We start from the raw sequence: 55961 nt of genomic DNA, 5'->3' as shown, positions 1-55961 counted from the left end.
TCGACCAGCTCCGCGGGCTCGGCGCCCGCAGCTGGCAGGTCGGGCTGACCGCGCCCGCGCTCAGCCGGGCCATCCTCGACGCCGAGGCGGCCAAGGCGGCCAAGGTGGCCAAGGACTCCTCGGAGCCGAAGGCCCCCGCGAAGCGGAAGGGTCAGTCCCGCTTGGCGTCGTCGGTCGCCGAGCCCGAGGGCGAGGCCGGCGGCGTACCCGTGGACGACTCGCCGTCCGAGGGCTCCTCGGACGAGTAGTCCGGGTCGAGCAGGATCCGCGACTTCTCGTCGATCGCGCGCAGCGACTCCTGCAGGTCCTGCAGGTCCGGCGTGGTGAACAGCAGCGCCTCGAGGTCGGGGGCGACCAGCGTGGCCAGCTCGCTGCCGTGCTCCATCAGCGGCGGCAGCACGATCGCGCGCACCGCGTTGGTGAACACGGTCGCGTGGGCCGGCTGCAGGTCGGGCTGCTGGAAGTCCGAGGACAGCGCCACGGTCAGCTTGGCCGGCTGGAGGTAGCCGGTCTCGGAGACCCGGGCCACCGCCTCGTCGCTGACCAGGTAGGTCATGAAGTTGGCCGAGGCCTCGGCCCGCGCGGGACGGCCGTGGGCCAGGCAGATGCCGTTGACCTCGCCGACGGTCTGGTTCGAGCCGAGCGAGGGCATCGGCATGACGTCGAAGTTGAGCCCGTCGGTGGCCCGCAGCTCGGGCGTCAGCGAGCGGAAGCCCGGCAGCATGGCGAGCTTGCCGCGCTTGAACCAGTCGACCGCCGAGCGCTGGGCGAGCTGGCGCGAGCTCAGCGTCAGGCGCGGGTCGCGGAGCAGCTCGAGGGTCTGGCGCAGGGCGTCGGTCGAGCTGTCGTCGCTCAGCGCCAGGCTGGTCGGGTCGGTCTCGTCGTCGTACATCTTGCCGCCGCCGGAGTAGACGAACGGCGCCAGCCCGCGCAGCGACGGGTCGATGTAGACCCCGCGCGTCTTGCGCCGGGGCCGGCTCGCGAACTCGGCGGCCGCGCGGAACTGCGCGAAGTTCCAGCCCGAGTGGTCGTCCTTCGGCGTGGGCAGGCCGTCGGCCGCCATCGCCTCGAAGTCGACGAGGTCGGCGTTGTAGTACATGACCATCGGCGAGATCGTGTAGGGCAGGCACTGCAGGTCGTTCTCGACCGAGAACGCCGCGACCGCCTCCCGAGCGAAGTCGTCGCCGATCGGGATCTCGCGCTCGGTGACCAGGTCGAGCAGCGGACGGTTGCGCTTCTCGGCCATCACCTCGGCCAGGTCGTTGCGCGGCAGCAGGTAGAGGTCGGGCGTGTCGGCACCGCCGCGGACGTCCTCGAGCATCGCGGCCGCGCTCGGCCACGAGCGCACCTCGACCCGGGTGTCCTTGCTGCTGGCGTTGTAGTCGTCGACCACCGCCTGGTACGCCGCGATCTCGGCCTTGTTGCCCCAGACCCCGAACTCGAGGTCGGTCCGCTTCACCGTCGGCGGGTGCTCGACGCGCGGCTTCTCGCGCTCGCTGACGTCGGCCAGCACGATCATCCCGATCAGTACGACCAACGCCACCGCGGTCACGACCGCGCCCGTCCGCCAGGTGAAGCCACGCACGCTCGTCCTACCTCCATCACTCGCACATCACTCGCACCAAAACCGTCGCCACCCTACCCGTGGGTTCGGCATCACCCGACGTGTCGGTGGACACTGGACGACATGTCCGAGCCCCGCCGCCACCACCGGCCCGCACCACGCGAGGCGGCGTTCTTCGACGAGTACGCCGACGGCGTCGACCCCGCGCTCCTCACCGAGGCCGCCGAGCGGGCCGCCGTCCTCCTGGTGCGCGGCGCGCACTCCAGCACCGACACCGGTGTCGCCGAGCGCCTCGTCCACCTCGCCGACACCGAGGGCATCGAGGCCCTCGCCGAGGTCTGGTCCCACGCCCCTGCCGAGACCCTCGCCGGCTGCCTGTGGCGCCTCTACCTCCTGCGCTCCTGGGTCTACGCCGACGCCCTCGGCGTCGCCCGCCAGTTCGAGGCCGGCCGCCGCCACGCCGAGTTCGCCCGCGTCGTCGCCGGCGTCGCCGACCCGCCCGGCCCCGACGAGCTGCGGCACATGGTCGACGAGGTCCTGCGCGGCATCGCCGAGGGCGACTTCGCCGACGTCCTGTTCCGCGCCGCCGCCTTCGCCCGGGTCGTCGCGGCAGGCCGGGGTGCCCTCGCGGACGTCCCCGCCGACGACGTACGGCGGATGCTCGACCTCGCCGAGCAGCTCGAGGCCGCCGGACACCTGGAGCTTTCGCATCGACTGGCCTGAGGGCCTAGACTGGGCACTCGAGCACGCCGGGCCGCGGCAGCCCCGGGTCCCAATTTCAGCCGCTACGAGCGGCCCTGCGCCGTGAGGCGCTCCCGGTCCGGCGTGCTCCTACTCTTGGGGGCGAGCGCGTCTCCCGCCGCGCTGCCGCCCCTAGAGCGCGTCGAACGCCTTCCGGATCCGCACGTCCGACACCGGCCCGTCCGTCCCCAGGTGCTGGGCCCACAGCGAGACCCGGTACTCCTCCAGCATCCACCGCAGCGCCCGCAGCGCCGCCCCCGGCGGCCGTCCCTCGGGCAGCGCCGCCACGCGGGCCAGGTAGGCCTCCTGGAGCGGCTGCACGACGTCCATCCGCTGCCGGTCCTTGACCAGGGCGGCCGGGCCGCCGTTGTCGAGGGCGACCCGGCGCTCGCGCATGGCGAGCAGCCAGATCCGCAGCCGGCGCAGCCGGGCGGTGCCGAGCTCGCCGACGAAGCCGTCGTGGACGAGGCGGCCGAGCTGGGCCTGGAGGTCGGCGAGGGCGGGCAGGAGCGGGAGGTCGGCGCGGCCGCTGAGGAGGCGGTCGACCTCGCGCCAGGTCTCCAGGACGCGCAGGAGCTCGGCGAGGGTCTCGCGCACCGAGGCGGCGGCCGTGGCGCGCAGGGCGGTGAGCAGGGCGTCGAAGTCGGCGGCGGTGAAGACCGCGGGCCGGGCGTCGACGGCGTCGGTGACGACGGCGCGCAGGCAGTCGGCGACCAGGTCGGCCGTCGACCCGTACGGCGTACCGGCCAGGCCGAGCTTCTGGGCGTTGCTCAGCCCGTCGACGACGCCCGCGAGCGGCTTCGAGCCGAGCCCCAGCAACGCCAGCCGTACGACGCCCAGCCGGTGCCGCGCGTCGCGCTCGTCCGCGGACCCCGACACCTGCAGGCCCACCGTGGTGCCCTCGTCGACCAGGCCCGGGTAGGCCTCGACCTCGTGCCCGGCCCGGGTCCAGGTCGCCGTCACCGGGATCTCGTCGAAGACCCAGCCGGTCTCGCCGGTCCGGGCGACGCCGGAGTCGGAGGCGACCGCCTTCATCGCCTTGTCGAACTCCCCCGCCAGCGGCGCCTTCAGCTCGGTGAGCGACTTGCCGCGGCCCTGGATCTTGCCGCTCTCGTCGACGACGCGGTAGGTCGGCTTGAGGTGCTCGGGCAGGGCGCTGAGGTCCCAGGCCTCGCGGGGCACGTGCACGCCGGTGGTCGAGCGCAGGTAGCGCTCCAGCGCGGTGAGCAGCGCCTCCTCCCCCGCCGGTACGGCGGCCAGGAACTCCCGCGCCGTGTTGGGTGCCGGCACGAAGCTCACCCGCAGTGCCTTGGGCAGGCTGCGGATCAGCTCGGTGACGAGCTCCTCGCGCAGCCCGGGCACGATCCAGGAGAAGTCGTCGTCGTCCACGCGGTTGAGCGTCGCGACCGGGATGTCGATGGTCAGGCCGTCGTCGCGCGCGCCCGGCTCGAAGTGGTAGCTGATCGGGAAGGTCAGCCCGCCGGCGACCGACCACGCCTCGGGGTAGTCGGCCTCGCGCACCTCGTCGGCGCGGTCGTGAGTGAGCATCGCGGGATCGAAGTCCAGCAGCCGGGCGTCGGCCCGCCGGGCGTCGCGCCACCAGCGGTCGAAGTGGGCGCCGCTGACGATGCCGGCCGGGACCCGGGCGTCGTAGAAGTCGAAGAGGGTGTGCTCGTCGACGACGATGTCGCGGCGCCGGGCGCGGTGCTCGAGCTCCTCGGCCTGCTCCAGGAGCCGCTTGTTGTCGCGCAGGAAGTGGTGCCGGGTGTCCCACTCGCCGTAGACGAGCGCGTGCCGGATGAAGATCTCGCGGGAGAGCTCGGGGTCGACCTTGCCGTAGGTGACGGCACGATCGGCGGCCAGCGGTACGCCGTACAGCGTGACGCGCTCGCGGGCCATGACGGCCTGGCGCTTGCGGGACCAGTGCGGCTCGGAGTAGGTCCGCTTCACCAGGTGCGCGCCGAGCCGCTCGGCCCAGCGCGGGTCGATCGCGGCGTTCTGGCGGGCCCACAGCCGGCCGGTCTCGACGAGCTCGCCGGCCATCACGAAAGGCGGGTTCTTCCGGGCCAGGCCGGAGCCGGGGAAGATCGCGAACTTGGCGCCGCGGGCGCCGAGGTACTCGCGGGGCCCCGGCCGGCGCCCGTCCTTGCGGGCCGCGCCCGGCTTGGGCTTCTCGCGCTCCTCGAGGACGCCGACGTGCGAGAGCAGTCCGGAGAGCAGCGCCTGGTGGATGCCGTCGGCGTCGGGGGTGTCGGCCGGGGCCTCCGGCCGGACGCCCATCTCCTTGGTCACCTGGCGCAGCTGGGCGACGAACTCCTGCCACTCGCGCACGCGCAGGTAGTTGAGGAACTCCCGCTTGCACATCCGCCGGAAGGCGCTGCCGGAGAGCTCCTTCTGCTGCTGGCGCAGGTGGTTCCAGAGGTTGAGCCAGGTGAGGAAGTCCGAGCCCTCGGCCTTGAACCGGGCGTGGAGCTGGTCGGCCTGGGCCTGCTCGGCCGGCCGGTCGGCACCGGGCCGCTCGCGCGGGTCCTGGAGCGAGAGCGCGGCCACGATGACCAGGACGTCGCGCACGCAGCCGAGCCGCTCGGCCTCGAGCAGCATCCGGCCCAGGCGCGGGTCGATCGGCAGCCGGGCCAGGCGGCTGCCGATCTTGGTCAGCTGGCCCTCGCGGCCGGACGCGGCGACGGCGCCGAGCTCCTCGAGGAGCTGGGTGCCGGCCTGGACGTTGCGCCGGTCGGGCGGCTCGACGAACGGGAAGGCGGCGATGTCGCCGAGCCCCAGCGAGGTCATCTGCAGGATGACGGAGGCCAGGTTGGTGCGCAGGATCTCGGGATCGGTGAACTCGGGACGGGACTCGAAGTCCTCCTCGGAGTACAGCCGGATCGCGATGCCCGCCGCGACCCGGCCGCACCGCCCGGAGCGCTGGTTGGCCGAGGCCTGGCTGATCGGCTCGATGGGCAGCCGCTGGACCTTGGTGCGCGCGGAGTAGCGCGAGATCCGGGCGACGCCGGTGTCGATGACGTAGCGGATCCCCGGCACCGTCAGCGACGTCTCCGCCACGTTCGTCGCCAGGACGACGCGCCGCCGCGAACCCTTGGCCGGCGCGAACACGCGGTGCTGCTCGGCCGCCGAGAGCCTGCTGTAGAGCGGGAGGACGTCGACCCCGCGGATCCCCTCCCCCAACGGCGCGAGCGCCTCGGCGGTGTCGCGGATCTCCCGCTCGCCCGGCAGGAAGACCAGGATGTCGCCCGGCCCCTCCGCCGACAGCTCCTTGACCGCGTCGACGATCGCCTCGGTCTGGTCGCGGACGATCGGCTCGCCGTCCTCGTCGTCCTCGGGCAGGTCCATGAGCGGCCGGTAGCGGACCTCGACCGGGTACGTGCGGCCGGAGACCTCGATGATCGGGGCGTCGTCGAAGTGCCGGGCGAAGCGGTCCGTGTCGATGGTCGCGGAGGTGATGACCAGCTTGAGATCGGGCCGCCGGGGCAGGAGCTGCTTGAGGTAGCCCAGCAGGAAGTCGATGTTGAGGCTGCGCTCGTGCGCCTCGTCGATGATGATCGTGTCGTAGCGGCGCAGCAGCCGGTCGCGCTGGAGCTCGGCCAGCAGGATGCCGTCGGTCATCAGCTTGATCCGGCTCTGCTTCGAGGTCCGGTCGGTGAACCGGACCTGGTAGCCGACCAGGTCGCCGAGCTCGGTGCCCAGCTCGGAGGCGATCCGCTCGGCCACCGAGCGGGCCGCGATCCGCCGGGGCTGGGTGTGCCCGATCATCCGCGCCCGGCCGTCGGGCCCGGGCGCGCCGCGCCCCAGCTCCAGGCAGATCTTCGGGAGCTGGGTGGTCTTCCCGGAGCCGGTCTCGCCCGCGACGATGACGACCTGGTGGTCGCGGATCGCGGCGGCGATGTCCTCGCGTCGGGCACTGACCGGCAGGTCGGGCGGGTAGGTGATGTCCACAGCGGGACCATCCTCCCATCCGACCGAGCGCGACGGCCACGCAGTTGTGCGCGGCCGGCCGCTCAGCCGTCGCCGACGCTGCGCAGGGGCGTCCCCGCGGTACGGCCGTAGGCCAGCTCGGCGGGGAAGTCGTCGGCGTCGCTGAACGAGATGATCACCACGCTCCGGGGGAACTGGGCGACCACCTGGGAGGTCGTGCCGTCGGTCGCGGTACGGGCCCGGCGGGCGCCGTCGATGGCGAGCGGCTCGCAGGTCCAGCCCGCAGCGCAGTCGGTCGCGCCGGCCCAGCGCCAGGACGGGGCGTGCGCGATCGCCACGTGGCGGTAGCGCTCGATGCCGTGGACCGACTCGATCACCGCGGCGAGAGCGCTCAGGTCGACGACCGTGAGGTCGTCCGGGCCCACCTCCCCGGTGCGGACGCCGCCAACCCGCAGCTCGTCCACCAGGGACCGGAGGTCCTGGGCGGCCGGCGGCGAGACGGGGCCTGCGGGGACCGCGGGAGCCGCGGGGTCCACCGAGGTGACCGCTCCGGGTCCGCCGCCGGTGAGGGCGACGCCACCGACGGTGACGGCGACCGCCGCGGTACCGGCCACGGCCGCCAGCCGGCGCCGGCGCAGGCGCCCGCGCCCCCGTCGTACGTCCTCGGCGGGGGCGACCGGCGGCACCGGGGCCCGGTCGCTCAGGTGGTGCAGGCGATCGGTCAGCAGGTCGGTGTCGTTCACGAGCTCTCCTTGGTCAGGTCCTCGGCCAGCACCTCGCGCAGGGTCGCCAGGGCGACGGAGGTCTGGCTCTTCACGGTTCCGGTGCTGACGTTCAGGTCGGCGGCGGTCTCCTCGACGGAGAGGCCCCACCAGTGGCGCAGGACCACGACCCGGCGCTGGCCGGCCGGCAGGCGCCGCAGCGCCGACCACAGCGCGTCGTGCTCGTCGACCGCGTCCCCGGGGCCGGCGACCGCCGGCTCGGGCAGGGCGTCGCCGGCGGCGGCCTCGCGCCGCCACGGGCGCCGGCCCTCGTCCACGTGGGCGTTGACGATCGCCCGGCGCACGTAGGCGTCGACCGACGCGGCCCGCTGCACCCGCGGCCACGCGACGTACAACCGGGTCAGCGCGGCCTGGACCACGTCCTCGGCCCGGTGCGGGTCGCCGGTCAGCAGCCACGCGGCCCGGAACAGCTGGGGCCGGCGGGCGCCGACGTACGCCGCGAACGCCTCGTCCCGCGGGGTCATCCGGCTCCTTCCGTCGTCCTCACCTGCCTAGTTGACGGAAACGGCCGCGGATCGGTTGGGAGCGACCCGGCGTGAGTTACCGTGGACCGAAGATTGTCTGACAATCCTGCCGACGGAGGGGCCCGATGAGCAGTACCGCCGACCGTACGATCACCCCGCGACTGACCGCCGAGGAAGTCGCCCGCGCCGAGGCGCGCACCGCGCACAACTACCACCCGCTGCCCGTCGTGCTCACCCACGGCGAGGGCGCCTGGGTGACCGACGTCGACGGCCGCCGGTTCCTCGACATGCTCGCCGGGTACTCCGCGCTCAACTTCGGGCACGCTCACCCCCGCCTGGTCGCCGCCGCGCACGCCCAGCTCGACCGGCTCACGCTCACCAGCCGGGCGTTCGTGCACGACCGCTTCGCCGACTTCTGCGCCGGCCTGGCCGACCTGTGCGGCAAGGACCTCGTGCTGCCGATGAACACCGGCGCCGAGGCCGTCGAGACCGCCATCAAGGTCGCCCGCAAGTGGGGCTACGAGGTCAAGGCGGTCCCGGCCGACAGCGCCCGGATCGTGGTCGCCGCCGGCAACTTCCACGGCCGGACGACGACCATCGTCGGCTTCTCCGACGACCCCGACGCCCGCGGGGGCTTCGGTCCGTTCACCCCCGGCTTCGACCTCGTCCCGTTCGGCGACCTCGCGGCCGTCGAGGCCGCGATCACCCCCAGCACGGTCGCCGTCCTGGTCGAGCCGATCCAGGGCGAGAGCGGCGTGGTCATCCCGCCCGCCGGCTACCTGGCCGGCCTGCGCGCCCTGTGCACCCGCGAGCGGGTGCTGCTCGTCGCCGACGAGATCCAGTCCGGCCTCGGCCGCACCGGCGCGACCTTCGCCTGCGACCACGAGGACGTCGTGCCCGACCTCTACGTCCTCGGCAAGGCCCTCGGCGGCGGCATCGTCCCGGTCTCCGCGGTCGTCGGCGATCGCGACGTGCTCGGCGTGCTGCGCCCGGGCCAGCACGGCTCGACGTTCGGCGGCAACCCGCTCGCCTGCGCCGTCGGCACCGAGGTGGTCGAGATGCTCCGGACCGGCGAGCACCAGGCGCGCGCCGCCGAGCTCGGCGTCGTCCTCCACGACCGGCTCACCGCCCTGGTCGGCAAGGGCGTCGTGGGCTTCCGCTCCCGCGGCCTGTGGGCCGGGATCGACATCGACCCCGCCCTCGGCACCGGCCGCGACGTCTGCGCCCGGCTGCTCACCCACGGCGTGCTGGCCAAGGACACCCACGGCTCGACCATCCGGCTCGCGCCGCCGCTGGTGATCTCGGCCGACGACCTGCACTGGGGGCTCGACCAGCTCGAGGCCGCCCTGCGCTGACCTCCGCACGACGTGCGTGGGTTGCGGTCACGAAGTGCGTGGGTTGCGGTCACGAAGTGCGTGGGTTGCGGTCACGAAGTGCGTGGCCTTCGGACCAGCAACCGGCACACCTCGGCGGGGAGCCTCAGACCAGCGCCTCGACGTTGCGCACCAGCGCCTCGCTGGAGTGCTTGACCGCGATCCCGACGACGGGCTTGACCGCTCCGGCGATCGCCTTGCCCGCGGGGCCGCCGGGCAGCGTGTAGGAGATCCAGGCGTCCACCCGGGTCCGGTCGCCGCCGAGGTCGGTGAACGACCAGCGCTGGGTGGTCTCGATCCCCTTGACCGAGGTCAGCTCGACGAGGCGGTCCCGCTCCCAGGCGGTGCACTCGATGCGGGCCTTGAGGGGGACGCCGACCTTCATCACGCCGTCGTACTGGGCGCCGACGCCGTGGCGCTGCTCGGTGACGGGCTCGATCTTGCTCAGCCCGTACATCCAGTCCTTGGTCGTGCTGAAGTCGTCGACGTAGGCGAACACCGTGCTCACCGGCGCGGCGATCTCGACACTCTGCTCCACCACGTTGGTCACGGGCGGGATTCTGGCACGCCGGGTCAGCGCGGCGGCGGCAGCGCGTCGGTGGACTCCAGCTGGCCCATCCCGGTGACCATCAGCAGGTCGGCGACGATCGCGCGCAGCTGGGACAGGATCGCCTCGACCGCGAGCACACCGCTGCGCTCGACCTGCCCGGTCGCGGCACCGACGGCGAGCACGTCGTCGCGGGCGGCGGTCGCGATCCGGTTGGCCCGCAGCTCGTCGGCGACGGCGTCCGCGGCGGTGGCGAGGTCCGCCGCCAGCCCGGCGTACGACGGCGGCACGGGCAACCGCCGGTAGGCCGTGATCGAGGTCTGCCGGACGAGCACGCGCGTGCTCCGCAGCGCCCGGTCGAGCGGGTCGACCAGCTCGACCATCCGGCGCAGCGGCTCGCGGTGCCGGATCCGGAACGGCGAGGAGTTGACCACCGACATCCCCTCCTCGGCCGCCGCCTGCAGCTCGCGGATCAGCCGGTCGGTCGCCCGCGCGTCGGCGAGCAGCTCGAGCGCCGGCGTCACCTCACCGTCCACCATCACGTCGGACGCCGCCCGCAGCAGCTGGGCGATCTTGCGCGCCACCGTCGCGGCCTGCTCGCGCGGGCGGCGCAGTGGCGCCGCCGGCACCACCATCGCCGCGACCAGCGCGACCCCACCACCGATCACCGCATCGGTCCAGCGCAGGAACGCGCCGTTGGCGCCCGGCAGCAGGACGGTGACGACGATCGACTGCACGGCCGCCTGGGAGACGAACATGATCCCGGCGTCGAGCAGCAGCGCCAGCGACATCGACAGGAAGACGATGAGCCCGAGCTGCCAGGCCCCCGAGCCGATACCCGAGACCAGGACGTCGGCCATGAAGACGCCGATCGCGACCCCGAGGGTCACCTCGATGACGCGACGCAGCCGCTGCCCGTACGACGTACCGAGGCACAGGACGGCGGCGATCGGCGCGAAGAACGGCAGGTGGTGCCCCAGCAGGTCCGACGCGATGAACCAGGCGAGCCCGGCCGCGATCGAGCACTGCGTGACCACCCACAGCTTGCCGCGCCAGCGCTCGATCCGACCGCTGACGGACAGCCGGCTGCGGGACCACATCCGGTCCAGGACCCCGTCGTTCGACACCTCCACGCAGGAGACCCTACGGGTCAGACCGCCTTGGCCGGGAGCACCCGCTTGGAGACGAGCGCCACGACGTCCTCGTAGCGCGAACCGGTGAACTTCTGGAAGTTGTGCAGCGCGTGGGCGTCGAGGCCGACGAGCACGCGAGCCTGGTTCTTGGTGATGCCCTTGACGATGATCTCGGCCGCCCGCTCGGGCGTCATCTTGGCGAGCTTCTCGTCGAACAGCTTGGCCGTCGCGGCCTTGTCCTCCTTGTCGGAGACCCGCGCGCTGCGGGCGATCGCGGTCTTGATACCGCCGGGGTGGACCGACGTGACGCCGACCTTGTGCCCGGCGATGAGCATCTCCTCGCGCAGCGCCTCGGTGAAGCCGCGGACCGCGAACTTCGTCGCGTTGTAGGCGCTCTGGCCGGGCATCGCGAGCAGGCCGAAGAGCGACGAGAGGTTGACGACGTGGCCGTCACCGGAGGCGATCAGGTGCGGCAGGAACTCCTTGGTGCCGTAGACGACACCCCAGAAGTTGATGCCGACGATCCACTCCATGTCCTCGTAGGTCAGGTCGACCGCATCCCCGGCCAGCGCGACACCGGCGTTGTTGATGACGACGTTGACCTGACCGAAGTGGTCGGCAACCTCGGCGGCGTACGCCGTGAAGGCGGCGCGGTCGGCCACGTCGAGGTGCGCGGTGTGGACGTCGGGAGCGCCGGCGTCCTTGGCCAGGGCGGCGGTCTCGTTGAGCCCGGCGTCGTTGACGTCGGAGAGCGCCAGCCGGGCGCCCTTGCCGGCCAGGTTCACGGCGAGGGCGCGGCCGATGCCGGAGCCCGCACCGGTGATGACGACGACCTTGTTGCTGAGGTTCTTCACGCGTTGACTGCCTCTCGCTGGTGGGAGACCTCGACGTCGTACTTGTCGAGGTCGAACTTGCTCAGGTGCTGCCGGAAGGTGAACGTCTGGCCCGGCCACAGGGTGGTGTTGTTGCCGAACTTGTCGAGGTACCAGCTGGCGCAGCCGCCGGTCTGCCACACGGTCGGCTTCATCTTGCGCCGGATCTGCGCGGTCCACGCGTCCTGCGCGGCCTGGGTGGGCTCGACGGACGCGAGGCCCTCACGCCGCAGCGCCTTGGCCGCCTCGACGACATAGCGGACCTGCGACTCGATGATGAAGATCATGCTGGAGTGACCGAGCGCGGTGTTGGGACCGACGATCTGGAACAGGTTCGGGAACCCGTGGATCGTCGTCCCCTTGTACGCCGCCATGCCGGCGCCGTCCCACACGTCGGCCAGCGTGCGGCCGTCGCGTCCGGTGATGTGCTGGGCGATCGGCGGCTCGGTGACGTAGAAGCCGGTCGCCACGACGAGCACGTCGATCGGCCGCTCGACCCCGTCGGCGGTGACGATCGCGTCGCCGGTGATCTTGGCGATCGGGTCGGTGACCAGGTCGACGTTGTCGGCGTCGAGCGCCGGGTACCACTTGTTGGAGATGAGGATCCGCTTGCAGCCGGCGCGGTAGTCCGGCGTGACCTTCTTGCGGAGCTCGGGATCCTTGATGCCCTTGGCGATGTTCTTCTTGCCCTGGCCCTCGACCGCCTTCATCAGCTGCGGGAAGCGGGCGAACGCCGGCACGCGCGCCTCGAGCGTCGTGTAGACGAGCGAGCGCAGCGCACGCTGGGCGCCGGGGACCTTGGCGAAGACGGTCTTCTCCAGGGCGCTGAACTCGCGCTCGTTGCGCGGGATGATCCAGTTGGGGGTGCGCTGGTAGACGTCGACGTGGCCGGCGATCTTCTGCAGCTCGGGCACGAGCTGGACCGCCGAGGCGCCCGTACCGATGACGGCGATGCGCTTGCCGGCGAGGTCGACGTCGTGGTCCCAGCGCGCGGAGTGGAAGATCTCGCCCTGGAAGCCGTCGATGCCCTCGATCTCGGGCAGCCGCGGCTCGGAGAGCCCGCCGGCGCCGGCCACGATGGTCCGCGCGGCGTACTCGTGGATGCCCTCGGGGCCCTCGGTCCGGACGATCCAGCGCTGCGCGCCGGCGTCCCACCGCGCGTCGAGGACGGCGGTGTCGAAGACGAACCGGTCGAGCGTGCCCGACTCCTCGGCGACCTTGCGGGTGTACTCCCAGATCTCCTGCTGGGGGGAGTAGACCTTCGACCAGCCCGGGTTGAGCGCGAACGAGTAGGAGTAGAGCTGGCTCGGGACGTCGCACTCGGCACCGGGGTAGGTGTTGATGTGCCAGGTGCCCCCGACGTCGCTGTCCTTCTCGATCACGACGAAGTCGCGCTCGGCGGCCTCGTCGAGCTTGATGGCCGCGGCGAGACCGGCGAAGCCGGCGCCGACGATGAGGTGGTCGACGTTGGTACGACCCGGAGTAGCACTCATGGGAGGGACGCTATTGGCGCTATTGAACATCTGTCAATAGGATGGTCGGCGTGACGGCGACCACCCCCTCCTCCGCTCCGCGCACCCGGCTCTCGCCGGCCGAGCGTCGTACCCAGCTGCTCGACCTGGGGGTCCGCCTGCTCGCGACCCGCTCGCTCGACGAGCTCTCCATCGACCTCCTCGCCGAGGAGGCCGGCATCTCGCGCGGCCTGCTGTACCACTACTTCGGCGGCAAGCAGGGCTTCTACGAAGCCGTCGTCCAGCACGCCGCCGACGACCTCTACACCCAGACCGCTCCCCCGTCCGAGGGCGAGCCGCTCGAGCGCCTCATGGCCTCGCTGACCGGGTACGTCGACTACGTCGTCGCCAACAACACCGGCTACCGCTCCCTGGTCAAGGCCGCCGCCGGCAGCAACGACACCCTCCGCGCCATCTACGACACCACCTTCGCCGCCCTCGCCGAGCGCTTCTTCACCGCCGACCCCGGCGGTCTCGTCATCCCGGACACACCGGCGGTGCGGCTGGTGCTGCACGCGTGGCAGGCGATGGTCGAGGACCTCGTGCTGACCTGGTGCGACGCGCCGGCGGGGCTCTCGCGCGACGACCTGCTGCAGGTCATCACCGGGTCCCTCCCCGCACTCATCGAGACCCTCCCCCCGCCGAGGTAGCAGGGTTCCTGCGCCGAGGGCGCGGGGTTCCGGCGCCGAGGGCGCGGGGTTCCGGCGCCGAGGGCGCAGGGCTCCGGCACCGACGTCACAGAAACGTCCAGCAACGGGCCACTCGCCTGTGGACGGACGTCGTTGTCCACAGGCTTTGCGCCACGGCACCCACCACCCCGCCCGTACGCCGACGCTCGTCGCCATGCACCTTCTCGACATCACCACCGGCGAGCCGTTCACCGCGGCGATGGCCCGCGCCGGCGGCATCACCCAGCACCAGCTCGACCACCTCAGCTCGACCGGCCAGGTCACCCAGCCCTTCCACGGCGTGTACGTCGCCACCGCGACCCCCGACAGCACCGGGCTCCGCGCTCGCGCCGCCGCCCTCGTGCTCCCGGCGCACGCGGTGGTCTGCGACCTCTCGGCCGCATCGCTGCACGGGATCGACCTCTTCAGCCTCGCCGAGCTCGACCGGGTCCCCGACCTCGACTCCGTCTCGATCGAGCACCACACCAGCTCGCGACGCCAGGGCGTCTTCGGCGGCAAGCGCACCCTCCTGCCCGACGAGGTGATGGACCTCGAAGGCGTTCGGGTCACCACGCCGATCCGGACAGCCTGCGACATCGCGCGACTGCTCGGCCGGCTCCGCGCGATCGCCGCACTCGACGCCTTCCGGCGCAGCTACGCCATCACCGAGGCCGACCTGCGCGCCATGCTGCCGCGGTTCGCGCGCCAGCGTGGCGTCGTACAGCTGCGGGAGCTGGTGCCGCTCTCCACCGACCTGGCCGACTCGCAGCCCGAGTCGTGGGTGCGGCTGCTGATCCACGACGAGGGCCTGCCGATGCCCGCACCGCAGGTCTCCGTGCTGCTCGACGAATGGGGCTGGGTCCGGATGGAGAACGCCTACGAGCACCTCCGCATCGCCATCGAGTACGACGGCGCGGAGTTCCACACCACCGCCGGCCACCGCGAGCACGATGAGCTCCGGCGCGCGGCCCTGGACCGGGCCGGCTGGACCGTCCTCGTCCTGCGCAAGGAGGACCTGTCGGCCCAGGCCCGGTCGACCTGGCTCCGCCGGCTGGCCCGGGAGATCCAGGCCCGGGAGGCGAACCCACGGATCAAGCGCCGCTACTCCCGCGGCGCCGACCGGGCGTCGTACCGGAGGCGGTGGCGGGGGTGAATCCTGCTACCTCGAGGCAGGAGACCTGCGCCTTCGGCGCCGGAAACCTGCGCCCTCGGCGGGAAGGGGGTGGAGAGGTCAGGCGTGGCCGTCGAACATCGACGTGACCGAGCCGTCCTCGAACACCTCACGGATGGCCCGGGCGACGAGCGGCGCGATCGACAGCGTGGTCAGCTTGTCGAACTGCTTCTCGGGGGGCACCGGGAGGGTGTTGGTGATGACGACCTCGGTGGCCGAGCAGTTCTTGAGCCGGTCGACCGCGGGGTCGGACAGGATGGCGTGGGTGGCGGCGATGATGACGCCGGCCGCGCCCTCGGCCATGAGGGCCTCGGCGGCCTTCACAATGGTGCCGCCGGTGTCGATCATGTCGTCGGTCAGGACGCACATGCGGCCCTTGACGTCGCCGACGACGCGGTTGGCGACGACCTCGTTGGCGACGTCGGTACGACGGGTCTTGTGGATGAACGCCAGCGGTACGCCGCCGAGGCGGGCGGCCCAGCGCTCGGCGACCTTGATCCGGCCGGCGTCGGGCGAGACGACCGCGAGCTCCTGGTCGCCGTACTTGGACTTGATGTAGTCGGTGAGGATCGGCAGCGCCATCAGGTGGTCGACCGGGCCGTTGAAGAAGCCCTGGAGCTGGTCGGCGTGGAGGTCGACGGTGATGATCCGGTCGGCACCCGCGGTCTTGAACAGGTCGGCCATGAGGCGCGCGGAGATGGGCTCGCGGCCGCGGTGCTTCTTGTCCTGGCGCGAGTAGCCCCAGAACGGCATGACCACGGTGATCCGCTTGGCCGAGGCGCGCTTGAGCGCGTCGACCATGATCAGGTGCTCCACGATCCACTCGTTGATCGGCGTGGTGTGGCTCTGCAGCACGAAGGCGTCGCAGCCCCGCACCGACTCCTCGTAACGGATGTAGATCTCGCCGTTGGCGAACTCACGCGCCTCGGTCGGGACGAGCTGCTGATCGAGGATCTGGGCGACCTCGTCGGCCAGCTCCGGGTGTGCTCGACCCGAGAAGATCATCATATTCTTCTCGGTCGTCCGCTTCAGACCGCTCACGCCTGTGACTCCCCTGGATCGCCGGAGCTGATGGCTACGATTCTGCCCGCTCGCCCCGGTCGTCCCCAAGTCCGGGGGCGTTTTCGGACTGTTCACCCGTGGCATCCGCCACAGCGGAGCCGGATGCGGCCGCGGCGGCCTCGGCCTGGGCGGTGCCCGCGCGGCGCGAGAGCACCCATCCCTCGAGGTTGCGCTGGGGCGAGGTGCTGACCGCGAGGGCACCTGCCGGCACGTCCCGCCGTACGACGGTCCCGCCGCCGGTCGAGGCCCCGTCGCCGATCACCACGGGCGCCACGAAGGTGTTGTTGGAGCCGGTCTTGGCCTGGCGGCCGACGACCGTGCGGTGCTTGTTGACGCCGTCGTAGTTGGCGAAGATCGTGCCGGCGCCGATGTTGGAGCCGGCGCCGATCTCGGCGTCGCCGACGTAGGACAGGTGCGGGACCTTGGCCCCGTCGCCGATGGTCGCGTTCTTGGTCTCGACGAAGGTGCCGATCTTGCCGTCGGCGCCGAGCAGCGTCCCGGGCCGCAGGTAGGCGAACGGCCCGACCGAGGCGCCGGCGCCGATGACGGCCAGCTGCCCGTGCGCCCGTACGACGCGCGCCCCGGCGCCGATCTCGCAGTCCTCGAGCGTGGTGTCGGGCCCGATCACGGCGTCCTCGGCGACGACGGTCGCGCCGAGCAGCTGCACGCCGGGCAGGATCGTGACGTCGGGGGCGAGCACGACGTCGGCGTCGATCCAGGTGGTGGCCGGGTCCATCACGGTGACCCCGTCGCGCATCCACCGGGTGACGATGCGGCGGTTGAGCTCGCGGCCGAGGTCGGCGAGCTGGGCGCGGTCGTTGGCGCCCTCGGTCTGGAGGGCGTCGTCGACGGCGTGGGCGGCGACGGTGAGCCCGGCGTCGCGGGCCAGGCCGATGGCGTCGGTGAGGTAGTACTCGCCCTTGGCGTTGTCGTTGCCGATGCGCCCGATGGTGTCGAGCAGGAAGCCGGCCTCGAAGGCGAGGATGCCGGAGTTGATCTCGGTGATCGCGCGCTCGGCCTCGGAGGCGTCCTTCTCCTCGACGATCGCCTGGACGACGCCGGCGGCGTCGCGCACGATCCGGCCGTAGCCGAACGGGTCGTCGACGATGCCGCTGAGGATGCTGACCGCGGCGCCCGCGGCCCGGTGGGAGGCGGTGAAGTCGACCAGCGTGGCGCCCTCGAGGAGTGGGGTGTCGCCGTAGGCGACGAGGACGGTGCCCTCGCGGGGGGCCTCGGCGAGCGCCTCCAACGCGATCCGTACGGCGTGCCCGGTGCCGAGCTGCTCGTCCTGGACGGCGAGCACGGCCTCGGGCCGCGCCTGGCTGACGTGCGGCGCGACGAGCTCGCGCTGGTGACCCACGACGGTGACGACGCGCGCCGGCTCGAGCGCCCCGACGGCGACGAGCACGTGCTCGATCATGCTGCGCCCGCCGATGCGGTGGAGCACCTTGGGCGTCTTGGACTTCATCCGGGTGCCCCCGCCGGCGGCGAGGACGATGACGGTCAGCTGGTCGGTCACCCGGCCACCTTAGTGCGGCCGGTTCAGCGCCCGTCGAGCCAGGCGAGCACGGCGAGCACCCGCCGGTTGTCGTCCCCGGCCTGGGGCAGGTCGAGCTTGGTGAAGATGTTGTTGATGTGCTTGCCGACGGCCTTCTCGGTGACCACGAGCCGGGCCGCCACGGCAGCGTTGGAGCGGCCCTCGGCCATCAGGGTGAGCACCTCGCGCTCGCGGTCGGTGAGCCGGTCCAGGGGCCGGGCGCGGGCCGAGACGAGGGTCGCGACGACCTCCGGGTCGAGGACGGTGCCGCCCGAGGCGACCTGGCGGACGGCGGCGAGGAAGGCGTCGACGTCGGCGACCCGGTCCTTGAGGAGGTAGCCGACGGCGCCCTCGCCGCCGGCGAGCAGGTCGCGGGCGTAGAGGGGCTCGACCCACTGGCTGAGCACGAGCACCGGGAACGCCGGGCGGGCCGCGCGCAGCGTGGTCGCGGCGAGCAGGCCCTCGGTGGTGTGCGTCGGCGGCAGGCGTACGTCGAGCACGGCGATGTCGATGTCCTCGCGGGCGAGCGCCCGGGTGAGGGAGGGTGCGTTGTCGACGGCCTCGACGACCTCGATGCCGCCGGACTCCAGGATCCGGGTCAGCCCGACCCGGAGCAGCGCCTGGTCCTCGGCGAGCACGGCCCGCAGGGGGATCACTCCGTCCGGCACGGCACCTCCATCCGGACCGTGGTCGGCCCACCCTCGGGACTGTCGACGCTGAGTCTGCCGTCGAAGGCGTCGAGCCGGCGCGCCACCCCGCTCAGCCCGGAGCCGGCCGGGTCGGCGCCGCCGCGGCCGTCGTCCCCGACGACGAGGCGGAGGGTGTCGCCGTCATAGGTGCCGCGCACCCAGGACCGGCCGGCCGCGGCGTGCTTGACGGTGTTGGCGAGGCACTCGGCGACGGCGAAGTAGGCGGCGGACTCGACCGGCGCCGGCAGCCGCGGTACGTCGACCGCGACCGCCACGGGCACCGGCAGCGCCACGGCCAGCGCCTCGATCGCGCCGGCCAGGCCGCGGTCGGCGAGGACCGGCGGGTGGATGCCGCGCACGACCGAGCGCAGGTCGTCGAGGGCGTCGATCGTGGTCTCCCGGGCCTCGCGCAGCAGCGCGGCGGCGGCCTCGGGGTCGGTGCGCAGGAGCTTCTCGGCGAGGCCGACGTTCATGCCGACCGAGGCGATCCGGGCCTGGGCGCCGTCGTGCAGGTCGCGCTCGATGCGGCGTACTTCGGCGGCGTTGTGGTCGAGGGTCTCGGCGCGGGACTCCTCGACGCGCTCGACGCGCTCCGCGAGCTCGGCGACCCGGTCGTGACCGAGGATCGCCCGCTCGGCACGCGCCCGGGCCGTCACGAGCGGCTCGGTGACGAACCACCAGGCCAGCAGCATCGGGCCGCTGAGCAGGAGCAGCAGGAGCCACACCCACTCCCCCGCGGTGAACGCGAGGATCAGCCAGGTGATCGGCGTGGTCAGCAGCGCCACCGGCACCAGCGACATCACGAAGCCGCCGGTCGCCGAGAAGCAGAGGAACCCGAAGTCGCGCCAGCGGGCCGGGTCGCGCAGCCAGCGCACGGGCCACGCCAGGGCGAAGCCACCCGTGGGTGCGTAGCGGGCCGGGATCGTCTCGCCGAGCACCCGGCCGCTGACCTGGCGGTGCGCGGCGGTCAGGGCCCCGGTCATCGGGACCACGGCCAGCGCCAGCACGAAGCCGGCGCCGGCCAGGCCGAGCGGGAGGCAGAGCAGGGTGAGGATCGCCAGCGCGAGCGACGGGAGGAACGAGACGGCGTACCCGGCGGAGAGCAGGGTGAGCCGCAGTCGCTCCACCAGTCCGTCGACCGTGACCGTGGCGTCCATCGCGGGCCAGTCTGTCATCGGACCGCGCTCCGCACCGCTCCCCGCGCCGAGCCCAGCGTCACCGCCGCGACCGCGAGGACGACTGCCGGGACCAACCACAGACCGCCGTCCGGGACGACGCCCTCGTTCCGGGCGACCGCGAACGGGACCACCGTGGTCAGCGCCGCGAGGAGGCCCAGCCCGACGCCGATCACGGCGACCACGGCCGCCTCGGCGACGACGGACCCGCGCACCTGGCGGGGCGTCGCGCCCAGCAGGCGCAGCCGCTCGAGCTCGGTCCGCCGGTGTGCCACGGTGGCGACGAAGGCGTTGACGACCATGATCGCGGCGAACAGCGCGATCATCGCGACGACCACGTTGTTGAGCAGGTTGATCGTGTCGCTGTCGGGTGTCCCCGCGGGGAGGCTGCGGGTGTCGATGTTCACCAGCAGCAGCGTCCCGGCGGCGGCCGCGGTCAGCACGATCACCGGCGCGAGGACGCCGGAGAGCAGGTGCGCCCGCCGCACCGTGTTGTACGACGCCAGGTGCGCGCTCGCGCTCGACGACGCCCCGGCGACCAGCCGCAGCGGCGCGGCGCACCAGCGCAGCAGCACCGGCGCGAGGACCGCGAGGCCGACACCGACCAGGATCGAGCTCGACCCGCTCGTCGACATCGCCGCGTAGGGGTCCTCGTCGTGGGCCGTGACGGTGATCGTGATGACGGCCATGGCCAGGCCGTAGCCGATGAGCAGCACCGCGATCGCGACGCGCCACCAGCGCATCCGGCCCTGCTCGGCGACGCTGTCGCGGACCAGGACGCCGGCCGGGCCTCGGGTCGCGCGCCGGGCGGCCACCGCGGCGGCGGCGCCGGCGGCGAGGAAGACGAGCAGGGCGGCGGCGCCGACGGAGGCCGGGCCCGCGTCGTACCGGGTGGCGTCGGAGACGAGCCCACCCGACTGGAGCAGGTCGAAGAGCAGGCGTCCGGTGCCCGCGGCGACGAGGGCACCGAGGACGGCACCGAGCAGCGCGACGCCGGCCGCCTCGCGGGCGATCAGCCGGCGAGCCTGGCGCGGGGTCGCGCCGATGGTGCGCAGCAGGCCGATCTCGGCGGCGCGCTGGGTGGTGGTGATGCCGACGGTCGAGGCGACGGAGAAGAGCACGATCAACGCGCCCCAGCCGCCGACGACGGCGCCCATCACGACCAGGTTGCCGGTGTCGGCCGCGGCCGCGGAGAACGAGGTCTCGACCAGGGTCGCGAAGGACCCGATCAGGGCGGTGCCGAGCAGCACCGCGAGGAAGGTCGCCGTCGCGGCGAGCGGACGGTGGCGCAGGCTGCGCCAGGCGAGGGTCGTGGTCCCGGCGCTCATCGGGCCACCACCAGCTCGTCGAGGTGCGCCATCTGGCCGGCGACCGCGTCGGCGGTGGGCTCGGCCATCCGGCCCGCGACCCGGCCGTCGACGAGGAAGACCACCTCGTCGGCGTACGACGCGGCGACGGGGTCGTGGGTCACCATCACCACCGTCTGGCCGAGGTCGGTGACGCTGGCGCGCAGCATCCCGAGCACCTGCCGGGCGGTCGCCGAGTCGAGCGCCCCGGTCGGCTCGTCCGCGAGGACGACGTCCGGGTCGGTGACGAGCGCCCGGGCCAGCGCCACGCGCTGCTGCTGGCCGCCGGAGAGACTGCCAGGCAGGTGGTGGGCGCGGTCGGCGAGACCGACCCGGTCCAGCAGTCCGCGCACCCGCGCCCGGTCGGGGCGCTTGCCGGCGAGCCGGCGCGGGAGGCCGACGTTCTGCTCGGCGGAGAGGTACGGCAGCAGGTGGAAGCCCTGGAAGACGAAGCCGATGCGCTCGCGGCGCAGCGTCGTGCGGCGCTCCTCGTCCCAGTCGGTGACGTCCTCGCCGCCGATGAGCACCCGGCCGCTCGTGGGGCGGTCGAGACCGGCGGCGCAGGTGAGGAAGGTGGACTTGCCGGAGCCCGAGGGCCCCATCACGGCGGTGAACGTGCCGCGCCGGAACGCGAGGTCGATGCCGGCGAGGGCGACGACGCCGGCGGCGCCTTCGCCGTAGGTACGGGTGAGGCCCTGGACCTCGAGGGCGACGGGTGCGGACATGGGCTGCTCCTGGGGGGATCGGTGGGACCGGAACGGGTGTCTCCGACGCTAGGAAGATCCGGAGCCGCGCTCGATGGGCCTGCTCCGCCTCCTGGGGGTGGGGTTTTCCCTACCCCCGGGCCGGGCAGGGTGGTCCCCCGTGTCCGCCCCTGCACCCGACCTCGTCCACGAGCGCGTCCTCCGGCTCGCCCGCAAGAGCCTGGTGACCGCCGTGGTGACGTCGGTCCTCGCGGTCGCCGCCGTGGTGGGCGCCGGTGTCGTCGGCTACCGCGCCGCCACCGAGCAGGTCGCCGAGCAGGTCGCCGTCACGGTGCAGAGCGAGGGCAGCCACCGGGAGCGGCGCGGCGGCAAGCGCGCCCGCCGGTGGGTCGACGTCCGCCACGTCCAGGTGAGGACCGCGGACGGGCGCACCGGCCGGGTGAGCAGCGAGGACCTCCAGGTCGGCGACGAGGCGCGGGTGTGGCGGCGTACGGACGGGGGCGCGATGTCCGTCGACGAGCCGTCGGGGTTCGGCTTCGGCGACGTGGCGCTGATCGGCGGCGCCGGCCTGGTCGGCCTGGTGCTGACCGGCATCGCGATCGGCTCCGCCCGGCGCTCCGCCCGGCTGCGGCGCACGGACGTCGAGAGCTCGCCGCGGGTGCTGCTCGTGCTCGACCAGGACAAGCTGCGCGCCGAGCCGCACCGCACCGAGCTCCGGACCTGGTGCGTCCCGCTGACCGTGGCCGCGTCGGACCACCGCAAGGTCAAGGCCGGAGCGGCGCACGACCTGTACCTGGAGCCGGGCGCGGCGCCGGTCGACGTCTCCGCCGGCATCCCGCAGCAGTGGGAGGGCCGGGTGCTCCACGCCGGCGCGCTCCACACGGTCGTGGCGCTGCGGACCACGCCCACCGCGCCGTGGTGGGTCACCGACGTCTGAGCCCCGGGGAGCCGGAAGGTAGCCTGAGCCCGACCTAGTCGGCCCGCGGAAGGTGAGCAGGCGGGTGGCGAACCCACGGCCCTCGACCCAGGCAGCAGCACTGCGCCTGGTGGCGATCTTCATCGCCGGCATGCGGATCGCCACGCTCGTGCAGATGGCTCCCTCGCTGGCGACCGCGATCACGACCGACTCCCGCCACGCGGCGACGGTGGCGACCTGGGTCGTCGCGCTCGTCGCGCTCACCGTCCCGGCCGTCCTCGTCGTGCTCCGGGGGCGTCCCCTCGGCCCGGCCGCGGCCGTCGCCGACGTCACCATCGCCGTGCTGCTGCTCCTCGCCGGGCTGTGGACCGTACCGGTCGACCTGCGCCAGGGCACCTGGCTCGGCTTCCAGGCCGGCTACGCGATCTGCGTCGCGTGCTCGCTGCTGACCGGCGCGACCTCGCGGCGGCTCTACCTCCCGCTGCTGGCCGCACTCGCGGCGGCCACCGCGATCTACCAGGCGCCGACGGTGACCGGCTGGAGCGACGTGCCGGACCTGCTCGGCAACCTGCTCACGATCCTGGTCCTCGGGCCGCTCGCCTGGACCTGCACCCGGATGATCATCCGGATCGGCGCCGAGGCCGACGAGGCCCGCCGGCTCGCCGCCGACGCGGCCCGCACCGAGGAGGAGCGCCGGGCCCGGACCGCGATCCACAACGGCACCGCCGTGCTGCGCCTGCTCGTCGAGACCGGCGGGGACGCCGACCAGCCGGCCGGGCTGCGCCAGCAGGCCGAGATCGAGCTGAGCCGGATGCGCGCGTACCTCACCGGCGACACCCTCCCCGCCGCCGGTACGACGAGCCTGGCCGCCGTGGTCACCGCCTCGCGTGCGGAGTTCGACGACCTCCCGATCACCGTCGTCGCCCACCTGGCCGACGAGGTCGAGCTCGACCGCGCCGTCGCCGACGACCTGGCCGCCGCCCTGCGCAGCCTGCTGCTCAACGTCCGCCTGCACGCGGGGGCCCGCGAGGTGGTGCTCCACGCCGAGGAGCACGAGGACGGCGACGGCTGGGAGGTCAGCCTGCACGACGACGGGGTGGGCTTCGCGATCGACGAGGCGTCGTACGGTGTGGGGATCCGCGATGTCGTCGTCGGCCAGCTCGCCCGCTCGGGCGTGACGACCGCGGTCGACAGCGTGCCGGGCCTCGGCACCACCATCACCCTGACCCGGACCGAGGAGCCCGCATGACCGACCCCCGGTTCGCCCACGTCGACGACACCACCGCGCTGCGCGCCTCGCTCGGCCTGCTGCTGCCCGACCTGGACTTCGTCTCCGCGCACCCCAACGTCGAGGACCTGCTCGCGAAGCGGCCGGACGCCGACGTCGTCGTGCTCGACCTGCACCTCGCCACCGCCGGCCAGCCCGAGGCCACCCAGGGCCCCGAGGCGATCCGGGCGCTCGTCGCGGCCGGCTACCGGGTGTGCGTCTACACCCAGGAGCAGCGCCGCTTCGTGCTCGCCGCGTGCCTGGCCGCCGGGGCGACCGGCGTGGTGTCCAAGACCGAGACCCTGGAGGCCACCGCCGCGGCCTTCCGCGCGGTGGCCGACGGCGAGCTCGTCGTACCGCCGGCGATCGCGGGGCTGCTCGAGGTCCTGGTCCGCCGCGGCAGCCTCACCGTCCTCTCCCCGCGCCAGCGCCAGGTGCTCGCCGCCCGCGCGCGCGGCCTGACGTTCGCCGAGATGAGCCGCACGATGTACCTCGCGGAGTCGACGCTGCGCGGCTACTGGATCGACCTCAGCCGGATCGTCCAGGAGTACCTCCACGAGACCGCGGCCGGCGACATCGAGCGCGCGCTCGGCCTCGGCCCCGGCGACCTGCTCGGCTCGTGAGCCGGGCGGCTTCGGCCGCATGAGAGCCTGGGAGGCATGAAGCAGCTGGGCCAGCTCGAGGCGGTCGTCATGGGCCGGCTGTGGGACGACGCCCGCCCGCTCTCGGTCCGCGAGGTCGTCGACGACCTCCAGCGCACCCGCGCGATCGCCTACACGACGGTGATGACGGTCCTCGACAACCTGCACCGCAAGGGCCTGGTCGCCCGCGCCAAGGACGGCCGCGCCTACCGCTACACCGCCGCGCTGACCCGCGAGGAGCACACCGCCGCGCTGCTCGAGGACGTCCTCGCCCAGGCGCCCGACCGGGGCGCGACCCTGCTGCGCTTCGTCGGCCAGCTCTCCACCGACGACCAGGTCCGGCTGCGCGCCGCCCTCGCCGACGCCGAGGAGCGCTGAGCACCGTGCTCGCCGTGCTCGCCCCGCTCTCCCTGCTCGCCTTCGCGGTCCTGGCCGCCACCGCCGGACCCCGCCTGCTGCTGCGCGCCCGCTGGGTCCAGCGCGCGCCGGGCTGGGGCGTGCTCGCCTGGCAGGGACTGGCCGGCTCCGTCGTCGTCGCGGTCGCGCTGCTCGGCGTCACGCTCGCCGTACCGCTGCCGCCGGTCGCCGCCGGGCTCTCCTGGCTGACCGGGATCCCGACCACCACGGTCGTCGCCCACTACCTCACCCCGGCCGGCCCCGAGGTCGCCGCGCTCGCCGGTCTCGCCGTCCTCGCCCTCGCGGTCCGGCTGACCTGGCTCGCCACGACCGCGGTGCTCGGCACGGTCCGCGCCCGGCGCGACCAGCACGACGCGCTGCGCCTGCTCGGCCACGAGCACGCCGACGGCTATGTCGTCCTCGACCACCCCGTACCGCTCGTCTACTGCCTGCCCGGCCTGCACCCGCGCATCGTGGTGACCACCGCCGCCCGCGACGCGCTGACGCCCCACGAGCTGACCCAGGTCCTGGCCCACGAGCGCCGGCACCTGGGCTCGCGCCACGACGTCGCGCTCACCGTGGCGGGCGTCCTGCGCCGGGCGTTCGCACCCGTCCCGCTGCTGCGCACGCTCCTCGCGACCGCCCAGGAGCAGGTCGCGGTCCTCGTCGAGATGCAGGCCGACGACGCCGCCCGCGACCCGCGCGGCCTGGCCCGCGCCCTGGTCGCGCTCGCCTGCGGCGCCCCCGCTCCCGCACCCCACCCGGGGCTGGCCGCGGGCGATGTCGCCGCCCTGGCCCGGGTCCGCCGGCTCACCGGCGACGACGCCGGCTGGTCCCACCCGCGCAGCGCGGCGGTGGGCTCGGCGACGGCGGCCGTGCTCGCCGTACCGGTGGTGCTGGCGGCGGCGCCGCTGATCGAGATGGTCCTCAGCGGCTGCCGCGCGATGCTGACCTGAGCGGCCCCGGCCGGCAGCGCGGCGGGAGTCGCGCCGGGCAGCTTGCTGCCTCCCGCGGCGACGGAGACGCGCTCGGCCAGTCCTGCTAGACCAGGGTCTTCCAGTAGTACCAGAACTGCTCGATGATCAGCACCAGCACGAGCAGCACCGCCAGGGTCAGCGCGAACAGGTGCCACTCCCGCAGCGTCCGTACGACGCGTGCCCCGGCGACCTTGGCGCCGAACAGCCCCGCGCCCGCGTTGCGCAGCGTGACGTACCAGAAGATCGGCAGCACGACGGCCCACACGACCATGCAGTAGGGGCACAGCGCGCCGATCCGGTAGAGGCTCTGGAACATCAGCCAGAGCACGAACCCGAGCCCGAGCGTGACCCCCACCTGGAGACCGGCCCAGTACCAGCGCGCCAGCCGGGCGCCGGCCAGGAGCGCCGCCCCGGTCGCCACCACCACGGGGAATGCGGCGATGCCGAGCAGCGGGTTCGGGAAGCCGAACACCTCGGCCTGGTCGGTGACCATCACCGAGCCGCAGTTGAGGATCGGGTTGAGGCTGCAGGACGGCGTGTAGCCGGCGTCCTTGAGGAGCTCGATCTTCTCGAGCAGCAGCACGAACGCCGTCACGAAGCCGAGCGCGCCGCCGCCGACGAGGATCGCGCCGAGGCGCTTGTCGGTGCTCACTCGCCGAGGGCGTCGGTGAGCGCGCGCTCGAAGTCGGCGACCGACTCCGGCTGCAGCAGCTCGCCACCGAGGAAGAACGTCGGCGTCCCCTGCACGCCCAGCGCCAGCCCGTCGTCGACGTCGCGCTGCACCCGGGCTGCGACCTCGTCGGAGGCGTAGTCCGCGTCGTACCGGGCGAGGTCGAGGCCGAGCTCCTCGGCGTAGCCGCGGAACAGGTCGTCGAGCGGCACCCGCTGCTCCCCCCACGAGGACTGGGTGTCGTACATCTTGCGGTACATCTCCTCGAACTTGCCCTGGCGCGCGGCCGACTCGACCGCCCGCGCGGCGCGCTCGGCGTTGAAGTGGCCGGGCAGCGGGAAGTAGCGCACCACGAAGCTCACCTTGTCGCCGTACCGCTCGCGGAGGTCCTCGACCACCGGGTACGCCGCGCCGCAGGCCTCGCACTCGAAGTCGAGGAACTCGACGAGCTCGACGTCGCTGCTCCCCCGCTCACCCAGCACGCGGCTGTCGTCGCGCACGAGGCGGCTGTCCGTCGTACCGGCGCCGGAGGGGGTGTCGCCCCCCGGACCGGCGTCGGCCGGCTCGTCCCTCCCGCCCACCACGAGCAGGACGGCCACCACGGCCACGAACACCGCGGCGACCAGCAGGGTGGCCTTGAGCTGAGGCTTCACGGGGGCTCCTCCGTCGCTATCTACTAAGGAGCATCGTAGATGGTGCGGGCAAGCCGCCACGGGACCAGCGGCGCCATCGTCACCGCGACCCGCTCGTCCTCGGGGAGCCCCGCGTTGGCGCGCAGCTCCTCCTCCATCGCGAGCAGCGCGGTCATCCCGTCGGGGAAGGGTCCGCTGTAGTGCGTGCTGTAGGCGGTGCGCAGCACGAGGACGTACGGCTCGTCGACCTGGGCGGTCAGCGACTCGACCACCATGTTGATCACGCGCCGGATCGCGGCGGGCGAGACGGGCGCACCCTCCGGCTCGTCGGGCGTCTCGGGGAGCATCGGCATGCCTGGGAGACACCGGCATCGCGCGCTGCTGACGCGACTTGGCGCAGTGTCGTCCGGATCACCCCGGCGCAGCAGGCGCCGGCCGCAGCGCTCCGGCCACGAAGAACTGGATGTTCCCGCACCGGCTGCACACCGCTGCCTCCGCGCGCTTGTTGAGCCCCGTGTTCGCCATCCGCGAGGTGATCAGCGTGACGCCGTTGCGGGTGAAGGTCGATCCGGCGCACGTCGGGCAGGCCAGCGCGATGCCTCCCTCGACCACGAGCTGCTCGGGCTGGGACGTCATCGCTTGCTCCTGTGCTTGGCTCCCCGGGTAGGAGTCGAACCTACGTCGCTTGTCCTGATTCAAAGTCAGGCGGGCCCTACCGGCAGACCAACCGGGGATCGCGGGCTACAGCCTAAGGGCCATCGCCCCGGCAACGGCGACCGGCCGGACCTCGCGGCGGCGCCGGCGGAGGTCCTCCACCACGTCACCGCAGCAGGTCGCGCCCGATCACCATCCGCTGGATCTGGTTGGTCCCCTCGAAGATCTGGGTGACCTTCGCGTCGCGGAAGAGCCGCTCCACCGGGTACTCCCGCGTGTAGCCGTTGCCCCCGAACACCTGGATCGCGTCGGTCGTGACGCGCATGGCGGCGTCGCTGGCGGTGAGCTTGGCGATCGAGGCCTGGCGCGCGTAGGGGCGACCGGCGTCCTTGAGCCGCGCCGCCATCAGGTACGACGCCCGCGCGCGCTCGACGTCCGCCGCCATGTCCGCGAGCAGGAACTGCATCCCCTGGAACTCGCCGATGGTGCGCCCGAACTGCTCGCGCTCCTTGGCGTAGGCGACCGCGTGCGCGAGGGCGGCCTGGGCGATGCCGGTGGCGACGGCGGCGATGCCGAGGCGGCCCGCGTCGAGGGCGGAGAGGGCGACGCGCATGCCGGCGCCCTCGTCGCCGATGAGCTGGGCGGCCGGGATCCGGGCGCCGTCGAAGAGCACCTGGGTGGTGACGTCGCAGTGCAGGCCCATCTTCTTCTCGGGTGCGCCGAAGGACATCCCGGGGGTGCCGTCGGGGACGACGAACGCCGACAGGCCGCGCTTGGGGTCCTCGGAGGTGCGGGCGAAGAGGATGTAGTAGTCGGCGCAGGAGCCGTTGGAGATCCACGCCTTGGTGCCCTTGATGACGTAGTCGTCGCCGTCGCGGACCGCGGCGGTGCGGATGCCGCTGACGTCGGAGCCGGCCTGGGGCTCGGAGAGGCAGTAGGCGCCGAGCCAGTCGCCGGACAGCATCCGCGGCAGCCAGGCCTCGCGCACGGAGGCGGAGGCGTTGGCAGCGACGACGGTCGCGGTGAGGGCGTGCACGGAGACGCCGACGCCGACGCTGGGCCAGGCCGCGGCGATCTCCTCGACCACCTGGAGGTAGACCTCGTAGGGCTGTCCCCCGCCGCCGATCTCCTCGGCGAAGGGCAGGCTGAGCAGGCCCGACTGCCCCAGCAGGCGGTACGCCGCCTCGGGGAACTCCGCCTTCTCCTCGGCCTCGGCGACCCGCGGCGCGAGCTCCTTGGTCGCGATCTCACGGGCCAGGGCGAGGAGCTCCTCGGCCTCCTCGGTGGGCAGCAGGCGGTCGACAGTCGTTCCCATGCTGCCGACCCTAGTCGCGCGGGCTCCGCGGACCACCCTCGTCGGAGGGTGCTTCAGTAGGTGAGCTCGACCCAGTCGTCGACGTCGTAGCGGCCGTTGGTCTGGAGCGTGATCGACTGGATGCCGACCGGGCGCTCGTCGCGGTAGGTGATGAGCGCGATGCTGGCCGGACGGCGCAGCTTGGTCCCGATCGCGATGGCGTACGCCGCCCCGCCCGTCGTCCCGACGGTGTAGGTGTAGCCGGTCTTGCCGTTCTCGCCCTCGACCGCGGTCGGCCCGCTCTGGACGTGGATGTGGCCGCCGACGACGAGGTCGACGCAGCCCTTCTCCAGCGCCCTCGCGCCGAGCTTGGCGTCGTGGACCAGGATCGTGCCGGGGCGCTCGCCGTCGGCGTCGGCGGCGCAGGCCGCCTCGGTGACCCGGTCGGCGACCTCGGCGAAGCTCAGGCCCTTCTCGTCGCGCCAGTTGCCCAGCCCGCTCGACCGGGGGTCGTCGACGCCGAGGAGCCGCGAGCCGCCGGGGCCCTCGACCACCTCGTCGTCGAAGTACTTCCAGCCCAGCTTCTCCAGGTGGGCGCGGACGAAGCTGCCGTTGTCGTGGTTGCCGGCGACCGCCCAGCGGCCCTCGAAGTCGTCGAAGGCGGCGGCGACGGAGTCGAGGGAGAAGGCCTCCCAGTGGCTGCCGGTCGAGGTGTCGTCACCGGCGTCGTAGACCGTGGTGGCCCCGGCGGTGTCGGCGATGGCGCGGGCGACCTTGTCCATGCCGACGTTGTCGTGCCGGTCGGAGACGAGGACGGTGACCGTCTCGCCCTCCTCGGGCTGCCGCAGCTCGAGGTCGGCGGCCTTGGTGGCCGCGGCGGAGTAGAACTCCAGGCCCTGCCGGTAGCTGCTGACCGCGCTCTCGATCAGCCGGCGCGACTGGTCGGTGGTGGCATCGGCCAGCACCTGCACGTCGGCGACCTCGTCGGGCAGCACGACCTCGGCGCCGACGTAGTCCTGGAGCGTCTCCCAGCGCTCGCGCGGCGCCTCGAACCGCCCCCACCCCACCGGTACGACGACCGCGGCGACGAGCACGAGCACGCCCCCGGTCACCAGCAGCCCGCGTCGCGTGGGCAGGGCGCGCACGAGCGTACGACGCCGCTCGCTGCCGACCGCGGCCCACACCAGCAGCGGCACGGTGCCCAGGGCGCCGCCCTGGAGCAGGGCGGCGTAGGCCATCGACCGCACGCTGCGCTCGACGGCGGCGATCTGGCCCTCGGGCTGCGAGGCGATCGCGGCGTAGCGCGCGGTGAGCTCGTCGAGCGACTCGGTGTCGGTCTTGCCGAGCTCGATCGCCAGGCCCAGGCGGCTGCCGGACGGGATCCGCAGGTCCGGCAGCACCGGGCCGGTGCGGAGCACGATCTCGCCCGAGAAGTCGGGGCTCAGCGTGGCCTGGTGGCTCGCCACGTCGATCGTGCGCTCGCTGTTGACGAAGATCGTCGCGGCGAGGAGCAGGGACAGGACGATCCAGGCCCCGGCGTACCCCAGGCCCTGGAGGAGGCGACGTCGCGTCGGTGTCACGTCCGGGTCACGCTCAACGTCCGGCGCGGGCCTCCGCGACGGCGTACAGCGCGACCGAGGCGGCGACACCGGCGTTGAGGGACTCGAGCACACCCGCCATCGGGATCGACAGCAGCCGGTCGCAGTTCTCGGCGACCAGGCGCGAGAGACCCTCGCCCTCGGAGCCGACGACGAGCACGAGCGGGCCCTGGGCCAGGTCGGCGTCGGCGACGAGCTCGGGCAGCGTCAGGTCGCCGTCGGCGGCGAGGCCGACGACGAAGCAGCCCGCGTCCTGGTAGGCCTTGATCTGGCGGGTCAGGTTGACGGTCTGGGCGACGGGGCAGCGCGCGGCCGCACCGGCCGAGGTCTTCCAGGCGGCCGCGGTCATCGAGGCCGCGCGACGCTCGGGGATGACCACGCCGTGGGCGCCGAAACCGGCGGCGCTGCGGACGATCGCACCCAGGTTGCGGGGGTCGGTGATCGAGTCGAGGATGACGACGAGCGGCGCCTCGCCGGCCTCGTCGGCCGCCGCGAGCAGGTCGTCGGGGTGGGCGTACTCGTAGGCCGGGATCCGCGCGGCGAGGCCCTGGTGGACCGCACCGTCGGTGAGCCGGTCGAGCTCGCCGCGGCTGACCTCGAGCAGGCCGACGCCGTGCTCGGCCGCGAGCCGGAAGACCTCGCGCAGCCGGTTGTCGCGCTCGGCCCCCTCGGCGACGTAGACCGAGGTCACCGGGACCCGCTCGCGCAGCGCCTCGACGACCGGGTTGCGCCCGGCGATCCACTCGTCCCCGCCGGTACGACGGCGCGGACCGCCGCCGCGCCCGCTCTTCTTGTCGGCGCGCTTCTTGGCCTCGGCGATCTTGTGGGCCTTGTGGTACTCGCGGTCGACCGCCTTGGGCGTGGGGCCCTTGCCGGCGAGCCCGCGGCGCACCTGTCCGCCCGAGCCGACCTGCGGTCGCTTGCTCGACTTGCGGATCGCGCCCTTGCGGCTCGAATTGCCTGCCATCTCAGTTCACCGTCCAGGTAGGTCCATCAGGGGTGTCGGTGACCTCGATGCCGGCCGCCTTGATCCGATCGCGGATCGCGTCCGCACGCGTCCAGTCCTTGTCCGCCCGCGCCTGCGTGCGCTCGTCGAGCAGGCCGGCCACGAGGGCGTCGACCGCGGCGGTGAGCCGCTCCTCGGTGTCCGAGCCGCCGGACGTCGCCGCCCAGGCCGGGTCGGCCGGGTGCACGCCGAGCACGTCGAGCATCGCGCCGACCGCGCCCGCGGTGGCGGTGACGTCCTCGCCGGCGGCGAGCTGGCGGTTGCCCTCGCGCACGGTGTCGTAGAGGACGGCGACGGCGGCCGGCGTACCGAGGTCGTCGTCGAGCGCCGCGGCGAAGGCCTCGGGCAGCTCACCCGGCTCGGCACCACCGGCGCGCTGCACGAAGGACAGGATCCGCTGGTAGCCCGCGGCGGCCTCGTCGAGCGCCTCGAACGAGAACTCCACGTGGGAGCGGTAGTGCGCGGCGACCATGTAGAAGCGCAGCTCGGCACCGCTGACCCGCTGGAGGACCGACGGGATGCTGAGGGTGTTGCCGAGCGACTTGCTCATCTTCTCGCCGGCGGTGGTGATCCACGCGTTGTGCATCCAGTACGACGCGAACGCGCCGCCCGCCGCGCGGGACTGGGCCTGCTCGTTCTCGTGGTGCGGGAAGCGCAGGTCGACGCCGCCGCCGTGGATGTCGAAGGCCTCGCCGAGGTACTTGCCGGCCATCGCGGAGCACTCGATGTGCCAGCCCGGCCGGCCGCTGCCCCACGGGCTCGGCCAGGACGCGGTCTCCGGCTCGGAGTCCTTGCGGCCCTTCCAGAGGGCGAAGTCGCGGGGGTCGCGCTTGCCGCGCGGGTCGGCGTCGGCGGCCGGCTCCATGTCGTCGACGCCCTGGTGGGTCAGCTCGCCGTAGGCGGCCCAGGAGCGGACGTCGAAGTAGACGTCGCCGCTGCCGTCGGCCGCCGGGTAGGCGTGGCCGCGCTCGATGAGCAGGTCGATGAGCTCGATCATCTCGGGCACGTGACCGGTGGCGGCGGGCTCGTAGGTCGGCGGCGCGACGTTGAGCGCGGCGTAGGCCTTGTCGAGCTCGATCTTCATCGCGTAGGCGAGGTTGTACCAGGGGCGACCCTGCTCGGCCGACTTCGTCAGGATCTTGTCGTCGATGTCGGTGATGTTGCGGATGAACGTGACCTCGAAGCCGCGGTGGCGCAGCCAGCGCTGGAGGACGTCGAAGTTGACCGCGGACCGGACGTGACCGACGTGGGGCTCGCTCTGGACCGTCAGACCACAGACGTAGAGACCCACTTTGCCCTCCTGAAGGGGCACGAAGTCACGGACTTCGCGGGTCGCGGTGTCGTACAGCCGGATGGTCACCGGGTCAGTCTAGGGATCGCCGGGGGTCCGCCTCACATCGTCGGGACGCCGTCGCGCGGAGCACCCTGTTACGCAAGTGACGGATGTGACGTACCGTGAGGCAGTGCGTCGACTCTTCCCCGCCCCCGTCGTGCTCGCGCTCGCCGGCTGCCTCGTGGCCGGCGGCGTCGCCGTCACCCTGGACCGCACGTCCGGTGGACCCGGCGCGAGCGTCACCGCGGCCGCCGTCTCCGACCGCAAGGTCGACCTCGAGCGGTACGACGCCGCGGCCCAGTGGCGCACCGGCAAGGCCCGCGGCACGCGCGTCACGCCGGCCGGCGAGCTCGCCTTCGACCGCGGCATCCGGACCACCCGGCTGGCCGGGCGCACCTACGACACCGCCCGCTGGACCAGCCCCTGGGTCGCTCCGGGCTTCTCCTACACCGAGCTGATCGCGTCGTGGTCGGCGCGCACGCCCGGGTCGAGCTGGATCGAGCTGAAGGTGCGCGGCCGCTCGGCGGCCGGGCGCACGACCACCTGGGACTCGCTCGCCCGCTGGGCCGCCAAGGACACCGTGCTGAAGCGGGCCTCCGGCGGCGCGCAGGCCGACGACGGCACCACCCTCGCGACCGACACCTGGCGCACGGCCGGGCTGGCGTCGTACCAGCTGCGCGTGGAGGTGCACCGCCAGCGCGGCAAGCGCGCGGTGCCGCGCCTGGACCTGGCGACGGTGCTGACCTCCGCACTGCCCCCCACGGCCGGACCGGTCTCCGCGCCGGGCGTCGCGCGCGGCATCGAGCTGAGCGTGCCGCGCTACTCGCAGATGATCCACACCGGGCACTTCCCGCAGTGGGGCGGCGGCGGTGAGGCGTGGTGCTCGCCCACCTCGACCTCGATGGTGCTCGGCTACTACGGGCGCCTGCCGGGCGCGGCGTCGTACGCCTGGGTGCCGGGCGGGCACGCCGACCCGTGGGTCGACGCGGCGGCACGCTCGACGTACGACCACGCCTACCGGGGCACCGGCAACTGGCCCTTCACCACCGCGTACGCCGCCCGCCAGGCCGGCAAGGCGTTCGTCACCCGGTTGCGCGACCTGCGCGAGGCCGAGGTCCTGGTCAAGGCCGGCATCCCGCCGGTCCTCTCGATCGCCTTCCGGCGCGGCCAGCTGAGCGGCGCGCCGATCTCGTCGTCCAACGGGCACCTGCTCGTCGTCGTCGGCTTCACCAGCAAGGGCGACGTGATCGTCAACGACCCCGCGGCGCCGACCAACGCGAGCGTGCGGCGCGTCTACGCGCGGGCGCAGCTGGAGAAGGCCTGGCTGGAGGCGTCGGGCGGGACGGCGTACGTCATCCACGACGCGAAGCACCCGCTGCCGAAGGCGCCCGCCGGCAACTGGTGATCAGGCCTTGGCGGTGACGTCGATCGTGTGCCAGCCGGTCGCACCGTCGGGCACGACGTCCGCGAGCACACCGGTCTGGACGTTGCCGTCGGCGTCGACCGCACGGACCCGCAGCTGGTGGTCGCCCTCGTCGAGCGTCACCGTCGCGCGCCACTGGACCCACGTGTCGACGTTGGGCGTCGCCGCCAGCCGGGCCCGCTGCCAGGCCCCGCCGTCGACCTGGACCTCGACCGCGGAGATGCCCGTGTGCTGCATCCACGCGACGCCCGCGCAGACCAGCTCGCCGACCGGGACGTCGGCGCCCGAGCTCGGCACCTCGATCTTGGACGCGATCTTGACCGGGCCCATCTCGGACCAGCCCTTCTCGGTCCAGTACGCCGTGATGTCGTCGTACCGGGTGACCTCCATGTCGACGACCCACTTGGTCGCCGAGACATAGCCGTAGAGCCCCGGAACGATCGTGCGCACCGGGAAGCCGTGCTCGATCGGCAGCGGCTCGCCGTTCATCGCCACGGCCAGCAGGGCGTTGCGCTCGTCCATCATCGCCGCGAGCGGCGTACCGCAGGTCCAGCCGTCCTCGGAGGTCTGGAGCACCGCGTCGGCATCAGGATGGGGCCCGGCCTCGGCGAGGATCGCCGCCAGCCGTACGCCGCTCCACCAGGCATTGCCGACCAGGTCGCCGCCGACCTCGTTGGACACGCAGTTGAGCGTGATCCAGTCCTCGGTGATCTCGCGCGAGACCAGGTCGCGGTAGGACAGCGTGATCTCGCGATCGACCATCCCGTGGATCCGCAGCTCCCAGTCGGCCGGCGCGATGGTCGGCTTGATGAAGGCCGTGTCGATCAAGTAGAAGTCCGCATTCGGCGTCTGCCACGGCGAGACGCCCTTGATCCCGAGGCTCGCCCCGGGCGGTACGTCGGGCGCGGTCACGCCCTCGATCCGCAGCAGCCGCCGGCTCTCCTCGGCCTTGCGCCGCGCCGAGCCCGCCACCCGCCCGAGCAGCCCTCCGCACGCCGCGACCAGCCCGACCACACCCGCCGCCACGAAGAACCCCCGCCGGCTGGGCATCGGCGCCGTCACCGGCTCCCCCGCCGCCTCGGCCAGCTCCCAGCGCCGCAGCCACTCGGCCAGCGCCGCCAGCGCCACCAGCCACGCCAGCAGGCCCACCACGACGGGCGCGAGGTCGGTGAACGACGTGTTGGGCTTGGCCACCACCGCCGCCGCACCCACGCCCGCCAGGACGACGTACCCGGCGACGGCGAGCCACCACCGCGTCCGTGCCACCCGCCCGATCACCGCGAAGACGACCACGAGGAACGTCAGGATCCCGAGCACGAGGACCTTCTTGTCCGCCGTGTCGAACGTGTCGATCGCCCACCGCGCCACCTTGCCCGGCGTCAACGCGGTGAACCCCTCGGCCACCGCCACCACCGGCGCATCCCGCACGTGCAGCAGCGCCGCGGCGGCGTAGCTCAGCGCCAGGCCCAGCAGGCCCGACAGCACGCCGGCGGTCGCCCACCAAGCACGGGAAGTCCTCACCCTGGTGATTCTTCCTCATCACCGGTGCGCACGGTCGAGGTGGCGACCTCGGGCATGATCAGGCCGTGACCTCCTCCGGACTCCGCATCGGCATCGGCTCCGACGTCCACCGCCTCGTCCCGCGCGATGCCGGCGACCCGCCGCTGGCCCTGGGCGGGCTGACCTGGCCCGACGAGGACGTCCGGCTCGACGGGCACTCCGATGCCGACGTGGCGGCCCACGCGGCCTGCGACGCGCTGCTCTCGGCCGCCGGCCTGGGTGACCTCGGCAGCAACTTCGGTACGGCGGAGCCCCAGTGGGCCGGGGCGAGCGGGGCGGCGCTGCTCGGGGAGACCCGGCGCCGGGTCGAGGCGGCGGGGTTCGCGGTCGTCAACGTCGCGGTCCAGGTGATCGGGAACCGGCCCAAGGTCGGTCCGCGGCGCAGCGAGGCCGAGGCGGCGCTGTCCGAGGTGCTCGGGGCGCCCGTGTCGCTGTCGGCGACGACGACCGACGGGCTCGGGCTGACCGGGCGGGGCGAGGGCGTCGCGGCGATCGCGACCGCGCTGCTGACGGGCGTGCAAGGCTGACCCTCGTGTCCGAGCACGAGCACGAGGTGATCACCGAGGACGGCCTGCGCATCCACGTGACGGTCCGCGGGCCCGCGGACGCGCCGCTGACGGTGCTGCTAGCGCACTGCTGGACGGCCGAGGAGTCGGACTGGCACTACCAGGTCACCGACCTGCTGGCCCGCTTCGGCCACGACATCCGACTCGTCACCTGGGACCACCGCGGGCACGGCCGGTCCGACCGGGCGAGCGAGGCGGCGTGCACCATCCCGCACCTGGCACGCGACCTCGGGCTGGTCGTCGACACCTACGCGACCGAGGGGCCGCTCGTCGTCGCCGGGCACTCCGTGGGCGGCATGACGATCACCGCGATCCCCGAGGAGCGCCCCGACCTGATGGCCCGGATCGTCGGCGCCCTCTTCGTCAGCACCACGAGCGGCGAGCTGCACAAGGTCACCCTCGGCCTCCCGGCCGCGGCGGGTGCGCTGCTGCGCGACCGGCTGCCGTTCATCCTGGCCAACCGCTCCCGGATGCTCAGCCTCAGCCGCCGCGAGAAGTACCCCGTCATCGAGCGCCAGATCGCGCGCCGCTTCCTCTTCGGCCGCCCGGCCCGCCCCCGGGACGTCGGCCACGTCGTCGACCAGCTCGTCCGCGCCCGGCCCGAGACGATGTCGGGCTTCTTCAAGGACATGATGGCGCACGACCGGATCGGCAACCTGGCGGCCTTCGACGACATCCCGGCCACCGTCCTGGTCGGCAGCCGCGACCTGCTCACCCCGCCCGAGCACGCCGCCAAGATCGCCCAGGGCATCCGCGGCGCACGGCTGCTCGTCGCGCCCGGCGCCGGGCACTACCTGCCGTTCGAGCGGCGCGAGCTCGTCAGCGCCGAGCTGTGCGCGCTGGTCGACCGCGCCCTCGCCCGCACCCGCGCGACGACCTAGGGCGCGGGTCAGGCCGCGGCGCCCTTGCGGTGCCCGACCAGGACGACGCCTTCGACCACCTGCACCTCGTACGCCGGCACCGCCACCTGGACGTCGTCCAGGCAGCGCCCGGTGCGCAGGTCGAAGGCGTGCCGGTGCGCCGGCAGGGCGACGTACGGCACAGTGCCGCGGCGCCCGATGATCCCCTTGGCGATGCCCCCGCCGACGTGTCCGGCGAAGGGATCGTGGTTGCCGAGCGCGTAGACGACGTCGCCCGGGGTCCGGAAGATCGCGACCGCCTGGCCGTGCACCAGTGCGGTCACCCCCCGGCCGACCCCGAGCTCGGCCATCCGGCAGATCGGTTGCCACTCCTCGGTGGCCCCGCGTCCCGTCATGCTCGTGAACGTAGGCCGACGCTGTTGTCGGCAGCGTTTCGGCGTGTAACGACGAGGAAAACCCTGGCCGCTGGGCGTGTCTCTCGAGTCCGCGCCGTCGCGAGCGGTGTTTGCGGCCGATCTGGCAAGGCCGAGTCGCGAAGGCGGGCCGGAGGCCCGTCGAGTCGGCGAGAACGCCGCCAGATCGAGTCGCAAACGCCGCGCAGCAGGCGCGGACTCGAGAGACACGCCCTAGGCTCACGGCGTGCCGAGCTCACCCACCGCCGCCGTCGTCGTCCTCGCCGCCGGCAGCGGCAGCCGGGTCGGTGCCGAGGTCAACAAGGTCCTGCTGCCCCTCCAGGGGCTCCCGCTGCTCGCCTGGTCGGTCCGCACCGCGCTCGACGTACCGGACGTCGACCCGGTCGTCGTGGTCTGCCGTCCCGGCGAGCGGGCGGACGTCGGCGCCGCGCTGCTCTCGGTGATCGGCGAGCGCGAGGTGCTGCTGGTCGAGGGAGGCGCCACCCGGCAGGCCTCCGAGCAGGCCGCCCTGAACGTGCTGGCCTCCCGCGTCGCCGACGGCAGCGTCGACGTGGTCGCGATCCACGACGGCGCCCGGCCGCTCGCGAGCGCCGCGCTGTTCGCCACCACGATCGCCACCGCCCGCACGTACGGCGGCGCGGTCCCCACGCTCGACCTGCCCGCCCTGCTGCCCCGCGACCCGGCCGCGACCCCCGCGCCCGGCGGACCCGGCACCCGGCTGGTGGGGGTCCAGACGCCGCAGGCCTTCCGCGCCGCACCGCTCCTCGCGGCCTATGCGGACGCCGCCGCGGCCGGGTTCGACGGCACCGACACCGCCGCTGCCTTCGCCGCGTTCGCGCCCGCGGAGCACGAGGTGCGGGCCGTGCCCACCGGACCGGCCAACCTCAAGGTGACCTTCGCCGAGGACCTGCGCGTCGCCGGGCGGCTCCTGGCCCAGGCCTAGCGCCCCCGCGGGCCCGGCCTCAGGGCAGCCGGACCGCCACCCGCAGCCCACCCTCGGCCCGCGGCACGAGCGTCAACGTGCCGTCGTGCGCCGCGGCGATGCTCGCGACGATGGCCAGGCCCAGGCCGCTGCCGTCGTGCGCGGCGTCCCCGGTGCGGACCCGGTCGGTGCCGCGCCGGAACGGCTCAGTCAGCGTCGCGACGAGCCCCGGGTCCAGCACCGCGCCGGTGTTCTCGACGACCAGCTCGACGCCGGCGCCGTCGCTGCGGGTGGTCACCCGGACCCAGCCGCTCGCGGGCAGGTTGTGCACGATCGCGTTGTGCACGAGGTTCGTCGTGAGCTGGAGCAGGAGCGCGGGCTCGCCCTGGACCGGCGCGAGGTCGCCGGTGGTCTCGAGGGTGACCCCGCGCTGCTCCGCGAAGGGCAGCAGCGTCTCGGTGGCCTCCTCGGCGACGAGCGAGAGGTCGACGTACTCGCGGACGAAGGAGCGCTGGTCGGCCCGGCTCAGCACCAGCAGCGCCTCGGTGAGGTGGATGGCCCGGGCGTTGACGGCGTGCAGGCTCTCGACCAGGCGGCCCAGGTCGCGGTCGGGATCCTTGCGGGCCACCTCCAGCAGCGTCTGGGTGATCGTCAGCGGCGTCCGCAGCTCGTGCGAGGCGTTCGCGGCGAACCGGCGCTGCTCGGCGACGTGGGCGTCGAGGCGCCCGAGCATGCCGTCGAAGGCGTCGGCCAGCTCGCGGAACTCGTCGCGCCGTCCGCGCAGCCGGATCCGGTGCGCCAGCGACCCCGCCGCGGCCCGCCGGGTCGCCTCGGTGATCCGTCCGAGCGGCGCGAGCATCCGCCCGGCCAGGAACCAGCCGCCGACCAGGCCGCACAGCAGCAGGAACACCAGCACCGCGGCCGCCTTGGGCGCGAACGCCGACCACAGGTCCGAGCGCCCCGGGATGAACAGGTACGGCGAGCGCATCATGTCGTCCGTACCGCCCTCGGTCGGCACGGTCACCGCCTGGTCGGGCACGTAGCGCAGCAGGAACAGCCAGACCACCGCGAGCAGCAGCGCCCCGGCGAGCATCAGGAAGCCGGCATAGCTGAGGGTGAGCTTGAGCCGGACGCTCATCCCCGGCGGCCTAGCCATCCGCGGCGATCCGGTAGCCGACGCCCGCCACGGTGGCGGTCACCCACGGCTCCCCCAGCCGCTTGCGCAGCGCCGAGACGGTGATCCGGACGGCGTTGGTGAACGGGTCGGCGTTCTCGTCCCAGGCCCGCTCCAGCAGCTCCTCGGCGCTCACCACGCCGCCGTCGGCGGCGACGAGGACCTCGAGGACGGCGAACTGCTTGCGGGTCAGCGCGACGTACCGCCCGTCGCGGTAGACCTCGCGGCGGAACGGGTCCAGCCGCACCCCGGCGATCTCGCGCACCGGTGGGCGGTGGTGGGCGCGGCGCCGGTCGAGCGCGCGCAGCCGCAGCACCAGCTCGCGCAGCTGGAACGGCTTGGTGAGGTAGTCGTCGGCGCCGAGCTCGAAGCCGGACTCCTTGTCGTCGAGCCGGTCGGCCGCGGTGAGCATGAGGATCGGCATCCCGCTGCCGGAGGCCACGATCCGCCGGGCGATCTCGTCGCCGTCCGGACCGGGTACGTCGCGGTCGAGCACCGCGATGTCGTAGCTGTTGACGCTCAGCATCTCGAGCGCGGTGTCGCCGTCCCCGGCGATGTCGGCCGCGATCGCCTCGAGGCGCAGTCCGTCCCGGACGGCCTCGGCCAGAAGAGGCTCGTCCTCGACGATCAGCACCCGCACCTCGCCGATGCTACGAGCCCCCGCATATCGCGGGCATATCGAAAATCCGATACGGCCTGGCAACGGCGTCCTGCCTTGACTCCTCGCCATGACCTTCTTCCCCTCCCCCCGCTCCGCCTTCCTCCTCCTCGTCGTGGTCGTGCTGCTCGGCGCCGTCGGCTACCGCTCGCTCACCTCGTCCTCCTCGTCGGCGGCCGACGCTGCGCCGGTCGGCGACGGCCGGCTCCCCGAGGGCACCTCGGTGTACGACGAGGACCACGCCGGCATCACCGAGCTCGACCCGGGCCTGCTGCGCGCCCTGCGCCGGGCCGCGACCGACGCGGCCGGCGACGACGTCGACATCGTGGTCAACAGCGGCTGGCGCTCGCCGTCGTACCAGAAGCGGCTGCTGGACGAGGCCGTCACCAAGTACGGCTCCCGCGCCGAGGCCGCCCGCTGGGTCGCCACCCCCCAGGCCTCCCCCCACGTGGCCGGCGACGCCGTCGACGTCGGCCCCACCGCCGCGACGACCTGGCTCGCCGCCCACGGCGCGCGCTACGGGCTGTGCCGGATCTACGACAACGAGCCCTGGCACTACGAGCTGCGCCCCGAGGCGACCGATCAGGGCTGCCCGCCTCGCTACCCTGACCCCACCCACGACCCGCGCACGCAGCGGTGAACCCGCCTCGCCGCCTCGCCGCCCACCGTGAGGAGCAGGTGTGGCCCGCACGCCCGGTACGTCCTGGACGCCGGTCCAGGACCGCTCAGCGCGGGTCGGTGAGCGCCTCGAGCACCTGCAGGTCGGCGTCCGAGCCGATCCGGCGCGCCGCCGGCGGCGCGTCGACCAGGACGACGCGCGCGGCGCCGTACCGGTCCCGGAGCGCGGCGACGAGCGCCACGAAGTCCGTCGTGGGCAACCGGGCGTCCGGGCCGCCGAGGAGGTCGGCGACCACCGAGGTGGGCAGCACGATCGGGGAGCAGACCGCGACCAGGGCGTCCCGGTCGACGTGCGCGCCGAGCGTCTCGCCGCCGTCGGGCGCCGCGTGCGCCTCCTTGACCGTGTCGGTCACCGGGCGGACGCCGACGACCACGACGTCGGCGACCTCGGCCCGCTCGGCGCAGGCGCGCAGGAAGTCCGGGGGCGTCATCGGGCACAGCGGGTCGTGCAGGAGCAGCGGCTCCTCGCGCTCGACCAGCGCCTCCCAGGGCACGGTCTGGTCCAGCAGGTCCACCCCCGCCTCGCCCGCCGCCCAGGCCGCCGCGGCGACCAGCGACTCACCGTGGATCAACCGGAAGGGGAGGGCGCCACGGCCCTCCTCGAGCACGATCCCGGCGACCCGGGCCGAAATGTCGACGACGTCATACGGATGCGGGTTCATCGAACCCACCGTATGACGTCGTCGTCGTGCAGCTGAAGGCTGCCTCAGTGGCTCAGGAGGCGAGCACCTCGTCGAGGATGGTCTCGGCCTTGTCCTCGTTGGTGTTCTCGCAGAGCGCGAGCTCGGAGACCAGGATCTGGCGGGCCTTGGCGAGCATCCGCTTCTCGCCTGCCGACAGACCGCGGTCACGCTCGCGGCGCCACAGGTCGCGGACGACCTCGGCCACCTTCATGACGTCGCCACTGTGGAGCTTCTCGAGGTTCGCCTTGTAGCGCCTCGACCAGTTGGTCGGCTCCTCGACGTGCTCCGCGCGGAGCACCCCGAAGACCCTGTCCAGCCCGTCCTTGTCCACGACATCCCGAACACCCACGAGATCGAGGTTGTCAGCCGGAACGCGGACCACGAGGTCCTGCTGGGCGACAATCCGAAGCACGAGGTACTGCCGTTCCTGGCCCTTGATCGTCCGCATCTCGATGTTCTCGATGACAGCGGCCCCGTGATTGGGGTAGACGACCGTTTCGCCGACGGTGAAAGTCATATGAGCAAAACCCCTTCCTAGGGTGACCTATCTTACCACGTCATCAAGGACTCTCCGAATGCGTTTGCGCAGGTCAGGGGCGCTATCCGCGGCTTGACAAGCACGCAGACCTATGGTCCGTCCGGCCCCGGCAACGGGTCCCGTGCATCCCCTGGGGCACGTGGGGCAGATCACCAGGCACCCGTGGTCAGCAGCCGCGCCGATCGGCGGGCTCGCCCCCGCGCACGGCTCGCGTGGTCAATACTGCCGCCATGGCAAAGATGCAGCGCTGGCGACGCGGCCGCTCTGCCGGGGAGGACACGACCGTCCTGGACAGCGACCTCGACGAGGCGCTGGACACCGACCAGGTCACGGACTCCCCGGACGCAGCGGCGGCCGACGACGACGTCGCCGAGCTCCCCCCGGCACCCGCGCCCGAGACCGACGAGTCCGACGAGCCTGAGCTCGACGAGCCCGAGGACGAGCCCGAGCCCAAGGACGAGCCCGAGGACGACCTCGAGGTCGAGCCCACCCATCCCCCGCTCCCCCACGTCCCCGAGGACACCGGCCTGGCCGGGCGCCTGCTCGGCGGACGCCGCCCGGCCGACGTCCTGGCGATCCAGCTGCTCCAGGCCGCCCACGCCAAGCAGGCGATCACCACCGCGCTCGCGATGGGCGTCGTCGCAGCGGTCACCGGCCGGCCGGCCCGCGAGGCCGGCGTCGTGGTGCTGACCGTCCTGGTCGGCCAGACCATGCTCGGCTGGCACAACGACATCGTCGACCGCCAGCGCGACCAGGCGCACGGCCTGACCGGCAAGCCGGTCGCGATGGGCCGCCTCGCGGTGGGCACGGTCTGGTACGCCATCGCCGTCGGCTTCCTCCTGGTGCTGCCGCTGTCGTGGACCACCGGCATCCGGGCCGGGTGCCTCTACCTGGCCTCGATCGCGATCGGCATGCTCGGCAACGTCGTGCTGCGCACCGGCTTCTTCTCGTGGTGGTCGTGGGCGGCGTCGTTCGCGCTGCTCCCCGCCTACCTCTCGTACGGCGGCTGGGGCGGCCAGGCCCAGGGCCACGCCCCCGAGCCGGCCATCGTCGCGCTCGCGGCGCTGCTCGGCGTCGGCGTCCACTTCATGCGGGCCGTGTGGGGTCTGGTCGCCGACCACGAGGACGGCTGGACCTACCTGCCGCTCAAGCTGGGGCTCAAGCTGGGCGCGACCCGGCTCCTGGCGCTCTCGACCGTGTTCACCGTGGGGGTCGGGATCGCGCTGGTCGTGGTCGGCACCCAGGTCGGCCTCAGCCGCTGACCCGGGACCGAGCGGCCGGGACCGAGCCACCTCGTCTCCCCGTCATCCCCGACCGCTAGAGTGAGGCCCGCTCGCTCGACCCTGCGCCCCGCGCGCGTCGTCCGCGCGCACCGATCAACCCTGACCCGGAGGCCTGCCGACATGCCCCTCAAGCGCCCGACCGCGATCGCCGGACTGCTGCTGGCACTCGTGCCCGCCGCCGCGACGCTCTCGTCCTGCGGCTTCGACTACCCCACCGACCGGGTCAACACGATCGCCGCGGGCGTCAACAACCGCGAGGGTGACGTCAAGGCGCTCGGCATCCGGGTGCTCGCGAGCGCCAAGGGCGAGGGCCGGCTCATCGGCGCCCTGGTCAACAACGGCACCGAGGACGCCTCGCTCTCCGGCGTCAGCGCGCCCGGCGGTGGCATCACCGCCGCCGAGTTCGAGCCGATCGAGGTGGCCCCCAACGGGACGGTCAACCTGTCGACCTTCGAGGAGCACGTCGACCTCACCGGTGACTTCACCGCGGGCAACGTGATCACGCTCGAGTTCAGCTTCAGCAACGGCCAGTCCTTCAGCCTCGACGTCCCGGTCGTGAAGCGCTGCTTCCAGTACACCGAGATCCCGACCGAGGCCGCCTCCTCCAGCCACACCGACAAGGGCGCCAAGGGCGAGGACGGTGCCGCGGCCGACGCGGCCGCCGACGAGGAGGGTGGCCACGACGGGGCCACCGACCCGAACTTCACCTGCGCCGACGAGATCCCCAGCCCCGGTGGCGGCGAGGCGCACTGATGACCTTCACCCTGGTCCTGCTCCGCCACGGCGAGAGCGAGTGGAACGCCAAGAACCTCTTCACCGGCTGGGTCGACGTGGCCCTGACCGAGAAGGGCCGGGGCGAGGCGGTCCGCGGGGGCGACCTCCTCAAGGAGGCCGGCATCCTGCCCGACGTCGTGCACACCTCGCTCCAGCGCCGCGCGATCAACACGGCCGCGCTGGCGCTCGACGCCGCCGACCGGCACTGGATCCCGGTCCGCCGCTCCTGGCGCCTCAACGAGCGCCACTACGGCGCCCTGCAGGGCAAGGACAAGAAGTCCATCAAGGACGAGTACGGCGAGGAGCAGTTCATGCTCTGGCGCCGCTCCTTCGACACCCCGCCGCCGCCGCTGGCCGACGACGACGAGTACTCCCAGTCCGGTGACCCCCGCTACGCCGACCTCGGCGACGAGCTGCCCCGTGCCGAGGCGCTCAAGCAGGTCATCGACCGGCTGCTGCCCTACTGGGACGCCGGGATCGTGCCGGACCTGCGCGCCGGGCACACCGTGCTCGTCGCCGCCCACGGCAACAGCCTGCGCGCGATCGTCAAGCACCTCGACCAGGTCAGCGACACCGACATCGCCGGGCTCAACATCCCCACCGGCATGCCGCTGGTCTACGAGCTCGACGAGGACACCCTCGCCCCGATCGTCCCGGGCGGGCGCTACCTCGACCCCGAGGCCGCTGCCGCGGCCGCGGCGGCCGTGGCCAACCAGGGTCGCTGAGCCTCAGCCGGCCAGCACGCCGTCGGCGACGACGACGAGCATCGAGCGGGCCGCCTCGGCGCCCAGCTCGCTGTTGTCGACGACCGCGGCGACCCCGCCGACCAGGCGGCACAGCTGCATCGCGTCGACGCTGCCGCGCAGCGCGCCCTCGCCGGCCAGCGCGTCGACGACCCGCTGGTTGGCGTTGAGGTAGGTACGGCACTTCGCCGCGAAGGGTGAGTCGTCGTCGCCCATCGCGCTGGTGATCCGCCAGGCCGCGCCCTTGTGCCGGGTCAGGAAGTCGACGTACGCCTCGAACCAGGCGAGCAGCCGCTCCCGGGGGCTGCCCTCGCCCGCCAGCGCCTTGTCGGCGGCGGCGTTGACCGTCTCGACCCAGGCCTGGATGGCGGCGTCGTAGAGCGCCTCCTTGGTCGGGAAGTGCCGGTAGAGGGTGCCGACGCCCACGCCGGCGGTCTTGGCGACCTCGTCCATCGAGACGGCGTCGTAGCCCTTCTCGCGGAACAGCTGACGGGCGATGTCCGCGATGCGCTCACGGTTGCGGACGGCATCGGCGCGCACGTGGATCACCTTTTCCCTTGCTAAACGGAGACACCCTCCGTATCGTGGAGGGCTAACCGGAGTCATCCTCCGCTAAGAGTACCTCGGCCACCCCGGCCAGAACAGGACACCACCCTTGTCTTCCTCCACGCTCACCTCCGCGGCACCCCGGGCGACCGCCCGGACCACGACCGCCGCCGGCATCGCCATCGTGCTGCTGGCCCAGCTGATGCTCGTCCTCGACTCCGCCGTGATGAACGTCGGGCTCCCCCACATCGCCACCGACCTCCACTTCGGCGCCGCGTCGCTGTCGTGGGTCCTCAACGGCTACGCGCTCGCCTTCGGCGGCCTGCTGCTGCTCGGCGGCCGGCTCGGCGACGTCCTGGGCCGGCTCTCGGTCTTCTGGGCCGGCCTGGCCGTGTTCACCCTCTTCTCGCTGCTCGGCGGCCTCGCCACCGAGCCGTGGATGCTCGTCACCGCGCGCGTCCTCCAGGGCGTCGGGGCCGCGATCGCCGCGCCCTCCGTGCTGGCCCTCATCACCACCTCGGCACCCAACGAGGCCGCCCGCAACCGGGCCCTGGCGCTCTTCACGGCCGTCTCGTCGGGTGGCGCCGCGCTCGGCATGCTCCTCGGCGGCGTCCTCACCGACCTGCTCTCGTGGCGCTGGACGCTGTTCATCAACGTCCCGATCGGCATCGCCGTCCTGCTCACCGTACGACGCCACGTGGTCGACACCCCGCGCCGTCCCGGCCGCTTCGACGTGGTCGGCGCGGTGACCTCCACCGGCGCCGCCGCCACCCTCGTGTGGACCCTGATCAAGGCCCCCGAGCACGGCTGGCTCTCCGCGCACACCATCGTCGGCCTGGCCCTGGCGGTCGCGCTCGCCGTCGCCCTCGTCGTCACCGAGGCCCGGCACAGCCACCCGCTGCTGCGTCTCGGCCTGCTCCGCAGCCGGACCCGCGTGGCCACCCTGCTCACCATGGCGGCCCTGTACGGCGGCATGCTCGCTACGTTCTTCCTCATGGTGCAGTACTTCGAGGAGGACCTCGGCTACGGACCGCTCCAGACCGGCTTCGCCTTCCTGCCGATCCCGCTGAGCGTGTTCACGATGTCGCGGATCACCCCGCGCCTGGTGGCCCGCTTCCGGCAGCCGCCGATCATCGTGGCCGGCACGATCGGCGTCCTCGGCGCCTTCCTCTACCTGCTCCAGATCGACGCGTCGACCAGCTACTGGACCGGCGTCTTCCCGGCCCTGCTGGCGATGGGCGTGAGCATGGGCGGCAGCTTCATGCCGATCACCTCGCTGGCCCTCCAAGGCGTCGAGCCCGAGCACGCCGGCTCGGCCTCCGGGCTCCTGCAGACCATGCAGCAGCTCGGCGGCGCGGTGGGCCTCGCGGTCATCGCCTCGGTGTACGCCTCGCACGCCCGGCCGGGCGACTTCCTGGTCGGCGCCCATGCGGGGTTCGCCGCGGCCGCGGTGATCGCGGCCCTCGCCCTGGCGAGCGCGGCCTCGCTGCTGGCCCGGCCGCGCACCGTCCTCCCGGCCACCGCCTGAGGACACCGGCACCAGCACGCAGAACGGCCCGCCCCGCACGATGCGGGGCGGGCCGTCGCGTCGGTGGTCAGGCGGCCGGGTTGTGCCCGGTGACCACGAAGATCACCCGGTTGGCGATCGACACGGCGTGGTCGGCGATGCGCTCGTAGTAGCGGCCGAGCAGGGCGATGTCGACCGCCGCCTCGACGCCGTGGGTCCACTCGTCGCCGAGCAGCTCGGCGAAGCTGCGCCGGCGCAGCTGGTCCATCTCCTCGTCGTCGCGACCGAGGGCGATCGCGGCCTCGACGTCGCGGCCCGCGATGACCTCGGTGACCCGGGCGACCATGTCCTCGGCGACCGCGCCCATCCGCTCGAAGGTCGGGCGGACCTCGTCGGGCACGGCGACGTCCGGCACCCGCAGCCGGGCGATCTTGGCGACGTGCACGGAGAGGTCGCCCATCCGCTCGAGCTCGGCGACCATCCGCAGCGCCGCGACGACGGTGCGCAGGTCGCCGGCGACCGGCGCCTGCAGCGAGAGGAGCTCGAAGGCCCGCTCCTCGACCTGCTCGCGGGCCCGGTCGATCGCGGCGTCCTCGCTGATCACCTTCTCCGCGGTCGTCGCGTCGCCGGTCATCAGCGCCTCGGTCGCCTCGGCCACCGCGACCTGGACCCGGCGGCTGATGGCCGCGAGGTCGTCGAAGATCGCATCGAGCTGGTCGGTGTACGCATCACGCATGCGCGCCAGCCTACGGATGCTAAGTGTCCTTCAAGCGGCCTGCGGTGAACGCGGGGTGAACATCGCGAAGCACGGCCCCGCGGATTCGGAGCGGCGCCCGCGACGCGCCGTACGATCGAGGGGTGGACCCGACGACGCAGGCCTTCCTGGCCGCGCTGCTCGGTGCCCTCGTGGCCGGCGGCGCGATGCTCGCCTGGCACCTGAGCGACCGGCAGCAGAGCACCTACGTCCCCCGCGAGGAGCCCCAGCTCCCCGACGGCGTGGCCGCGGTGCTCTCGGTGCTGCGCAGCAGCGCGGTCGTCATCGACGAGTCCGACGCGGTCGTCAAGGCGTCGGCGCCGGCCTTCGCGATGGGCTTCGTGCGCGGCACCCGGCTGCTCTCCGACGAGCTCGCGGTGCTCATCCGCCAGGTACGCCGCGACGGCCAGATCCGCGAGACCGAGCTGATCGTGCCGCGTGCCGGCGGTCCCCCGCGCCACGTCACCGCCCGTGTCGCGCCCCTGGGCTCGCGGCTGGTGCTCGCGCTGGTCGAGGACCGCACCAAGGAGCGCCAGGTCGACGCCGTCCGGCGCGACTTCGTCGCCAACGTCAGCCACGAGCTCAAGACCCCGATCGGCGCGATCCGGCTGCTCGCCGAGGCCGTCCAGGACGCCTCCGACGACCCCGACGCCGTCTACCGCTTCGCCTCGCGGATGCTCACCGAGAGCGACCGGCTCTCCCGCCTGATCCAGCAGATCATCGAGCTCTCCCGCCTCCAGGGCGACGAGCCGCTGGAGTCGCCGGTGCGCGTCTCGATCGACGACGTCGTCGCCTCCGCGGTCGACTTCGTCGACATGAACGCCGGCGCCAAGGACATCCAGGTCATCGCCGAGGGCGAGGAGGGCCTCAAGGTCCTCGGCAGCGAGAAGCAGGTCAGCGCGGCGGTCTCCAACCTGGTGGCCAACGCCGTGGCCTACTCCGAGCCCGGGTCGCGCGTGGTCGTCACCCGCAAGAGCAGCGGCCACGCCGTCGAGATCTCGGTGATCGACCAGGGCATCGGCATCCCCGAGGCCGAGGTGGAGCGGATCTTCGAGCGGTTCTACCGCGTCGATCCCGCCCGGCACCGCTCGACCGGCGGTACCGGCCTGGGCCTGTCGATCGTCAAGCACGTCGCGGCCACCCACGGCGGCGAGGTGCGGGTCTGGTCCGTCGAGGGGCAGGGCTCGACGTTCACGCTCATCCTGCCGCAGCACCCGAACCACGACGAGGGAGGGCCGTTCGTGCGGCTCACCCCCCTTGCGTCCGCCTCGGAATCGCCGGGCGCACGCACCGAAGATCAGGAGGAAGCCCGATGACCCGGGTACTTGTCGTCGAAGACGAAGAGAGCTACAGCGACGCCCTCGCCTACCTGCTCCGCAAGGAGGGGTTCGAGGTCGCCATCGCGGCCGACGGCAACGAGGCGCTCAAGGAGTTCGACCGCAACGGCGCGGACATCGTGCTGCTCGACCTCATGCTGCCCGGGATCCCCGGCACCGAGGTCTGCCGCACCATCCGGCAGACCTCCAACGTGCCGGTGATCATGGTCAGCGCCAAGGACGACGAGGTCGACAAGGTGGTCGGCCTCGAGCTCGGCGCCGACGACTACGTCACCAAGCCGTACTCCCCCCGCGAGCTGGTCGCCCGGATCCGCGCCGTCCTGCGCCGCGGCATCGGCGACGAGCTGCTCCCCGACACCCTCGAGGCGGGCCCGGTCCGGATGGACGTCGAGCGCCACGTCGTCACCGTCGACGGGGTCGAGCAGCGGCTGCCGCTCAAGGAGTTCGAGCTGCTCGAGATGTTCCTGCGCAACCCCGGCCGGGTGCTCACCCGCGGTCAGCTCATCGACCGGGTCTGGGGCTCGGACTACGTCGGCGACACCAAGACGCTCGACGTCCACGTCAAGCGGCTGCGCGCCAAGCTGGAGCCCGAGCCGAGCGAGCCGAAGTACCTCGTCACGGTGCGGGGCCTGGGCTACAAGCTCGAGATCTAGATCGGCGCCGGAGGCGGAGGCGGCTCGCGCAGCGCCAGCGCGGGCCGGTTGAGCGCCTGGGCCAGCCAGTCCGGCTCGGGCTGCCCGTCGACCAGGCCGGCGGAGAGCCCGGTCGACCCGGTGAGCCCGAGCACGGGATCGGCGCGCAGCAGCGCGGTGTGCGAGCCGTCGTCCTCGCTGGCGGGCTTGACCCGGGCACCGCGGGCGCTGACCAGCCGGGTGAGCAGGTCGAACCAGAACGGCGCGCCCAGCATGAGCAGCAGCGCGGTGACACCCCAGCCGATCACGTGCCAGAAGGCGTCCCCGAAGCCCTGCGGCCGGTGCTTCTCGCTCCACCCGACCGGCAGCGAGAGCGCCGAGAGCCGGTCCACGCCGCACGCGGTGCGCTCGATCTCGCTGCCCTGGGTGCACGGAGCGGGCTTCGCCGGCGGGGCGGGCTTCCCGGGCTTCCCGGGCTTGGCCGCCGGGGCCGGGGTGTTCTCGGCGACCGTCGCCCCCGCCGCGGCGACGACGGCCTCCCGGGTCGCGCTGTCCTTCCAGAGGTCCTGGGCGACGTGCACCGGTGAGGCGTTGGCCAGGCCGGCCAGCACGAAGCCCACCGCGAGCACGAACAACGTCGCATAGCGCTGGTACGTCGCGCGCACGTCGACCATCGCGTCGTCGAACCAGGTCTCCAGCCCGGCCTTGACCGAGGTCAGGTTGCCGCGGGCCTGGCGGGCGAGCGTGTCCGCGCGCTTCAGCAGCGGCTGGACGGCGTCCGCCGTCGCGCTGTCCTCGAGCTCGTCGAGGAGCTGGGTCACGGCGTCCGCGAAGGCCTTGGCCGAGACGTAGCTGGCGTTGGTCCGGGCCCGGCCGACGTTGAGCAGCGCGGTCAGCCGCTGCACCGCCGCACCCGCAGCCCCGGCTCCGGCGCCGGCACCCACGCCGGGTCCGGCAGCGGCCGGCGGGGCGCCGGTCACCATCGTGACGATCGCCTTCTCCAGGTCCTTGGCCCGCATCGAGCGGAGCCGGCCGACCAGCTCGACGAACGCCGAGGCCGCCGTGGCGAGGACGAAGAACAGCAGGGCGAGGCCGATCCCGACCTCCAGCGTCTGCGAACCCAGCATGCCGGACATCTTCCGGCAAGCAGGGCCCGGTCCGCATGACCCGAACGGACCACGCGGCCCTGGTCAGCCCGGGCAGGGCTCCGCGTCGGGGTCCGGCTCGCCCTCGACCGCCAGCGCGAGGTCGGCCGCCGGCTCCGGCGCCGCGACCACCGCCTCGGCCGGGGCGCGGCCGCCCGCGGCGACCGCGCAGCCGATCAGGATGAGCGGGAAGCCGACGAGCATGCCGGTGGTCAGCTTCTCGTCGAGCAGCACCACGCCGAGCGCGATCGCGACGGCCGGGTTGACGTAGGTGATGATCGTGGCCCGGGTCGGCCCGGCCACCTTGATCAGCTCGAGGAAGATCACGAACGCCAGCGCCGTGCAGACCAGCGCGAGCACGACGATGCTCACCCACCCCTTGGCCGGTACGTCGGTCGGCGGGTCGAGCAGCCCGAACGGCGCGTAGACGACGGCGGTGAGCGTGAGCGCGCACGCCATCACCCCCAGCCCCGAGACGTCGGAGAACGAGCGCGCGAGCACGAGCGGCCCCGCGGCGTAGCAGATCGCGACGCCGAGCATCTCGACCACGGCGAGCACGTCGATGTGGCTCACGTCGAGGCCCACCAGGCTCGCCACGCCCGCGAACCCGAGCACCAGGCCGCCGGTCTGGGACAGCGTGAACCGCTCCGCGTGGGAGGTGACGAGGAACGCCAGGGCACCGAACAGCGGCACCGCGGCGACGAGCAGACCCGCCAGCGACGAGGAGATCCGCTGCTCGGCGTGGCCCAGCAGGACCCACGGGATCATGATCTCGATGACCGCGAAGACCACCAGCGGGCGCCAGCGGGCCAGCACCGGGCCAACCTCGCGCCGGACCAGCGCGATGGGGAGCAGGACGAGCGCGGCGAGCGCCGTCCGCAGGAACACCAGGGCGGCCGGCGAGACGTCCTCGACCGCGATCCGGATGAACAGGTACGGCAGCCCCCAGATCAGGCACATCGCCAGGAACAGCGACCATCCACGCTTCGTCACAGAAGAACCTTAGGGACCAGCGCCGACATCGGCGCCAAGATTTTCTGCCAACCGATGTCGAGACCGTGCCAACGGCTCCGTCCTGGGGGTGAAGGCGGCAAGATGGCCGTCTCGGACCGAAGGAGCCCCCGATGGCCAAGTACCTCCTCCTCAAGCACTACCGCCGCACCGGACCCGCCTGGGTCCCGGGTACCGACATCCCGATGGACCAGTGGTCCCCCGAGGACGTCACCGCCCACATCGCGTTCATGCAGACGGTCGCCGACGAGCTGCGCGAGAGCGGTGAGTTCGTCGACGCCCAGGCGCTCTCGCCCGAGGGCACCTGGGTCCGGTACGACGGCGAGGGCCGCCCGCCGGTCACCGACGGCCCGTTCGCGGAGACCAAGGACCTCATCGCCGGCTGGATGATCATCGACGTCGACTCCCCCGAGCGGGCCTACCAGGCCGCCGCCCGGCTCTCGTCGGCGCCCGGCAAGGACGGCGCCCCGATCCACGAGTGGCTCGAGGTCCGTCCGTTCATGGCCGAGCTGCCGCCGACCGTCACCGAGTGAGCCCGGTGCCGCCGGTGCCCGACGACATCACGGACCTGCTGCGCACGCTGTCGCCCCAGGTCCTGGGCATCCTCGTCCGCCGCGGAGCCGACTTCGCGGCGGCCGAGGACGCCGTCCAGGAGGCGCTGGTCGAGGCCTGGCGGCACTGGCCGCAGGACGGGACGCCGGCCGAGCCGCGGGGCTGGCTGGTCAAGGTGGCCGGGCGCAAGCTCATCGACGAGCAGCGCTCGGTCGCCGCCCGCCAGCGGCGCGAGCTCAAGGTGCACCGCGAGCCGGAGCCCGGCCCCGCCGAGCAGGCCGACGACGCCCTCCTGCTGCTCAGCCGCTGCTGCCACCCGTCCCTCACCCCGGCCTCGGCCATCGCGCTGACGCTGCGCGCGGTCGGCGGCCTCACGACCGGCCAGATCGCGGAGGCCTTCCTGGTCCCCGAGCCGACCATGGGCCAGCGGATCTCCCGGGCCAAGAAGACCGTCTCGGGCCAGCGCTTCGACACCCCCGGCGAGGTCGGCGCGGTGCTGCGGGTGCTCTACCTGATCTTCAACGAGGGCTTCACCGGCGCGGTCGACCTCGCCGAGGAGGCGATCCGGCTGACCCGCCAGCTCGCCGCCTCCAGCGACGACCCGGAGGTCGCGGGGCTGCTGGCGCTCATGCTGCTGCACCACGCGCGGCGGGGCGCTCGACGTACGGCCTCGGGGGCGGTGGTGCCCCTGGCCGAGCAGGACCGCGGCCTCTGGGACACCGCGCTCATCGCCGAGGGGGTCGACGTCCTGCAGGCCGCGCTCGCCCGCGACGCGCTCGGCGAGTACCAGGCCCAGGCCGCCATCGCCGCGCTCCACGACGACGCCGCGAGCGCCGACGAGACCGACTGGCCCCAGATCCTCGAGTGGTACGACGAGCTGCTCCGCCTCGCCCCCGGCCCCGTCGTCGCGCTCAACCGGGCCGTCGCCGTCGGCGAGGTCGACGGCCCCCTCGCCGGCCTGCGCGTGCTCGACGGCCTCCCCGGCGACCTGCCCCGCCGCGACGCCGTCGCCGCCTGGCTGCACGAGCGCGCCGGGAACCGGGAGAGCGCCGCCGGGCTCTACGCGCGCGCCGCCGCGCGAGCCTCGACCACGGCCGAGCGGGACCACCTGACCCGGCAGGCGGCACGGCTCAACGCGCCGGCCTGACCCCCGAAGCGGGGCCGGTCGCGTCACCCGGGCAGGGGTCAATTCGTCGATCTGGGGCTCAATCGGGCGACCGAGGAGGCGCGTGCTCACTACGTTCCGGAGTCGTCCTACCCCCGTTCGGAGGATCTCGTCCGTGAACGCAACGTCCCCCCTCGTCACCCTCGCCGGCCTGACCGCCGCCGCCGGCCTGGCCGTCGTCGGCCTGGCCCCGGCCGCGCACGCCGCCCCCGGTGACCCGTTCGACCCGGCGAAGCCGACCGTCTACATCGTCCAGGGCAACCCGAGCCAGCTCCAGATCGCCGAGCCCGACGCGAACGGCAACTTCTCGTTCGGCGCCGAGGGCGGTCCGTCCGGCGTGCAGTACAACGGCCTGTCGTTCTCGACCGAGGACAACTACCTCTACGGCTTCGCGGTCGGCGCGGGCAACGGCATCCCGACCGGCTCCCTGGTGCGGATCGGCCAGGGCGGCACGAGCACCCGGGTCGGCACCGCCACCTGGGAGCTCGGCGGCACGAGCTTCAACCTCGGCGCCATCGACCCGGCGTCGGGCAACATCTACGCGGCCGTGCACACCGCGACCCAGATGTACGTCATCGACCCCGCGACCGGCGTCCAGGTCGGCAACACGATCCCGCTCACCGGCTCGATGGCGTCGTACGGCGACGTCTCCGACTGGACCTTCTCCGGCGGCTTCCTGTGGGGCGTCGGCGCCAACCGCACGATGGTCCGGATCACCCCGGCCGACGGCACGGTGACCACCTGGACGCTGTCCGACGGCCGCGTCGACACCGGGTTCACCGGCGCCGCGTGGACCTACGCCGACGGCTCGATGGGCTTCTCGCACAACGCGACCGGCCAGGTCGAGCGGATCCAGGTGACCTCCCCGGCCGCGGCGAACCCGACGTTCACCGTGGTCAAGGTCAGCACCGGCCCGTCGAGCTCCGCGAACGACGGCGCCGCCTCGCCCGGCCTTCCGGCCGACCTCGCGCTCACCAAGACCTCCCGCGACTTCGCCCCGGGCGCGACGGTGAGCTACACGCTGACGGTCACCAACAAGGGCCGCGGCTGGTCGACCGGCTGGTCGCTCGAGGACGCCGTCCCCGCCGTGCTCACCGACGTCACCGCGACGACCGCGGCGGCCGGCACCGCCTGCCAGGTCGCGGGCAACGACGTGACCTGCACCGGCGGCGAGCTCGCCCCGGGTGACGCGGTCGCGGTCGAGGTCACCGGCAAGGTTCCGGCCGGCTTCACCGGCACGGTCCGCAACCGCGCCGAGGTCACCGGCAACGAGGACGACCCCGTCCTGGCCAACAACACGGCCGCGGTCACCGACCGCACCCAGCCCGACCCGGACGGCAGCGACCCCGACGGTGAGGACCCCGTGGTCCCCGAGAACCCGAGCGTCCCCGCCGGCGGCGCGGACGACGGCACCGGTACGCCGTGGAGCGCGATCACCGGTCTGGCCGGCTTCGGTCTCGCCCTGGCCGCGGGCCTCACCGCCTTCGCGACCCGGCGCCGCGGCGTCGAGGGCTAGGCAGCACCATCTCCACCCCGCAGCACGCGACGAGGGGCCGGCACCGTTCTCAGCGACGGCGCCGGCCCCTCGGCCGTGCGCTCGCCCTGGCCCTGCTGCTGGGCGCCCTGCTGTGCGCGGACTCGACCGGCCTGAGGCTCCTGCCGCCCACCCCGTCGTGGGCGGCGCCGAGTGCGGAGCCGGTCCTCGCGCGCCCGCGCGCCGCCGCGGCGCCCGTCGTCCTGCCGGCGACCGGGCCGCGGATCGAGATCGCCAGCGTCGGGCTGCGGGCGCCGCTGGACCCGATCCGGTTCGACGGCTCCGTGCTCAGCCCGCCGGACGACGTACGGCGGGCGGGGATCTGGAGCGACGGCGCGCCCCTCGCGGACGACGGCCGCTCCCCCACCGTGATCACCGGCCACGTGAGCGACCGGACCGACCGGGCCGGCGCCTTCCTCGCGCTGTGGGACGTGCAGGTCGGTGCCGTCGCGGTCACCGTCGACGAGGACGGCGCCGAGCGGCGCTGGCGGGTGGTCGGCGTCCGCCACGTCGCGAAGGACGCGCTGTCCCGAGCGGAGTTCCTCCCGGGCACCGAGCGCCGGCTCCGGCTGATCACCTGCGCCAGCCGGCAGAGCGGCACCGGCGGCGCCTTCCACTACGCCGACAACCTCATCGTCGACCTCGCGCCTCAGCCGACCCGAACAGTGCGTTGAGCTCGTCGCCCCGCGCGGCGCCGGCGAACCCGTCGAAGTACCCCTCGGCGAGCCGGTCGACGGCCGTCCGGACCCCGCCCCACGCCGTCCGGGCCAAGGCGCCGCCGACGCTGACCCGACGGACGCCGAGGTCGGCGACGCGAGCGAGGGTGAGCTCGCTCTGGCCGCCGATGAGG

At 73.4% G+C, this 55961-nt stretch carries 58 protein-coding genes and 1 tRNA gene (2 of these 59 cut by a window edge); 25 read left to right on the top strand and 34 right to left on the bottom strand.

The window, feature by feature from the left end; all coding sequences use genetic code 11:
• A protein-coding gene (locus tag CCO04_RS12460; RefSeq protein ID WP_215814461.1) for a ribonuclease D crosses the window boundary here: on the top strand, positions 1 to 248 show its final stretch. Its footprint begins 1162 nt before the window's first position; only the last 248 of its 1410 coding nucleotides appear in the window; its start codon lies beyond the left edge, outside the window; its stop codon occupies positions 246 to 248.
• Here CCO04_RS12460 and CCO04_RS12455 read toward each other — a convergent pair.
• Complete coding sequence (locus tag CCO04_RS12455) at positions 152 to 1585, bottom strand: extracellular solute-binding protein (RefSeq protein WP_215814460.1); 1434 nt, start codon at positions 1583 to 1585, stop codon at positions 152 to 154. The genes CCO04_RS12460 and CCO04_RS12455 overlap by 97 nt on opposite strands.
• 102 nt (positions 1586 to 1687) lie before the next feature.
• Here CCO04_RS12455 and CCO04_RS12450 point away from each other — a divergent pair, with 102 nt between their 5' ends.
• A complete protein-coding gene (locus CCO04_RS12450) occupies positions 1688 to 2287 on the top strand; it encodes a hypothetical protein (protein ID WP_252373156.1) in 600 nt (199 codons plus the stop codon).
• A gap of 150 nt (positions 2288 to 2437) precedes the next feature.
• Here the strand turns inward: CCO04_RS12450 and hrpA are convergent, their stop codons facing one another.
• From hrpA to CCO04_RS12435, 3 genes are all read right to left on the bottom strand, one after another.
• On the bottom strand, positions 2438 to 6256 hold the full coding sequence (hrpA, locus tag CCO04_RS12445; RefSeq protein WP_215814459.1) for an ATP-dependent RNA helicase HrpA: 3819 nt from the start codon (positions 6254 to 6256) through the stop codon (positions 2438 to 2440).
• A gap of 62 nt (positions 6257 to 6318) precedes the next feature.
• Entirely contained in the window at positions 6319 to 6978 is a 660-nt protein-coding gene (locus CCO04_RS12440; RefSeq protein ID WP_215814458.1) for a hypothetical protein, read from the bottom strand.
• Entirely contained in the window at positions 6975 to 7481 is a 507-nt protein-coding gene (locus tag CCO04_RS12435; RefSeq protein WP_215814457.1) for a SigE family RNA polymerase sigma factor, read from the bottom strand. The genes CCO04_RS12440 and CCO04_RS12435 overlap by 4 nt, the downstream gene beginning before the upstream one ends.
• 125 nt (positions 7482 to 7606) lie before the next feature.
• On the opposite strand from CCO04_RS12435, the gene rocD reads away from it, so the two are divergent.
• A complete protein-coding gene (rocD, locus tag CCO04_RS12430; protein WP_215814456.1) occupies positions 7607 to 8836 on the top strand; it encodes an ornithine--oxo-acid transaminase in 1230 nt (409 codons plus the stop codon).
• A 124-nt stretch (positions 8837 to 8960) separates the two neighbouring features.
• On the opposite strand, the gene CCO04_RS12425 is transcribed toward rocD, so the two are convergent.
• From CCO04_RS12425 to CCO04_RS12410, 4 genes are read right to left on the bottom strand one after another with little or no spacing between them, the layout of a single operon-like run.
• Entirely contained in the window at positions 8961 to 9404 is a 444-nt protein-coding gene (locus CCO04_RS12425) for an SRPBCC family protein (protein ID WP_215814455.1), read from the bottom strand.
• Positions 9405 to 9427: 23 nt separating this feature from the next.
• Positions 9428 to 10534 (bottom strand): aromatic acid exporter family protein, encoded by a 1107-nt coding sequence (locus CCO04_RS12420; protein ID WP_257752268.1) that lies wholly within the window; start codon positions 10532 to 10534, stop codon positions 9428 to 9430.
• A 17-nt stretch (positions 10535 to 10551) separates the two neighbouring features.
• Positions 10552 to 11388 (bottom strand): SDR family oxidoreductase, encoded by an 837-nt coding sequence (locus CCO04_RS12415; protein ID WP_215814454.1) that lies wholly within the window; start codon positions 11386 to 11388, stop codon positions 10552 to 10554.
• The gene (locus CCO04_RS12410) at positions 11385 to 12899 is read right to left on the bottom strand and encodes an NAD(P)/FAD-dependent oxidoreductase (RefSeq protein ID WP_215814453.1); all 1515 of its coding nucleotides are present in this window, start codon (positions 12897 to 12899) and stop codon (positions 11385 to 11387) included. The genes CCO04_RS12415 and CCO04_RS12410 overlap by 4 nt, the downstream gene beginning before the upstream one ends.
• Positions 12900 to 12940: 41 nt before the next feature.
• Between CCO04_RS12410 and CCO04_RS12405 the strand changes: the two genes are divergently transcribed.
• Positions 12941 to 13567: a TetR/AcrR family transcriptional regulator gene (locus tag CCO04_RS12405; RefSeq protein ID WP_215814452.1), complete on the top strand. Its 627-nt coding sequence runs from the start codon at positions 12941 to 12943 to the stop codon at positions 13565 to 13567.
• A gap of 193 nt (positions 13568 to 13760) precedes the next feature.
• Complete coding sequence (locus CCO04_RS12400; protein ID WP_215814451.1) at positions 13761 to 14738, top strand: hypothetical protein; 978 nt, start codon at positions 13761 to 13763, stop codon at positions 14736 to 14738.
• 78 nt (positions 14739 to 14816) lie between these two features.
• Here the strand turns inward: CCO04_RS12400 and CCO04_RS12395 are convergent, their stop codons facing one another.
• From CCO04_RS12395 to CCO04_RS12370, 6 genes are read right to left on the bottom strand one after another with little or no spacing between them, the layout of a single operon-like run.
• A complete protein-coding gene (locus tag CCO04_RS12395; protein ID WP_308281193.1) occupies positions 14817 to 15797 on the bottom strand; it encodes a ribose-phosphate diphosphokinase in 981 nt (326 codons plus the stop codon).
• 34 nt (positions 15798 to 15831) lie between these two features.
• Positions 15832 to 17337 (bottom strand): bifunctional UDP-N-acetylglucosamine diphosphorylase/glucosamine-1-phosphate N-acetyltransferase GlmU, encoded by a 1506-nt coding sequence (glmU, locus tag CCO04_RS12390; RefSeq protein ID WP_308281192.1) that lies wholly within the window; start codon positions 17335 to 17337, stop codon positions 15832 to 15834.
• A 23-nt stretch (positions 17338 to 17360) separates the two neighbouring features.
• Positions 17361 to 18002 (bottom strand): response regulator transcription factor, encoded by a 642-nt coding sequence (locus CCO04_RS12385; RefSeq protein WP_215814917.1) that lies wholly within the window; start codon positions 18000 to 18002, stop codon positions 17361 to 17363.
• A 5-nt stretch (positions 18003 to 18007) separates the two neighbouring features.
• The gene (locus CCO04_RS12380) at positions 18008 to 19201 is read right to left on the bottom strand and encodes a histidine kinase (RefSeq protein WP_215814449.1); all 1194 of its coding nucleotides are present in this window, start codon (positions 19199 to 19201) and stop codon (positions 18008 to 18010) included.
• 14 nt (positions 19202 to 19215) lie between these two features.
• The gene (locus tag CCO04_RS12375; RefSeq protein ID WP_215814448.1) at positions 19216 to 20547 is read right to left on the bottom strand and encodes an FtsX-like permease family protein; all 1332 of its coding nucleotides are present in this window, start codon (positions 20545 to 20547) and stop codon (positions 19216 to 19218) included.
• Positions 20544 to 21290, bottom strand: coding sequence for an ABC transporter ATP-binding protein (locus CCO04_RS12370; protein ID WP_215814447.1), 747 nt, complete (start codon positions 21288 to 21290; stop codon positions 20544 to 20546). Before CCO04_RS12370 ends, CCO04_RS12375 begins: the two co-directional genes overlap by 4 nt.
• Before the next feature lie 139 nt (positions 21291 to 21429).
• Between CCO04_RS12370 and CCO04_RS12365 the strand changes: the two genes are divergently transcribed.
• From CCO04_RS12365 to CCO04_RS12345, 5 genes are all read left to right on the top strand, one after another.
• The gene (locus tag CCO04_RS12365) at positions 21430 to 22206 is read left to right on the top strand and encodes a hypothetical protein (RefSeq protein ID WP_215814446.1); all 777 of its coding nucleotides are present in this window, start codon (positions 21430 to 21432) and stop codon (positions 22204 to 22206) included.
• 64 nt (positions 22207 to 22270) lie between these two features.
• Positions 22271 to 23434: a hypothetical protein gene (locus CCO04_RS12360; protein ID WP_215814445.1), complete on the top strand. Its 1164-nt coding sequence runs from the start codon at positions 22271 to 22273 to the stop codon at positions 23432 to 23434.
• Positions 23431 to 24075 carry a hypothetical protein gene (locus tag CCO04_RS12355; protein ID WP_215814444.1) on the top strand — a complete coding sequence of 215 codons (645 nt, stop codon included), beginning with the start codon at positions 23431 to 23433 and terminating at the stop codon, positions 24073 to 24075. Before CCO04_RS12360 ends, CCO04_RS12355 begins: the two co-directional genes overlap by 4 nt.
• Positions 24076 to 24111: 36 nt before the next feature.
• Positions 24112 to 24471: a BlaI/MecI/CopY family transcriptional regulator gene (locus CCO04_RS12350; protein ID WP_215814443.1), complete on the top strand. Its 360-nt coding sequence runs from the start codon at positions 24112 to 24114 to the stop codon at positions 24469 to 24471.
• Between the two features lie 5 nt (positions 24472 to 24476).
• Complete coding sequence (locus CCO04_RS12345; RefSeq protein WP_215814442.1) at positions 24477 to 25445, top strand: M56 family metallopeptidase; 969 nt, start codon at positions 24477 to 24479, stop codon at positions 25443 to 25445.
• 85 nt (positions 25446 to 25530) lie between these two features.
• Here the strand turns inward: CCO04_RS12345 and CCO04_RS12340 are convergent, their stop codons facing one another.
• The 9 genes from CCO04_RS12340 to cysS all read right to left on the bottom strand — a co-directional run bounded on the left by CCO04_RS12340 (position 25531) and on the right by cysS (position 32680).
• Positions 25531 to 26118, bottom strand: coding sequence for a vitamin K epoxide reductase family protein (locus CCO04_RS12340; protein WP_215814441.1), 588 nt, complete (start codon positions 26116 to 26118; stop codon positions 25531 to 25533).
• Positions 26115 to 26789, bottom strand: a complete 675-nt coding sequence (locus CCO04_RS28540; protein WP_308281191.1) for a thioredoxin domain-containing protein — start codon at positions 26787 to 26789, stop codon at positions 26115 to 26117. The genes CCO04_RS12340 and CCO04_RS28540 overlap by 4 nt, the downstream gene beginning before the upstream one ends.
• Positions 26790 to 26812: 23 nt before the next feature.
• Positions 26813 to 27121, bottom strand: coding sequence for a hypothetical protein (locus CCO04_RS28535; protein ID WP_252373155.1), 309 nt, complete (start codon positions 27119 to 27121; stop codon positions 26813 to 26815).
• Positions 27122 to 27179: 58 nt separating this feature from the next.
• Positions 27180 to 27404: a hypothetical protein gene (locus CCO04_RS12330; protein WP_215814439.1), complete on the bottom strand. Its 225-nt coding sequence runs from the start codon at positions 27402 to 27404 to the stop codon at positions 27180 to 27182.
• Positions 27405 to 27420: 16 nt separating this feature from the next.
• Positions 27421 to 27502, bottom strand: a tRNA-Gln gene (locus CCO04_RS12325).
• A gap of 86 nt (positions 27503 to 27588) precedes the next feature.
• On the bottom strand, positions 27589 to 28737 hold the full coding sequence (locus CCO04_RS12320) for an acyl-CoA dehydrogenase family protein (RefSeq protein ID WP_215814438.1): 1149 nt from the start codon (positions 28735 to 28737) through the stop codon (positions 27589 to 27591).
• Between the two features lie 53 nt (positions 28738 to 28790).
• Positions 28791 to 30296 (bottom strand): metallophosphoesterase, encoded by a 1506-nt coding sequence (locus tag CCO04_RS12315; protein ID WP_308281190.1) that lies wholly within the window; start codon positions 30294 to 30296, stop codon positions 28791 to 28793.
• A 13-nt stretch (positions 30297 to 30309) separates the two neighbouring features.
• Complete coding sequence (rlmB, locus tag CCO04_RS12310) at positions 30310 to 31281, bottom strand: 23S rRNA (guanosine(2251)-2'-O)-methyltransferase RlmB (protein ID WP_215814437.1); 972 nt, start codon at positions 31279 to 31281, stop codon at positions 30310 to 30312.
• A 1-nt stretch (position 31282) separates the two neighbouring features.
• On the bottom strand, positions 31283 to 32680 hold the full coding sequence (cysS, locus tag CCO04_RS12305) for a cysteine--tRNA ligase (protein WP_215814436.1): 1398 nt from the start codon (positions 32678 to 32680) through the stop codon (positions 31283 to 31285).
• A gap of 103 nt (positions 32681 to 32783) precedes the next feature.
• Here cysS and CCO04_RS29780 point away from each other — a divergent pair, with 103 nt between their 5' ends.
• Positions 32784 to 34058 (top strand): C39 family peptidase, encoded by a 1275-nt coding sequence (locus tag CCO04_RS29780; RefSeq protein ID WP_215814435.1) that lies wholly within the window; start codon positions 32784 to 32786, stop codon positions 34056 to 34058.
• On the opposite strand, the gene CCO04_RS12295 is transcribed toward CCO04_RS29780, so the two are convergent.
• Positions 34059 to 35597: a molybdopterin-dependent oxidoreductase gene (locus tag CCO04_RS12295; protein ID WP_215814434.1), complete on the bottom strand. Its 1539-nt coding sequence runs from the start codon at positions 35595 to 35597 to the stop codon at positions 34059 to 34061.
• 65 nt (positions 35598 to 35662) lie between these two features.
• Between CCO04_RS12295 and ispF the strand changes: the two genes are divergently transcribed.
• Both ispF and CCO04_RS12285 read left to right on the top strand, forming a co-directional pair.
• Entirely contained in the window at positions 35663 to 36163 is a 501-nt protein-coding gene (gene ispF, locus CCO04_RS12290; protein ID WP_215814433.1) for a 2-C-methyl-D-erythritol 2,4-cyclodiphosphate synthase, read from the top strand.
• Between the two features lie 5 nt (positions 36164 to 36168).
• Positions 36169 to 37083: an alpha/beta fold hydrolase gene (locus tag CCO04_RS12285; protein WP_215814432.1), complete on the top strand. Its 915-nt coding sequence runs from the start codon at positions 36169 to 36171 to the stop codon at positions 37081 to 37083.
• Positions 37084 to 37091: 8 nt separating this feature from the next.
• Here CCO04_RS12285 and nirD read toward each other — a convergent pair whose 3' ends face one another.
• Positions 37092 to 37457 carry a nitrite reductase small subunit NirD gene (nirD, locus tag CCO04_RS12280; protein WP_215814431.1) on the bottom strand — a complete coding sequence of 122 codons (366 nt, stop codon included), beginning with the start codon at positions 37455 to 37457 and terminating at the stop codon, positions 37092 to 37094.
• A gap of 244 nt (positions 37458 to 37701) precedes the next feature.
• Between nirD and CCO04_RS12275 the strand changes: the two genes are divergently transcribed.
• Entirely contained in the window at positions 37702 to 38418 is a 717-nt protein-coding gene (locus CCO04_RS12275) for a 2-C-methyl-D-erythritol 4-phosphate cytidylyltransferase (RefSeq protein WP_215814430.1), read from the top strand.
• Positions 38419 to 38437: 19 nt separating this feature from the next.
• Here the strand turns inward: CCO04_RS12275 and CCO04_RS12270 are convergent, their stop codons facing one another.
• Positions 38438 to 39553 carry a HAMP domain-containing sensor histidine kinase gene (locus CCO04_RS12270; protein WP_215814429.1) on the bottom strand — a complete coding sequence of 372 codons (1116 nt, stop codon included), beginning with the start codon at positions 39551 to 39553 and terminating at the stop codon, positions 38438 to 38440.
• The gene (locus tag CCO04_RS12265; RefSeq protein WP_215814428.1) at positions 39546 to 40211 is read right to left on the bottom strand and encodes a response regulator transcription factor; all 666 of its coding nucleotides are present in this window, start codon (positions 40209 to 40211) and stop codon (positions 39546 to 39548) included. Before CCO04_RS12265 ends, CCO04_RS12270 begins: the two co-directional genes overlap by 8 nt.
• Positions 40212 to 40299: 88 nt before the next feature.
• On the opposite strand from CCO04_RS12265, the gene CCO04_RS12260 reads away from it, so the two are divergent.
• A complete protein-coding gene (locus CCO04_RS12260) occupies positions 40300 to 40869 on the top strand; it encodes a M15 family metallopeptidase (protein ID WP_215814427.1) in 570 nt (189 codons plus the stop codon).
• Between the two features lie 85 nt (positions 40870 to 40954).
• On the opposite strand, the gene CCO04_RS12255 is transcribed toward CCO04_RS12260, so the two are convergent.
• The gene (locus tag CCO04_RS12255) at positions 40955 to 41569 is read right to left on the bottom strand and encodes a 2-C-methyl-D-erythritol 4-phosphate cytidylyltransferase (protein WP_215814426.1); all 615 of its coding nucleotides are present in this window, start codon (positions 41567 to 41569) and stop codon (positions 40955 to 40957) included.
• 52 nt (positions 41570 to 41621) lie between these two features.
• Positions 41622 to 42107, bottom strand: a complete 486-nt coding sequence (locus CCO04_RS12250; protein ID WP_028654642.1) for a CarD family transcriptional regulator — start codon at positions 42105 to 42107, stop codon at positions 41622 to 41624.
• Positions 42108 to 42358: 251 nt separating this feature from the next.
• Between CCO04_RS12250 and CCO04_RS12245 the strand changes: the two genes are divergently transcribed.
• The 3 genes from CCO04_RS12245 (at position 42359) to CCO04_RS12235 (ending at position 44910) form a co-directional block, all read left to right on the top strand.
• Positions 42359 to 43390 (top strand): hypothetical protein, encoded by a 1032-nt coding sequence (locus CCO04_RS12245; RefSeq protein WP_252373154.1) that lies wholly within the window; start codon positions 42359 to 42361, stop codon positions 43388 to 43390.
• Between the two features lie 141 nt (positions 43391 to 43531).
• On the top strand, positions 43532 to 44164 hold the full coding sequence (locus CCO04_RS12240; RefSeq protein WP_215814425.1) for a hypothetical protein: 633 nt from the start codon (positions 43532 to 43534) through the stop codon (positions 44162 to 44164).
• Positions 44164 to 44910 carry a phosphoglyceromutase gene (locus tag CCO04_RS12235; protein WP_215814424.1) on the top strand — a complete coding sequence of 249 codons (747 nt, stop codon included), beginning with the start codon at positions 44164 to 44166 and terminating at the stop codon, positions 44908 to 44910. Before CCO04_RS12240 ends, CCO04_RS12235 begins: the two co-directional genes overlap by 1 nt.
• 3 nt (positions 44911 to 44913) lie before the next feature.
• Here the strand turns inward: CCO04_RS12235 and CCO04_RS12230 are convergent, their stop codons facing one another.
• Positions 44914 to 45468, bottom strand: coding sequence for a TetR/AcrR family transcriptional regulator (locus tag CCO04_RS12230; protein WP_215814423.1), 555 nt, complete (start codon positions 45466 to 45468; stop codon positions 44914 to 44916).
• Between the two features lie 115 nt (positions 45469 to 45583).
• On the opposite strand from CCO04_RS12230, the gene CCO04_RS12225 reads away from it, so the two are divergent.
• Complete coding sequence (locus tag CCO04_RS12225; protein WP_252373153.1) at positions 45584 to 47002, top strand: MFS transporter; 1419 nt, start codon at positions 45584 to 45586, stop codon at positions 47000 to 47002.
• 67 nt (positions 47003 to 47069) lie between these two features.
• Here CCO04_RS12225 and phoU read toward each other — a convergent pair whose 3' ends face one another.
• Positions 47070 to 47717: a phosphate signaling complex protein PhoU gene (gene phoU, locus CCO04_RS12220; RefSeq protein WP_215814422.1), complete on the bottom strand. Its 648-nt coding sequence runs from the start codon at positions 47715 to 47717 to the stop codon at positions 47070 to 47072.
• 122 nt (positions 47718 to 47839) lie between these two features.
• On the opposite strand from phoU, the gene CCO04_RS12215 reads away from it, so the two are divergent.
• A complete protein-coding gene (locus CCO04_RS12215; RefSeq protein ID WP_215814421.1) occupies positions 47840 to 49051 on the top strand; it encodes a cell wall metabolism sensor histidine kinase WalK in 1212 nt (403 codons plus the stop codon).
• Complete coding sequence (locus tag CCO04_RS12210) at positions 49048 to 49725, top strand: response regulator transcription factor (RefSeq protein ID WP_215814420.1); 678 nt, start codon at positions 49048 to 49050, stop codon at positions 49723 to 49725. The genes CCO04_RS12215 and CCO04_RS12210 overlap by 4 nt, the downstream gene beginning before the upstream one ends.
• Here CCO04_RS12210 and CCO04_RS12205 read toward each other — a convergent pair.
• Positions 49722 to 50831, bottom strand: a complete 1110-nt coding sequence (locus tag CCO04_RS12205; RefSeq protein ID WP_215814419.1) for a hypothetical protein — start codon at positions 50829 to 50831, stop codon at positions 49722 to 49724. The two genes, CCO04_RS12210 and CCO04_RS12205, sit on opposite strands and share 4 nt — an antisense overlap.
• A 63-nt stretch (positions 50832 to 50894) precedes the next feature.
• Positions 50895 to 51842 (bottom strand): DMT family transporter, encoded by a 948-nt coding sequence (locus tag CCO04_RS12200; RefSeq protein ID WP_215814418.1) that lies wholly within the window; start codon positions 51840 to 51842, stop codon positions 50895 to 50897.
• Between the two features lie 131 nt (positions 51843 to 51973).
• Between CCO04_RS12200 and CCO04_RS12195 the strand changes: the two genes are divergently transcribed.
• The 4 genes from CCO04_RS12195 (at position 51974) to CCO04_RS12180 (ending at position 55785) form a co-directional block, all read left to right on the top strand.
• Entirely contained in the window at positions 51974 to 52393 is a 420-nt protein-coding gene (locus CCO04_RS12195; RefSeq protein ID WP_215814417.1) for a YciI family protein, read from the top strand.
• Complete coding sequence (locus CCO04_RS12190; RefSeq protein ID WP_308281188.1) at positions 52390 to 53559, top strand: sigma-70 family RNA polymerase sigma factor; 1170 nt, start codon at positions 52390 to 52392, stop codon at positions 53557 to 53559. Before CCO04_RS12195 ends, CCO04_RS12190 begins: the two co-directional genes overlap by 4 nt.
• A 133-nt stretch (positions 53560 to 53692) precedes the next feature.
• Positions 53693 to 55093, top strand: a complete 1401-nt coding sequence (locus CCO04_RS29775) for a DUF11 domain-containing protein (protein ID WP_215814416.1) — start codon at positions 53693 to 53695, stop codon at positions 55091 to 55093.
• A gap of 302 nt (positions 55094 to 55395) precedes the next feature.
• Positions 55396 to 55785, top strand: coding sequence for a class F sortase (locus CCO04_RS12180; protein WP_215814415.1), 390 nt, complete (start codon positions 55396 to 55398; stop codon positions 55783 to 55785).
• On the opposite strand, the gene CCO04_RS12175 is transcribed toward CCO04_RS12180, so the two are convergent.
• Positions 55742 to 55961, bottom strand: the 3' end of a protein-coding gene (locus tag CCO04_RS12175; protein ID WP_215814414.1) for an oxaloacetate decarboxylase. It continues 608 nt past the right edge of the window; the window shows 220 of its 828 coding nt (coding positions 609-828); the start codon falls outside the window, past its right edge; it ends in the stop codon at positions 55742 to 55744. The genes CCO04_RS12180 and CCO04_RS12175 overlap by 44 nt on opposite strands.

Origin of the sequence: Pimelobacter sp. 30-1, from assembly GCF_018831735.1 — a bacterium.
Lineage (GTDB): Bacteria > Actinomycetota > Actinomycetes > Propionibacteriales > Nocardioidaceae > Nocardioides.
The sequence above is the reverse complement of the archived record's forward strand: the minus strand, read 5'-3'. Positions and strand labels throughout refer to the sequence as shown.

Excerpts from the sequence above, each read along its gene's own strand:
- CCO04_RS12450 (WP_252373156.1), top strand. The coding sequence starts at position 1,688 with ATGTCCGAGCCCCGCCGCCACCACCGGCCCGCACCACGCGAGGCGGCG.
- CCO04_RS12435 (WP_215814457.1), bottom strand. The coding sequence starts at position 7,481 with ATGACCCCGCGGGACGAGGCGTTCGCGGCGTACGTCGGCGCCCGCCGG.
- rocD (WP_215814456.1), top strand. The coding sequence starts at position 7,607 with ATGAGCAGTACCGCCGACCGTACGATCACCCCGCGACTGACCGCCGAG.
- CCO04_RS12410 (WP_215814453.1), bottom strand. The coding sequence starts at position 12,899 with ATGAGTGCTACTCCGGGTCGTACCAACGTCGACCACCTCATCGTCGGC.
- CCO04_RS12405 (WP_215814452.1), top strand. The coding sequence starts at position 12,941 with ATGGTCGGCGTGACGGCGACCACCCCCTCCTCCGCTCCGCGCACCCGG.
- CCO04_RS12400 (WP_215814451.1), top strand. The coding sequence starts at position 13,761 with ATGCACCTTCTCGACATCACCACCGGCGAGCCGTTCACCGCGGCGATG.
- CCO04_RS12380 (WP_215814449.1), bottom strand. The coding sequence starts at position 19,201 with ATGGACGCCACGGTCACGGTCGACGGACTGGTGGAGCGACTGCGGCTC.
- CCO04_RS12375 (WP_215814448.1), bottom strand. The coding sequence starts at position 20,547 with ATGAGCGCCGGGACCACGACCCTCGCCTGGCGCAGCCTGCGCCACCGT.
- CCO04_RS12370 (WP_215814447.1), bottom strand. The coding sequence starts at position 21,290 with ATGTCCGCACCCGTCGCCCTCGAGGTCCAGGGCCTCACCCGTACCTAC.
- CCO04_RS12355 (WP_215814444.1), top strand. The coding sequence starts at position 23,431 with ATGACCGACCCCCGGTTCGCCCACGTCGACGACACCACCGCGCTGCGC.
- CCO04_RS12350 (WP_215814443.1), top strand. The coding sequence starts at position 24,112 with ATGAAGCAGCTGGGCCAGCTCGAGGCGGTCGTCATGGGCCGGCTGTGG.
- CCO04_RS28535 (WP_252373155.1), bottom strand. The coding sequence starts at position 27,121 with ATGCCGATGCTCCCCGAGACGCCCGACGAGCCGGAGGGTGCGCCCGTC.
- CCO04_RS12330 (WP_215814439.1), bottom strand. The coding sequence starts at position 27,404 with ATGACGTCCCAGCCCGAGCAGCTCGTGGTCGAGGGAGGCATCGCGCTG.
- CCO04_RS12320 (WP_215814438.1), bottom strand. The coding sequence starts at position 28,737 with ATGGGAACGACTGTCGACCGCCTGCTGCCCACCGAGGAGGCCGAGGAG.
- rlmB (WP_215814437.1), bottom strand. The coding sequence starts at position 31,281 with ATGGCAGGCAATTCGAGCCGCAAGGGCGCGATCCGCAAGTCGAGCAAG.
- nirD (WP_215814431.1), bottom strand. The coding sequence starts at position 37,457 with ATGACGGGACGCGGGGCCACCGAGGAGTGGCAACCGATCTGCCGGATG.
- CCO04_RS12270 (WP_215814429.1), bottom strand. The coding sequence starts at position 39,553 with ATGGCTAGGCCGCCGGGGATGAGCGTCCGGCTCAAGCTCACCCTCAGC.
- CCO04_RS12260 (WP_215814427.1), top strand. The coding sequence starts at position 40,300 with ATGACCTTCTTCCCCTCCCCCCGCTCCGCCTTCCTCCTCCTCGTCGTG.
- CCO04_RS12255 (WP_215814426.1), bottom strand. The coding sequence starts at position 41,569 with ATGAACCCGCATCCGTATGACGTCGTCGACATTTCGGCCCGGGTCGCC.
- CCO04_RS12250 (WP_028654642.1), bottom strand. The coding sequence starts at position 42,107 with ATGACTTTCACCGTCGGCGAAACGGTCGTCTACCCCAATCACGGGGCC.
- CCO04_RS12245 (WP_252373154.1), top strand. The coding sequence starts at position 42,359 with ATGGCAAAGATGCAGCGCTGGCGACGCGGCCGCTCTGCCGGGGAGGAC.
- CCO04_RS12240 (WP_215814425.1), top strand. The coding sequence starts at position 43,532 with ATGCCCCTCAAGCGCCCGACCGCGATCGCCGGACTGCTGCTGGCACTC.
- CCO04_RS12235 (WP_215814424.1), top strand. The coding sequence starts at position 44,164 with ATGACCTTCACCCTGGTCCTGCTCCGCCACGGCGAGAGCGAGTGGAAC.
- phoU (WP_215814422.1), bottom strand. The coding sequence starts at position 47,717 with ATGCGTGATGCGTACACCGACCAGCTCGATGCGATCTTCGACGACCTC.
- CCO04_RS12210 (WP_215814420.1), top strand. The coding sequence starts at position 49,048 with ATGACCCGGGTACTTGTCGTCGAAGACGAAGAGAGCTACAGCGACGCC.
- CCO04_RS12205 (WP_215814419.1), bottom strand. The coding sequence starts at position 50,831 with ATGCTGGGTTCGCAGACGCTGGAGGTCGGGATCGGCCTCGCCCTGCTG.
- CCO04_RS12195 (WP_215814417.1), top strand. The coding sequence starts at position 51,974 with ATGGCCAAGTACCTCCTCCTCAAGCACTACCGCCGCACCGGACCCGCC.